Source organism: Halosimplex aquaticum, assembly GCF_028747785.1.
GTDB lineage: Archaea > Halobacteriota > Halobacteria > Halobacteriales > Haloarculaceae > Halosimplex > Halosimplex aquaticum.
In genome coordinates this window covers 3976396-4032492 of record NZ_CP118158.1, presented here as the reverse complement: position 1 = coordinate 4032492, position 56097 = coordinate 3976396, and the positions used below count along the sequence as shown (strand labels likewise).

Genomic DNA, 56097 nt, shown 5'->3' with positions numbered 1-56097 from the left:
GACGGCGAAGGCGGAGCCGATAGCGACGGCGACCCGGGCGATCAGGACGGAACCGGCAACGGGGCCGAAGCCGAGGACGCGGACGCGGGCACCGCGGCGGGTGCGGAGACGCCCGAGGGCGCCGACCCTCACGACGCTGGCCGCAAGTTCACGGGCGGGCACGGCCAGGCGCGGCTCGGAGGCGGCGACCCCGACGCCGGACCGACCGACTTCGGTTCGCTGCCGTCGATGCGCGTGCTCGGACAGCTCCACGAGACGTACGTCCTCGCGGAGACCGACGAGGGGCTCGTCCTGATCGACCAGCACGCCGCCGACGAGCGGATCAACTACGAGCGCCTCCGCGAGGAGTTCACCGGCGAGACGACGACGCAGGCGCTCGCGCGGCCGGTCGAGCTGTCGCTGACGGCCCGCGAGGCGGAGCTGTTCGAGACCTACGGCGAGGCGCTGGCGACGCTGGGCTTCCGGGCCGAGCGCGTCGGCGACCGGACGGTCGAAGTGCGGACCGTGCCGTCGCTGGTCGCCGACGCCGCCGATCCCGACCTCTTACGGGACGCGCTGGCGGCGTTCGTCGAGGGCGAGGGCAGCGCCGCCGAGACCGTCGAGGCGGCGGCGGACGAACTGCTCGCGGATCTCGCCTGCTACCCCTCGATCACCGGCAACACCTCGCTGACGGAAGGGTCGGTCCGCGACCTACTCGCGCGGCTGGACGACTGCGAGAACCCGTGGGCCTGCCCGCACGGCCGCCCCGTCGTCGTCGAGTTCGACGCCGACGAGATCGAGGCCCGCTTCGAGCGGGACTACCCCGGCCACGGCGGCCGGCGGGACTAACGTCCTCGTCGCGGTGTCGCCGGGAGTGACGCCCGCGCCGCGGCATCGGTGATTCCGCTGGTTTACCGCGATCGGCCCGGTGGCGGACGAAAATCCAGTGACAGGTCCGTCCCCCTATGAATTATACCGCGCGCTGTCCATGGACGGGGTATGACGGAGCTGGTCACGTTCGGAGAAACGTCGCTACGGGTGTCACCGGTCGGGGACGAGCGCCTCGAGACGGCCGGTGAGATGCGGATACGGGTGTCGGGAACGGAGAGCAACGTCGCCGTCGCGGCGACGGCGATGGGCGCGGACGCGACGTGGCTCTCGAAGCTCCCGGACTCCCCGCTGGGTCGGCGGGTCGAGCGGGCGCTCCACGAGCACGGCGTCGACACCGAGATCGCGTGGGCCGACGAGGGCCGACAGGGCCTCCAGTTCGCCGAGCAGGCGCCCGAGCCGCGCGAGGGACGCCTGCTGCAGGACCGCTATCACGCCGCCGCGGCCTCGGTCACGCCCGGCGAGTTGCCCATGGACCGCGTCCAGCGGGCCGACGCGACGTTCGTCGCGGGGAGCACGCTCTCGCTGTCGGGCGACATCGTCGAGACGGCCGAGGCGGTCCTGCGCGCCGCGGGGAGCGGCCTCGTCGCGATGGATCTGGACTTCCAGCCGGGCCTCTGGTCGGTCGAGGAGGCCCGCGAGACGCTCGACGGCGTGTTCGACGCCGTGGACATCCTGATCGCCAACGAGGAACAGGCGCGGCGCGTCTTCGACCGGACGGGGTCGCCGCGCGAGATCGCGCACGCTATCGCGTCGACGCGGGAGTTCGAGACGGTCGTCATCACGCGGAGCGAGCGCGGCGCGCTGGCCTGCCGCGGCAGCGTCATCCACGAGCAGGACGGCGTCGAGGTGGACGCCGTCGACCCGGCCGGACAGCACGAGGCGTTCGCCGGCGCCTTCCTCGAACGCGTCCTCTCGGGGGCGAGCGCCGACGATGCGTTGGCCTACGGGGTCGCCGGTGCGACGCTGGCGCGGACCATCCCCGGCGCGATGACGACGGTCACCCGCGAGGAGATCGATTCCCTGGTCGAGGACCTCCAGAGCGGCCGCTGACCGCTCGCCGGTCGCCGGAGGGCGACCCGATCCCGGGACCCGTTCTGGCACCTGTCAGGCGAAGTGGAAAGCAAGGGGCTAACAGTCGACAAAGATATGGGGACGCCCAATAAGGTACCAGTCATGGCACGGGCACACGCGCGAATGGCTCCGGTTCTGTTCTCGCTGTTCGTCGTCAGCGCGTCGTTCGTCGGGGGCGTCGGCGCGTCGACGACGCAGACCGAGACCGTCACGCTGACAGTCACCGTCGTCGACCAGGGCGGCAACCCGCTCAGCGACGCGCGGCTCTCGGCGACCTGGGACGGGGGCGGGCCGGTCAACCGAACGACCGCGGGCAACGGGAAGGCGTTCATCGACGTCGCCGAGGGCGCCGACGTCACCATCCGTATCGACCACCCACACTACGTCCGCAACCACCCGTACGTCGTCGAGAACGCGAGCGAGGGCGACGTGCGGATCCGAGTCGCACAGAAGGGGAAGGCGACCGTCTCGGTCGCGGACGCGAACGGTGCCGTCGACAACGCCATCGTCCGCATGTTCCACGACGGCAAGCCGGTGGTCAACGCCCGGACGTCCGGCGACGGGACGTTCACCACCGACAACATCGAGCAGGGGAACTACACCCTCATCACGTTCAAGGAGGGGTACCTGCGCAACCGGACGACGCTGACCGTCGACGGGCAGGTCTCCCAGTCGATGACCGTCGAACAGGACTCGGTGCTGGTGTCGTTCAGCGTCACTGACGACCACTTCGACCCGCCGCGGCCCGTGACTGGCGCCAACGTCACGGTCCCGGACATCGCCGACGTGACCACGCAGGGAACCGGCGGCGTCACCGTCAGCGTCCCCGTCAACGACGCCTACGACGTGACGATCACCAAGCCCGGCTACGAGAGCGTAACCAGGCGCCTGTCGGTCCGCGAGTCCGAGACCTCGCTCAACGCGTCCATCCAGCGCCAGTCCGCTATCGACGTCCGGGCCGACAGCGACCGAGTGGTCGTCGGCGAGCCGGTCCGGGTGACCGTCGTCGACGAGTACGGCAACCCCGTCTCCGGCGCGTCCGTCAGCGTCGGCGGCTCGTCTGCCGGCGAGACCGACGAGAACGGCGTCCTCCGCGTCCCCGTCGAGAGCGCCGGGAACGTCACCATCTCGGCCGAGTCCGACGGCCGCGAGGACGCCGTGACGGTCGAAGGCGTCCAGGCGGGCGGCGGTGCCACCCCGACCGCGACCGCCACCGCGACGGGCACGCAGACCGACGCCGCCACCGAAACCGACAGCGGCGTCGGTCCCGGCTTCGGCGTGGCCGGCGCGCTGGTCGCGCTGCTCCTCGGCGCCGTCGCGGCCCGCCGCCGAGCGTGATCGGCCGCCCGCCGGAGGCCCCCGAGGCCTATATACCGGATCGGTCGGGAACGTCCCGCAGGGGAGCGCATACCGGCAACCGTCGCCGCCTCGCGGACGTTTAGGTCCGGGGGGACGGACCCGCAGACATGGCAACGGAGACGCCGAGCGTCCGGTCGACGGTGCGGCAGTTCTTCTCGCTGGAGCGGGACGTGCTCGTGCTCTCGCTGGCGATGTTCGCGTTCAGCCTCGGCTTCCAGATGACCGGACGGTACCTCTCGGAGTACCTCGTCGTCCTCGGCGCCACCCCGTTCGTCGTCGGCCTCTACGGGTCGTTCGGCAACGTCATCAGCGCGGTCTACCCCTACGCCGGTGGCGTCTTCTCCGACCGCGTCGGCTCGCGGTACGCCCTCACCCTGTTCGGCCTGCTGTCGACGCTCGGGTTCGTCGTCTGGCTGGTCGCCCCGCTCGTCGGCCCGATCGACCTCGGCGCGGTCGTCCTCGAACCGTGGCTGTGGATCTTCGTCGGACTGGTCCTCGCGCAGGCCTGGAAGTCGTTCGGCCTCGGCGCGACGTTCGCCATCGTCAAGCAGAGCGTTCCCGACGACCGGCTCGCCCGCGGGTTCGCCAGCACCGAGACGTTCCGCCGCACGGCGTTCCTGATCGGTCCCTTGCTGGCGGCGGGCCTCCTCTTCTCCCTCGGCGACCGCGGTGGGGAAGACATCCTCCCCGGCTTCCTGTACGTCCTCGCGGTCGCCGTCGGCTTCGGCGCCGTCGCCACCGTCGTCCAGCACGTCCGCTACGAGACCGACGCCGACTCCTTCGGCACGGAGTTCGAGGGGGTCGCGCAGATCCGCCGGGATCTGGCGGACCTGCCCGAGACGCTCCGGCCACTGCTCGTCGCCGACACGCTCGTCCGCTTCGCGAACGGGATGGTCTACGGCTTCTTCATCCTCGTCATCACCCGGATCTACGAACTTGACGTGACGCTGTTCGGCTACTACCTCAACCCCGCCGTGTTCTTCGGCGTCCTGCTCGGCGTCGAGATGGTGGTCGCGCTCGTCTCCATGGCGCCCGCCGCCATCGCCGCCGAGCGAGTGGGGCTGAAGCCCGTCGTCGCGCTCGGGTTCGCCGTGTACGCGGTGTTCCCCGCGCTCCTTATCTTCGCGCCGGCCGACCCCGCCGTCATCACCGCCCTGTTCGCCTTCTCGGGGCTACGCTTCGCCGGGCTCCCCTCGCACAAGGCGCTCATCGTCGGCCCGGCCGAGCGTGACGCGGGCGGCCGCGTCACCGGCGCGTACTACCTCCTGCGCAACACTATCGTCATCCCCAGCGCCGCGCTCGGCGGGTATCTCTACGATAGCGACTGGGCGCTCGACCTGCCGGTCGACGCCCTCGGGACGCTGACCGCCGGCCCGGAACTGGCGTTCAGCGTCGCCAGCGTCGTCGGCGTCGTCGGCGTCGGCTACTTCCTCGTCTTCGGTGAGGAGTTCGAGGCCTACGCCTGACCGACGCTTCCGGCCGCCTCGCGAACACCGGCAACAGGCCTATCTCTCCGCCAGCGCTACGGTATGGCATGGCAATCGACGACGATACCCCCGGCGCGGACCTGTCGGACTGCGAAGTCGAGGCGCTCCACGAGGTCGAACTCGGACTGGAGTGGCTCAGGCGCGCCCACGGCAAACTCGTGGAGTTCCACCACAACACCGGCCACGCCATGGAGCACCTCGACGAGGCGGAGACGCTGCTCCGCGAGAGCGGGCACGAGGACCTGGCAGACGAGATCCGCAAGCGTCACCTCCCGCGGGGCGTCGTCGACGATCACCGCTGGTCTTACGACGTGCTGGAGTCCTTCGAAGACGACTTCATGGCCGACGTGACGGCCTTCGCGGAGCACACACGCACGGACCTCGCCGACGGACGCCGCCACGTCGCCGAGCGGCGACAGGAGCGCGAGTGGAAGCGACAGGCTCGGGGAGAGAAGTGACTCGGGGCGTCAACACGACCGGTCCAGAGGCTGTCCGAGTGCGCCGGTGTCGGCGTGGATGTCCCGGTACCGACCCGAATACGCTTTCGCTACCGGGGTGAGGGTGCCCGAACCCGAAAACAGCCGTTTCTAGTGGCCCTGGATCGCGTCGATGACCATCGCCGCGGCGACGACGGGCTCTTTCGGAACGGTGCTCGTGTCGTCGATGGTGACCTCGTAGCGGTCTTTCAGCGAGAACTGTCCCTCGATGCTACCGACGTGGTTGCCGTCGAGGTCGGTGATCTCGTACTTGTGGGGGATCAGCCCGCCGAACGGCAGGTAGTGGCGAGCCACCGTCACGAGCGCGCCGCGGGAGTTGATCTCGGCGATCTTCGACTCGTCGCGGGCGTCCCGGATCTTCCAGGTGTCCTGGAACAGCGAGTAGTCGTTGTCGAGGATGACCAGGTCCTCGCCGGTCTGGGCGTCCGAGAGGACGTAGTTCCCGGCCACGTCGATGATGCCCCCGGCTTTGACCGTGAACACCTCGGTCCCGTCCCCGTCGGTGAACGGGAACTCCTCTTTCATCTTCAGCATCTTCTTCTTCCCGCGCAGGACCACGTTACCCGCCGCGTCCATCGCCTTGTACTTGCTCCGGACGAGCGACTGCTCGACGGTGTAGCTGTCGTCTCCCAGTTCGATCCCTGCGATGTCGTAGCTCCCAGCCATACGCCCCAAGTGTTCCGCCCCTGGTATTTAAATTTCGGCATCATGGTGGCGAACATTGCCGCGGAAACGGGCGAACCGACAGGGTTTCACACCCCCGGTCCTTGACGTGGGATAGATGAGTAAAGACGTCATCGAGGTCCGAGGGGCAGAGGAACACAACCTCAAGGACGTCGACGTAACGATCCCGCGCGAGGAGTTGACGGTCGTGACCGGCCTGTCGGGGTCGGGGAAGTCCTCGCTCGCGTTCGACACCGTCTACGCCGAGGGCCAGCGGCGCTACATCGAGTCGCTGTCGGCCTACGCGCGCAACTTCCTCGGGCAGATGGACAAGCCGAAGGTCGAGAACGTCGAGGGGCTCTCGCCGGCGATCTCCATCGACCAGAAGAACGCCGCGAACAACCCCCGCTCGACGGTCGGGACCGTCACCGAACTCCACGACTATCTGCGACTTCTCTACGCCCGCGTCGGCACCCCCCACTGCCCCGAGTGCGGCCGCGAAGTCGGCGAGCAGTCCGCCCAGCACATGGTCGACCGCATCCTCGAACTCCCCGAGGGCACCCGCGCGAAGATCCTCGCGCCGGTCGTCCGCGACCAGAAAGGCGCCTTCGAGGACCTCTTCGACGAACTCGTCGCCGAGGGGTACGCCCGCGTCGAGGTCGACGGCGAGCAGCACGACCTCTCGCTGGACCGCCCCGAACTCGACGAGAACTACGACCACACCATCGACGTGGTCGTCGACCGCATCACCGTCAGCCCCGACGCCCGTTCTCGAATTACGGACTCCGTCGAGACCGCCCTGGAGGAGGGCGAGGGCGTCCTCAAGGTCGTCGTCCCCGACCCTCCCGAGGACGTGGAACTCGGCGGCGCGACCACCCGTTCGGTGGGCGACCTCGGTGACGAGGACGACGGCGGCGACGACCGACTCGTCGTCGAGTTCTCCGAGGACCTGGCCTGCACCCACTGCGACATCGACATCAGCGAGATCGAGACGCGCTCGTTCTCGTTCAACAGCCCCTACGGCGCCTGCCCGGTCTGCGAGGGGCTCGGCGAGACCAAGGAGGTCAGCGAGGACCTGGTGATCCAGGACCCCACGAAGCCGCTGAAGCACGTCTTCGAGCCCTGGAGCTACGACCGCACCTACTACTCGCGCCAGCTCGACAACGTCGCCGAGCACTTCGGCGTCTCGCTGGACACGCCCTTCGAGGAGGTCGACGAATCGATCCAGCGGCAGTTCCTCTACGGGACAGACAGCCGCGTCCACTTCGAGTGGCGGACGAAAAACGGCACCCGCGAGAAGACCGAGCGCTTCGAGGGGGTCATCCCCAACCTCGAACGACGCCACGTCGAGACCGACTCCGACCGCGCACGCGAGCACATCGAGGAGTACATGGCGACGACGACCTGCCCCGAGTGCGAGGGGACCCGACTGAAGGCAGAGTCCCGCGCGGTGCTGGTCGACGGCGCCTCGATCACCGAGGTCAACCGGCTCTCGATCGGCGACGCTCTAGAACACTTCGAGGGCGTCGAGCAGAACCTGGACGAACGGGACACCATGATCGCCGAGGAGATCCTCAAGGAGATCCGCGCGCGCCTCGGGTTCATGGTCGAGGTCGGGCTGGAGTACCTGACTCTCGACCGCGAGGCCGCCACGCTCTCCGGCGGGGAGAGCCAGCGCATCCGGCTGGCCACCCAGATCGGGAGCGGCCTCGTCGGCGTGCTGTACGTCCTCGACGAGCCCTCGATCGGGCTCCACCAGCGCGACAACGACCGCCTGCTGAACACGCTCGCCGAACTCCGCGACCTCGGTAACACCCTGCTCGTCGTCGAGCACGACACCGAGACGATGCGCCGCGCGGACAACATCATCGACATGGGCCCCGGCCCGGGCAAGCGCGGCGGCGAGATCGTTACTAATGGCGACTTCGACGAGGTCGTCGACTGCGAGGACAGTATCACCGGCGACTACCTCTCCGGCGAGCGCGCCATCCCGGTGCCCGAGGAGCGCCGCGACCCCGACGGCACCATCACCATCGAGGGCGCCCGCCAGCACAACCTGAACGAACTCGACGTCGACCTGCCCGTCGGCTGTTTCACGGCCATCACCGGCGTCTCCGGGTCGGGCAAGTCGACGCTGATGCACGACGTGCTCTACAAGGCGCTCGCCCGCGAGATGCACGGCAACTCCGACGTGAACCCCGGCGAGCACGACGGCCTCTCCGGGCTCGACAACATCGAGACCGTCCGGCTGATCGACCAGTCGCCCATCGGTCGGACGCCCCGGTCCAATCCCGCCACGTACACCAACGTCTTCGACCACATCCGCGAGCTGTTCGCCGAGACGAACCTCGCCAAACAGCGCGGCTACGAGAAGGGACGGTTCTCGTTCAACGTCAAGGGCGGCCGCTGCGAGGAGTGCGGCGGGCAGGGGACGGTCACCATCGAGATGAACTTCCTCTCGGACGTGCAGGTCCCCTGCGAGGAGTGCGGCGGCGCGCGCTACAACCGCGAGACGCTCGACGTCACCTACAAGGACGCCACCATCGCGGACGTGCTCGACATGAGCATCGACGAGGCCTACGACTTCTTCGAGGGCCACAGTCAGATCCGCCGCCGGCTGAAGCTCCTGAAGGACGTCGGCCTCGACTACATGCAGCTCGGCCAGCCGTCGACGACCCTCTCGGGCGGGGAGGCCCAGCGCGTCAAGCTCGCCGAGGAGCTCGGCAAGAAGGACTCCGGCGAGACGCTCTACTTGCTCGACGAGCCGACCACCGGCCTGCACCCCCACGACGAGCGCAAGCTCATCGACGTGCTCCACCGGCTCACCGACGACGGCAACACCGTCGTCGTCATCGAGCACGAACTCGACCTCGTGAAGAACGCCGACCACATCGTCGATCTCGGTCCCGAGGGCGGGGAAGCCGGCGGGCAGCTCGTCGCCGAAGGGACCCCCGAGGAGGTCGCCCGCACCGAGGGCTCCTACACCGGGAAGTACCTCCGCGACCTGCTCCCGGACGTGGACATGGACGGGCCGCGCGGCGACCGCGTCGTCACCGCCGACGCCGACGGCGAGGCAGAGACGGCGCCGCGCGCTGACGACGACTGAGACTCGCAAACCGTTTCGGCGGCGCCCGATTTCTCACCCGGCTTCGGCCTCGTCGATCAACCGCTCGGCCCGTCGAACGAGACTTGCACTCAGCCGTGCGCCCACTTCGTCCATCGCGTATAGCGTTTCCTTCGCCTCGCGAGCGTCGATAGCATCGCGGTCGACGGCGCGAACCAGCACACCGATCGATCCGGAAACGGGTATCGAGAGCGCTTTGCAGGTCTGCCGGAGCGGTTTGTCGTCGGTCACTGCGACGACCGATCCATCGGCGGTCAGGGCGTGAGCGAGCAGTCCGACGTCACCGGTGTCGTCCGAACTGCTCCCGAGATGCGTCCGCGCCGACTCCAGTTCGGTCTCGGCTCGCTCGACGTCGACGAAACCCTCCTTGCGGGCGGTCGATAGCGCCGCCTGCGAGCGGTCGTCCACGAGTTCGGCGACCACCCGTTCCGGGATGACGAGACGGCCAGCCAGTCCGGACAGCAATTCTACCGCGTCCACCGCGGCGAGCGTGATGAACACGCTCACGTCCACAAGAATCAGCCGTTCGTCGTCGCTATCGCTCATCGCAACGCGTCGACGTCGTCGGCCAGATCTGCCTCGTCGTAGTTCGACAGCACGCCGCGCTCGTTGGCCTCGGCCATCATCTCGGAGATCGGTACTCCCGCCAGATCCGCCGCGCCGCGCATCCCGACCTCGCCGTCCCGATAGCGCTGGAGCGCGAGTCGTATCAACTCCTCCTGTGCGCCGCGACGGACGGCCTTCCGGACGGCCTCGCTGCGGCTCTCCCCGCTGGCGTCGGCCAGCCGCTCCACGAGGTCGAGTTCCTCGTCACTCATGCGCGTCGTGACGTTCTCCATGTGCATTGCATCGCGTTGTATCGTAATAATCACGTCGCACACGCGACACTGGTCTCGCGATCACTGATAAGATATCGGGCGAAATCCTCTCCCACGGCTACAGACTATTCCAGTCGATAAGATGCCGAATTTCAAACGCGATGCGTGCAACACACCGGGCGACTCGACCTGTCGGCTTTTCCAACCCGCGCACCGAACCGTGGTCTCCCGCGATACGAAAGAGACGACACTGCTCGTCGTCCTTGGACTCGTCGGGCGTCAGGCCGACGGGTCGAGGAAGGCGAACTGCTGGTTGTCCGCGCCGGTCACGTTCCAGTGGCGGATGTCCGCGCCCGGTTCGGGGTCGCGCTCCCAGACGTCGGCCGCGAGGTCGGCGTGGGTCGGTTCGAGCGTGTAGCCCCTGCCGCTCTTGGGCACCACCGCGAACTTCTGGTAGTCGGCGCCCTCCCACTGGCCGAGTTCGAGGTTCGTGCCGGTGTCGGTACCGCCGTCGGCCGCCTCTAAGACGAGGTCGTCGGCGTCGGCCGCGGAGATGCGGTAGATACCGTCTTCGAGTTCGGCCACCTCCCACGTCTGGCCGCTGGCCTCGCCGACGGTGTCGTTGTAGACGTTCGCCCCGTCGGCGAGTTCGCCGTCGACGCTCATTACGATGTCGTCGCCGTTGATCAGGGAGGTCAGACGGTAGGTGCCGTCCGTGAGTTCGACCGTGATCGCCTCTGAGTACGACGTCGTGCACCCGCTTTCGGCGGTGGCGGTCAGCGTGACGGTGTACTCGCCGGGACCGTCGTAGCTATGCGTAGCTGACTGCCCCGTCGCGGTCGCGCCGTCGCCGAACTCCCACGTCAGGGAGTCGATCGAGTACTCGCCGGAGACGTCCTCCGCCTCGAAGTCGATCGACTCGTCCGGGTCGACCTCGGTCGCGCTCGGCACGACCCGGGCTATCGGCTCCGGTTCCTCGACCGCGATCGTCTCGAAGTCGGTCGTCGTCTCCCCGTGCTTGCCCGTCGCGGTCAGCTTGACGGAGTACGTGCCCAGTTCGTCGTAGGTGTGACTGACCGACCGGCCCGTCGCGGTCGTGCCGTCGCCCAACTCCCACGAGAGAGCGGTGATCTTCTGGCCGTTGTCGGTCCGGTCGACCGCTTCGAACTGGACCTGGACGCAGGGAGTCGCATCGGTCACGCTGGCGGATATCTCGGCGAGTCGATCGGCACCCGCGGGTTCGAACGAGGTCTTGATGTCGGGTCTCGGTGGGTCGTCCATCCCGTGGCCGAGGAAGAAACTGGGCCACGGCGGCTGGTTGTAGCCGGCGTTCTGTCGCGCGATCCCGGTCCGGTACTGCGGGTCGTGCAACAGCGTGTACAGCCGGCGGTCGGTCTCGTGCGGCGTCGCGTAGAGGCGCAGGTGGCTGCTGTCCTCGGCCCGCCAGATGACCTCCTCGCGCCAGTCGCCGAGGACGTCCCCCGACAGGCACGGGTTGCCCTTCGTCCAGTTGTTCGAGCGAGTGCCCTCGAAGGATTTCAGGAGGTCGAGTTCCTGGGCCTCGGGGTTCCACTTCTGGATGTTGCCGATGCCGACCCCGTCGCCCTTCCAGTCGTGGTCGAGCAGTTCGCGGTGGAGGTCGCCCGTCCACCAGATCCCGGAGTTTACCGAACTGATGGCGGTCTCACTGATGGGCTCACCGTCGGCGGTGAACGTCCCGGCGACGTCGCTACCGGTGTCCAGGGGCTGGCCCCCCCACGCTTCCGCTCCCTCGTAGTTCGGATCGACGTCGGCGACCATCGCTCTGCCGACGTCCGCACCGTTCCTGACGGCCCAGATGTACTCGCCCGTCTCGGCGTCGCGCATCGACAGGCTCGGTGCCCCCTCGGCCGGATACTCGGCGGGAACGAAGATCTCCAGGCCCTCCCGGTCGGGGATGAAGTCACCGCAGTGCTGGGCGTCGGGATTCGACATCGTCGTCGTGTGCAGGCCGGTGCCGTCGTGGTCGATGACGGCGCCGCCGAAGACGATCTCGTCCTTGCCGTCGCCGTCGACGTCCGCGGTGGCCAGGCTGTGCGCGCCCACGCCCTCGTACTCCGGGTGTCCGTCGTCGCTGTCGAAGATCCAGCGCAACTCGAGTTCGTCCTGCCGGAAGTCCCACGCGGCGAGCATCGTCTTCTCGTAGTAGCCCCGCGTGAACACGATGCTCGGTCGCTCGCCGTCGAGGTAGGCGGTCCCCGCGAGGAACCGGTCGACGCGGTTCCCGTAGCAGTCGCCCCACTGGCAGGGGTCTCCGCGCGCGGGCTGGAAGTCCTGCGTCGCGAGCTCCTCGCCCGTCTCGCCGTCGAAGACGGTGAGATACTCCGGCCCTTCGAGGATATATCCGGATTCGTTCGTCCAGTCGGCGTCCGGATCGCCGATGACGTTGCCGGCCGCGTCTTCGGTGCCGTCGGCCGTCCGCACCACGAGCTCCGACTTGCCGTCGCCGTCGAAGTCGTACACCTGGAACGGCGTGTAGTGGGCGCCGGCCCGGACGTTCTGGCCGAGGTTGATCCGCCAGAGGTGTTCCCCGTCCATCGTGTACCCGTCGATCAGGACGTCGCTCGTGTGACCGGACTGGGAGGGGTCCTTCGCGTTCGACGGGGACCACTTCTGGACGATGTCGAGCGTGCCGTCGCCCGTGAGGTCGCCCAGACTCGCGTCGTTCGCGTGGTACGTGACCGTCTCGCCGTCCTCGCCCTCGACCGGGTCGGGCTTGTTCAGCGGAATCTCCTTGTACTGGTCGTCCCACACCTCGACCGACTCGGACATCCCGGGCTTTCGACCCTCGGCTTTGTTCTCGCCTTTGTCGCCGGCCCGCCCGTTGCCGACCGCTCGAACGGCGTAGGTCGAGTCGGTCGTCCCGTCGGGGTCGAGGTAGTTCGTGCTGCCGGTGATCGGTTTGTTGTTCAGCCGTTCGCCGTCGCGGAACACGTGGAAGCCGAGATCGGCGGGTTCTGTCCCGAACAGCCGCCAACGAAGCAACACCCCGTCTTCCGTCGGGACGGCGACGAGCCCCCGATCGAGCGACTCCATCTGACGCGTGCCCTGCCTGTCGGACCCGTTCCGGTGCCCCCTCCCAGCGGTTGCCGCGCTGATACCGCCGGTCCCGAGCAGCGTCGTCCCGGCAGCGATTCCCCCGAGGAACTCGCGACGGTTCTGTCGATACCGCCCGTCGCTTTCATCGTCATCGATGTTTGTCTTTTTCGCCATGATGTTCCCATTCGAATTCATTTTGTATGAACGTTTGGGTATTGACAACTACACTCACGATAATCAGGTGATCTATCGGTCAGTCGTAACCTATCGGACACGACGACTGAAACGGTGACCAGGCAGTCCGTCACGAGCTACGACCCGTCGACGCGAAAGTCGGGGTCGCCATCGGATCGCGGTCGAGGACGGGATCCGAAAGGATTTATCGACCACCGGCATGCGATAGCCAATGGTCTCACGGCATACGGGAGAAACCGCACTACTGGTCGCGATCGGTATCATCGGTTTCGTCGCCGCACAGTCGCTCGAAACACCCGAGGTATTCGCCGGCCTCTTCCTTGTCGCGTTCGCCGTCGTCGCACCGACGATCCGCGGCGAACAGCGCCGCCGACGCGACGCCTGATCGGCACGGCTTCAGCGGGTTACGCGGTGGGGGGCATTCCCGGCAACTCGTCCCGGTCGTGGGGCGCCTCGAAGTCGACGTCGGGACCGACGGGCACGAACCCGGTCGGGTTGATCTCCTCGTGGCTGCGGTAGTAATGCTCCTTGATGTGGTCCAGATTCACCGTTCCTGCGATGCCACCCGTCTGGTAGATGTCCCGCGCGTACTCCCAGAGGTTGTCGTAGTCGACGAGTCGGCGGACGGTACACTTGAAGTGGGTGTGATACACGGCGTCGAACCGGACGAGCGTCGGGAACAGCCGCAGGTCCGCCAGCGACAGGCGGTCGCCGAGCAGATAGCGCCGGTCCGAGAGGTGACGCTCCCAGCGGTCGAGCGCGTCGAACACCGTCTCGACGGCGTCCTCGTATTCGGACTGCGACTCCGCGAATCCGGCGTGGTAGACCCCGCGGTTGAGCGGACGATAGAGTTCGCCGATGTAGTGGTCTATCTCGTCGCGGTGGCCCTCGGGATAGAGGTCGACGCCACGATAGTCGGCGAAGGCGTCGGCGAGCGTCCGCATGATCTCGTCCGATTCCTCGTTGACGATAGTCCCCGCCCGCTCGTTCCAGAGGACGGGGACGGAGACGCGGCCAGTGTAGTCGGGGTCGGCCGCGGTGTAGACCTCTCGTAGGTAGTCGCTGCCGTGCAGGTGATCGGGCGTACAGCCTTCCTTCTCTGGGGTGAACTCCCAGCCGTCGTCGCGGCGGTGCGGGTCGACGACGCTGATCCCGATCGCGTCGTCGAGCCCGAGCAGTTTGCGGGTCAACAGCGTCCCGTGGGCCCACGGACAGGCCCAGGAGACGTAGAGGTGGTACCGTTCGGGGTCCGCCGGATGGCGGTCGGCCCCTATCGCCGACCTGAACTCGGTCTCCTCGTAGTCGAAGTCCACGCGGTCGTCGTTCGTCACGTCGCTCAACCATTCGCCGCCGATGAGTCGTCCCATTGTCGTAGTGAGGTGTCGGATCGTCCAGCGAGCGATTCAGAGCAGGGCGAGGCCGAGCGCGTAGGGCCACGAGACCGTCGAGAGCGCCAGGAAGACCAGCGCCCCACCGGCCAGTCCGACGTTCTTCAGGAAGTGGATCTGCTCGTTCTGTCGGTCCTCGCCGTCCTGGCCCCAGAAGTCGTGCATCACCGGCGTGACGCCGACGAGGAACCCGACCACGAGGAGCGCGCCCACTGCCGGGAACGCGCCCACCAGGATCGACGCGGCGCCGCCGAGCAGCGCCACGCTCGACAGGGGCACCAGTATCCGCGGCGCCGGTGCGCCCTTGTGTTCGGCGTAGCCGACGCTGGTCCCCAGGTCCAGCAGGTTACCCAGTGCCATGAACCCCAGCACGGCCGCGAACAGCGCGCGACCGGCCAAAAGCGCCGCGCCGGCGACAGCCGTCTCGAACACCATCAGTTCGACACCCCGCAAACAGCGTCCGCTGTGTTCCCGTCTTGTTCCCCGTCGATGCGTCCGAATGCGTGCGGTGCGTTCATCGCATCCAGTACTTCCGGAGTCACTCTCATAAGTGTCAGGTTAATTATGGTATATCGGGTGACGGGTGATCGACCGGGTATACCGCGGTGTACCGGGACGTGTCTCAGCGGGAGGTTTTTCACGCAGATGGTCGAAGCCACGGGCGATGCAGACGAACGACCCGGACGACCCGTTCGCGGACGTGGACCCGCAGGCGTGCCCGACGGCAGAGTCCCTGGACGTGATCGGGACGCGGTGGCGCCTCAACGTCCTCCACGACCTGCACGACGAGGAGGAGCTGCGGTTCAACGAACTCAAGGAGGCGACGGGCGCGAGTTCGCGGACGCTCTCGCAGTCGCTCGACGCGCTGACCGAGGCGGGCCTCGTCGACAAGCGCATGGAGGAGGCCGCGCCCGTCGCGACCTTCTACTCGCTGACCGAGAAGGGCGAGGACCTGGGCCCGGTCTTCGACGAACTCGACGCGTGGGCCCGCGAGCACGTCGATCCGACCGACTACGCCGAGGAGTGATCGGCCCCTCGATTTTTCACCGCGCCGACCCCACCCTGCGACATGGTCTCCCGCGATACGAGAGAGACGGCGCTGCTCGTCGCCCTGGCGGTCGTCGGATTCGTCGTCGCCTCCGCACTCGACGCGCCCGACGCCGTCGCCTGGGGAATCCTCGTCGCCGTCGGCGGCGTCGCACCGCTCGTCCGCGACGAGTGGCGGCGTCGACAGGACGTATAGCCCGCCGTCCGACACCCGATCCGCTCCTGAAATCGATTTCAGCGATCAGTTAAACGGTTCCCGCCCCTCCGGTCGAGTATGAGCGACGCCACCGCGTACGCCGTGCTGGACGACCGCGTGCTGGTCGTCCGCGGTAGCGCCGACGGCGACTGGACAGCGAGCGAACGCCTCGTCGGCCGCGACTTCGAATCGGTCGCGGCGAGCGCCGACCGTCCGGAACGAGCGTTCGCCGGAACGGTCGAGTCGGGCATCCAGCGGACGACCGACGGCGGCGACACCTGGGACCGCGTCGCCCCCGACGTCGACGACCGCGTCACCGCACTCGCGGTCAGTCCGCACGACCCCGACGTGGTGTGGGCCGGCACCGAACCCTCGGCGGTCTACCGCTCCACTGATGGGGGCGATTCGTGGGAGTCGCTGCCGCCGCTGACGGATCTGCCCTCGGAATCGGCGTGGTCGTTCCCGCCGCGTCCGCACACCCACCACGTCCGCTGGCTGGAAGTCGACCCGCACGACCCCGAGCGGCTCTACGTCGCCATCGAAGCGGGCGCGCTCGTCCGGACCGGGGACGGAGGCGAGACGTGGCAGGACCGCCCCGAGGGCGCCCGTCGCGACAATCACACGCTGGCGACTCACCCCGACGTCGAAGGGCGGGTCTACACCGCCGCCGGCGACGGCTACGCGCAGTCCGAGGACGGCGGCGACACCTGGGCGTACCCGCAGGACGGACTGGGTCACCGCTACGTCTGGGGGATGGCCGTCCCGCGCTCGGACCCAGACACCGTCGTCGTCTCCGCCGCCAGCGGCGCCCGGAGTGCCCACACCGTCTCGACCGCCGAGGCCTACGTCTACCGGACGACGAACGCGGGGGACGAGGAGACCGAGTGGCACCTGTCGATGGACGGCCTGCCCGAGGCCGAGGGGACCGTCCGGTCGGTACTGGCCGCCGCCGACGGCCCGACCCTGTTCGCACTCAACAACCGCGGCCTCTACCGCTCGGCCGACGCAGGGGACTCGTGGAACAGGGTCGCCCTCGACTGGGGGGAAGAGTACGAGTCCCAGACGCCGCGCGGGCTGGTAGTCGTCTGAGCGGTCCGGTGCCCGGTCGTCCGTTCACAGCGCCGCCGCGACGCCGTAGACGGCCATCGTCGCGACGACCGCCGCGGCAGCCGACACCGCGAGCACCTGGAACGCCCGGACGCGATCCTGTTTGACCGCATCCGGATCGTCGACGCTCCCCGCGTCGCCGTCGGACCCCGAGAGGTCGTACCGCGCCAGCGCGCCGAAGGCCGCGCAAAAGCCCATCCGGTCCTGGACGACGCCGACGAACCCGCCGAACAGCAGCGGGGCGGACCCGAGGAGCAGTCCGTCGGGTCGACCGGTCGCGATCACGAAGCCGACGTAGGCCGCCCCCGCCAGGAAGGAGAGCGCTCCCATCGTCCGCCGCTTGCGCCGCTCGTCGGCTCCGATGTTACACACGCCCGGTCGGTACTCGCTCATGGCCGTGTCTCTGCGGCAGCCCGATATAAGGTCACTAGCAAACAGCGTCGGCACTGGAGACTCGGGCGCAGACTGCCGAAAAAGGGGGACGGAGCGTTCAGCTCTCGTCGCGGACGATCTCGTACTGGAAGTCGACTGTGTTGTGCGGCATGATGCGGACGGTCCACTCGCCCGCCCCGGGGTCGTCGAGCCGGTACTCGAACTCGCTGCCGCCCGAGCGGGCGGTGTAGGCGCCCTGCCGCTCGGCGGCGCGGTCGTCCTCGGCGCCGAGGCTGACCGCGCCGCTGTCGGTCACTGAGACGCGCTCGGCGTCGACCTCCGTGCCGTTCGGCGAGACGAACGTCACGTCGAACGAGACCGGTTCGTCGGAGGCGCGCTCGCCGTAGTCGCCCGCGGTCAGCGAGAGGGTGACGTTGTCCGCGCGTTCGCTGACGGCGAAGCTCTGCTCGAAGGGCTGGTCGGGCTGTTCCCAGACCTGCATGCTCAGGTCGACCCGCTGCCAGTAGTCGCTCCGCTCGGGCCGGTTCGGGTCCGTCAGCCCGAGGCTGAGTTCGGTGTAGTAGCGGCCGACCGCGGCGTCGCTCGGCGGCGTCACGGTGACCGAAACGTTCGCCGTCTCGCCGGGGCCGACCTCGTTGGGCGCGTCGATCTCGAACCACGAGCGCTTGACGGTGTTCTCGCTCGGTTGCCTGTGGTCGGGCGTCTCGACCGTGGGGTTCAGCGGGACCGCCTGGTCGCCGTCGTTGCGGACGGTCACCTCGTAGGTGTAACTGTCACCAGTCTGGACCTGCGCCGAGGCGTAGCGGCCGTCGACGATCTGCACCGACGGCTCCTCGCGGACGGAGACGCTGATCTGCGCCGCGTGGACCGGTCGGTCGGGCTGGCCGGGATAGCTCACGGTCTGGTTGGTGAACGCCACTTCGGCGCGGTACTCGCCGAACTCGGCGTCGGACGGCACCGCGACGGTGACGGTGAACTCCCGCTCCTCGCCGGCCGAAAGCGTCGTGTCGCCGTTTTCGATGCTGATCCAGGACTTCTGGATGGGCCGACCCTGGACCTGCGGGAGGACCACGTGCGGGTCGAGTTCCACGGTGTGGTCCTCGCTGTTGCCGACGGTGACGTTCAGCGTCACCGACTCGCCCGGCTTGACGCGCTCGCTGAGGTAGCCGTCGGTGATGTACAGCCGCGTGTAGTTGCTGTCCTGTGTCGCCGCCGGCGCCTCCTCGGCCGCCGCGCTGGCGTCCGTGGCGGTCTCTTCGCCCTGGTCGGGCGCACTGTTCGAACCCGGTGCGTACGCGCTGGCGACGGGAACGAGGAGAACCGCCACCACCGCGATCGTCAGTATGTCTCTGTAATCCATCTGTGACCAGTCCCGGACGTGTCGGGATCTACACGCCAATACCGAGGACCACCTATAGGCGGTTTCGTAACCTCAAACAGCTAGTTTAGTTAACGGATCGTTACCACGACCTGGCCGGGCGGGGAGGGGCGAGGCCGGAGGGTATTTACAGCGACGCGACGCACCGGCGGACATGTACGACTTCGTCGTCGTGGGCTGTGGGCCCGCGGGGTCGCGGTTCGCCCGCCGCGCCGCCGAGCGCGGCTACGACGTGCTCGCCTTCGAGCAGGGCGAGATCGGGAAGCCCCTCGCGTGTTCCGGCCACGTCTCCACCGATATCTGGGAGTACACGCCCGAGGGCGCCCGGGACCGCCTCCTCCAGAACGTCGTCTACGGCGCGCGCTTCCACCTCGGCGGCCCCCGCGGCACCCCGCCGGGCGACCCCCGACGGAGCGGCCGCGCCAGGACAGTCGCCGACGGCGACACCCCGTCTCCGTCGACCGCCTCCCGCACGGCCACCTACCCCTTCTACAAGGACGAACAGGTCTCGAACGTCATCGACCGCGTCGGTCTGGACAAGGAACTGGCCGACGCGGCCCGCGAGGCCGGCGCGGACGTCCGCGAGGACCACACCGTCGTCGGCGTCGAGGAACGCCGCGACCGCGTGCGGGTCGACGTCCGCGGCCCCGACGGCGTCGAGACCCACGAGGCACGGATGGTCGCGGGCTGCGACGGCCCGAAGTCGCGCGTCCGCCGCGAACTCGACATGTCCGACCCCGACGAGTTGCTCCACGGCGTGCTCGGCTTCTCCGACGAGGACGACGACACGGACTTCGTCGACGTCCACCTCACCGTCCCGGCCTTTTTCGCGTGGCGCATCCCCCGCGGCGACGCCGGCGTCGAGTACGGCCTGGCGACGCCGCCCAGCGCCGACGTCCGCGAGCGCTTCGACCGGTTCACCGCCGACTACGGCGTCGAGACCGACCACCGGTGTTCGGGCCTGATCCCCGTCGGGCCGCCCGAGTCGGTGACGAGTTCGCGGGCGTTCCTGATCGGCGACGCGGCCGCCCAGACCAAGCCGTTCACCGGCGGGGGTATCCTCTACGGGATGACCGCCGCCGACCACGCCGCCCGCGAGATCGATCCGCGCCGGCCGGGGAGCCTAGCCGACTACGAGCGCGCCTGGCGCGACGACCTCGAACGGGAGATCGAACTCGGCCACTGGCTCCGGCGGGCCTATTCGCTCCCGGAACCCGTCCAGCGGGCCGGCCTCCGGGCGTTCTCCGGGGAGATCGGCGTCCACATGGACCGGCCGACCTCGCTGTTCTCCGTCGACCAGTTGAAGTCGCTGCTTCGCGGGTAGTCGGTCTGTCGCCGGCCGCCGGCGCTCGGCGTCGACACCGCTCTCGCACGGCCGGAACCGTCGAAATCCTCATTTGACATCACTCCGAAGCGCCGCCATGGAACTCGACCTGCCGAAGACGGCCGCCGCGTTCGTCGCTCTCGTCGTGGTCGGCGTGGGCGCGCTGCTCGCGATGGACGTCATGCCGCCGCGGATCACGCTGATGATGGTCGCGCCGTCGATGGTCGCGTACGGCCTGATCTGTCTCGGACTGGGCGTCCTGTACGGCGAACACCGGGCGGGTAGCGCGCGCTGAGGACACCGACGCGACAGTCCTACCGGCCGACGAAGCGGCGGAGCGCGAGCGTGACGGTGGCGAACACGACGCCGAAGACCAGCCCGCTCAGCGCCGCCTCGCGCAGTCCCTCGCTCGTGAAAACCGCGATGACGAGTCGCGCGGCGACGGGCGCGGCGACGAGGGCGAGGAAATAGGCGACCGGGTGGGCTTCGAGCCACTCGCTGGCGCCCGCGAGCGGGGCAGTGAGGCGAGACACGGAGGACATGTCCGGACGGTCGCCCGCTCGGCACTTCAGCGCTTCGCCGGTCCCGGAAGATGTAACCCGCCACCGGCCCCACACCGGGGTAATGACGGTCATCGAGTCGGTCCACGAGGACCACGGTGCGACGTTCGAGGAGCGCGGCGACCGCCGGGTCGCGGCCCACTACGGGCGGCCCGAACGCACCCACGTCGCCGTCCGCAACGTCGTCGGCGTCACCGAGCGCGGCTACGGCGTCCTCGTCGTCGAGGGCGATGACCGCGTCGACTTCGTGGACAACGCCGTCTCCAACCGCGTCCCGGAAGCGGACGGAGAGGGTTGTTACGCGCTGTTGCTCGACCCCTCGGGGCGCGTCGAGACGGACATGTACGTATACAACGCGGCCGACGGCGACCGACTGCTGCTCTTCCTCCCGCCGACCGAGCACGAGCGCGTCGCCGCCGACTGGCGCGAGAAGACGTTCATCCAGGACGTCGAGATCACCGACGCGACCGACGACTTCGGCGTCTTCGGCGTCTACGGCCCGAACGCCACCGAGAAGATCGCGAGCGTCCTCAACAAGGCCGCCTCGCCGGACCGGCCCCTCTCGTTCGTCCGCGGGACGATGGGCGAGGCCGGCGTGACGGTGATCCGCGACGACGGCCTCACCGGCGAGGAGGGGTACGAGGTCGTCTGCGCCGCGAGCGAGGCCGCAGACGTCTTCGACACGCTCGCGAACCTCGGGCAGGCGGCCGCTCCCTTCGGGTACCGCACCTGGGAGACGCTGACCCTGGAGGCCGGGACGCCGCTGTTCGAGACCGAACTCTCCGGTCGGCTCCCCAACGACTGCGGCGTCCGCAACGCGCTGGACTTCGAGAAGGGCTGTTACGTCGGCCAGGAAGTCGTCTCCCGGATCGAGAACCGCGGCCGACCGAGCGAGCGCATCGTCGGGCTCACCGTCGATGCCGTCCCCGACGCGGGCGCCGCAGTCTTCGCCGACGACGCCGCCGTCGGCGAGGTGACCCGCGCCGCCGAGAGCCCGACCCGCGAGGAACCGATCGCCCTCGCGGCGCTCGACCACGACGCCGCTACCGGCGACGCCGACCTGACCGTCCGCGTCGACGGCGGCGAGCGACCCGCGACGCGCGTCGCGCTCCCGTTCGTCGAGGGGAGCGACGACTCCGCGCGCCGCCCGCGCTACCCCGAGGAGTGAACAGTCGGGGAGAGCGGCTGTAGGCCCGTTCGAACGAGGTTCCGAGCGTCGGCACCGACTGACCGCCGTTCTCGCGGCTGATACTCGCACGAAACGCTCAATATTTGTGCTGTGCAAGGTGGTCGTAACCCCGCCCATGTCGGAATCAGTCATCGCGGACTTCGTCGCCTCTTTCAACTCCGAAGCGTCGGCTCGCGCCGAGCCGGTGAAAGGGCGGATCCTGCTGAGCGAGAAGCGGCTCGTGCTCGCCGGCGACGAGGGCAAAGTGACGATCCCCCTCACCTCGATCTTCGACATCGCGGTCGGTCACGTCCCCGACGGGCTCGGGGAGTTCTTCAGTTCGACGGTCACCATCGCCTTCGAGCGGTCCGGCAAGCGGATGGTCGCCGCCGTCGAGGCGGACGACGACAAGATCGAGAAGTTCACCACGGTCCTGTTCAAGGCCGTCCTCAACGGCACCGACGTGACGGTCAAGCACCCGGCGCGGGTCGGCGGCCGCGTCACCGACGAGTCGTTCGTCCCCGCGAAACTGTTCCTCAAGCCGGAGGCGGTCCGCTTCCGTCGCGCCGACGACACCGTCGACATCGACCTCTCGACGGTCAACGACTTCGACCGTCTCACCCGGGAGATCAACGGCACCGAACAGCCGGTCCTCGCCGTCCGCCACCTCGACGGCGGTCAGGCGACGCTCTCGCTCGCGGCCATGGACTCCCCGCGGAAGATGTCCATCCTCGGGCGGTTCCTCCGCCTGGAGTACAGCGACCTCATGGCCGACCTCGAAGACGTCTCCCTCTCGGAGGAACAGGTCGAACTCCTCGTCGCCGTCTACTCGACCGGACCCGGCGTCTCGCTCGCCAGCGTCCTCGACATGGAGAGCAGCCAGCTGACGATGGTTCTCAACGACCTGAAAGCCGACGACCTCGTCGTCGACGCCGACGAGGGCCCGAAGCTCACCCCCAAGGGCCGGGTCGTCGTCAGCAAACACCTCGAAGACGTCAACTCGTAGCGGACGGCCGTGCCCGCAAGCCCGTGACCGGCGATCTCCCGTCGACACTCTAGTCGACGGAGAACGCCCGCGAGCGCCTCGGCGGGATTCGACGGTGGCCGATTCTATCCGAAGCGGCGTCGAAGGCACCCGAGTCGGAGAGACGTCGATCCGCGTAGACCGCGCGGACGAGGGCTCTACAGGCCCGGCGCGGCCTATCGGCTACTGCAGGCACCGCCGTTTTCTCCCCGCGAAGCCGACGATGAAGCGAGTCCCCATGAGCGAAACACAGACCGACACCGAATCGACACGCAGCGCCGAACCGGGCCGTGACACCCTCGACACGGACACGATGCAGTGGGTGAGCGCCATCGTCGCGCTGGCGGGGCTGGGTCTCGTGGCCTACCCGTTCATGTTCGAGTCCACCGAAGCGGCAGTCTGGAACGACACCCTCGTCGGTACCGCCATCTTTCTGCTGGGGGGCTACAACTTCTACCGGTTGTCGAAGGACCGGCTGGCCAACGTCGCCGTCGCGGCGCTGGCGACCCTGCTCGGGTTGTGGGCGCTCGTCTCGCCGGCGGTCATCGAGATGGGCAGCAGCGAACTCGCGATGACCACCGCCGCCGGCGGTCTGATCACCGCCGCCCTGTCGGCGTACAACGCCTACGCGAACAGCAAGGCCGACGTCCCCGAACGCACCGCCGCTCGCGCTTGAACGAAATCGAAGGGGGACCTATAGACGGCCCCGGTTCCCCCTGTCTCGGTCCGAAGACAGCGTCGCTCGACAACCCGCGGGGCCGCTAAACGGCGAATGGTCGTCCGCGGGCCGAAGAATGAGCCCTGTCGAGTCGCTAGAAGCCTCGTTCGACGTACTGGCGCCGGAACTGGGCGTATTGATACTGCGTCAGCAAAACGGCGAACGGGACCATCACGGCCGCGAACGATATCGAAACGAGGAGCGGCATGTCGTTGAAGAATCCGTTCGCCAGTTGCGCGACGGCGAGTAGCAGCGGAACGACGGAAACCATCGCCGATTGAACGGGACGTGAACGGAACATGTCAGCGACCGCGACACCGTCTTTCGTGGCCATCGTGGACTTGGCCAACAAACTGTGAGCGGCGACAATAACTTTCTGGATCGCGAAATCGGCCGTCGGCGACGTCACACTTCGCGGATCGGACAGACTGACGTCCCACTGTCCCAGTCACCGCACTCGCGTTCGTTCGACTGCTTTCACCGCCGAGCGGTCAGGCGTCCCACGGTTCGCCGCTCGCCAGGTCCACCTCGTGGTCGAGCTTCGAGGACGGGCAGAGGTCCTCGACGACGCAGGACTCGCAGTCGGGGTTGCGAGCCGTGCAGATCTCGCGACCGTGGCTGATCAGCAGGTGGGTGTACCACTGCCACTCCTCCTCGGGGACGATCGGGAGCAGGTCCTGCTCGATGGCTTCAGGCCGTTCCTCCTCGGTGATGCCGAGCCGCCGCGAGAGCCGCTGGACGTGCGTGTCGACGACGATCCCCTCGACGAGGTCGTAGCCGTGCTGGAGGATGACGTTGGCCGTCTTCCGGCCGACGCCCTTCAGGTCGGTCAGTTCCTCCATCGTGTCCGGCACCTCGCCGTCGTGTTCCTCGATGATCGTCTGCGCCGAGGACTTGAGGTAGTCGGCCTTGCTGTTGTGGTAGGTGATCGAGCCGATGTCCTCCGAGAGTTCGTCGACGTCGGCCTCGGCGTAGTCCTCCGGAGACTGGTACTTCTCGAAGAGGTGTTCGGTCGTCTCGTTCACGCGCTCGTCGGTACACTGCGCCGAGAGCATGACGGCGACGAGCAACTCCAACCGGTTCGAGAAGTTCAGCGAGATGGTGGCGTCGGGGTACTCCTCCCAGAGCCGCTCGATGACCTCCTCGGTCTGCTCCTCGCGCGAGGGAAGGGGGGGTGCCCATTGTGGACGGATCGTCGGCCGAAACGCGCTTCAGTGGTTCGGTCTCGGACACGGCCGAACGGGCCGAACGAACCGTCGAGCGACTGTGATGCTCTCAGCCGATCACTCGACGTAGGTGTACTTCCGCTCGCCCATCCGGCCCCAGCCGTCGAAGACGAACTAGCAGCCACCTTTTTTCGCCTCGGGTGGCCTCGGTCGCTCCGCTCCCTTCGGCCACCACTCGGCCAAAAAATCTGGACCAAAAAAAAGCGGCCGCTCACTCCGTTCGCGGCCGTTACTCCACGTAGATGTACTTCCGCTCGCCCATCCGGCCCCAGCCGTCGAAGACGAACTCCTGCTCCGGCGCGGTGAACTGGTCGGTATCGCTGGCGCCGGCGTCCTCGTCGTGGTTGTGGACGTCGTGGACGTCCTCGTACTCGTCGAACGTGAGTTCGTACCGAGCGTCGAGCTGCTCGTCGACATCGAGCGCAGCGATCTCGTCCTCCCAGCCGGACTGGACGGTCTCGGCGTGGATCTCCGCTTGCGCGCCCGACCCGTAGGAGCCGACGAGCAGTTTCTCGCCGGCGAGGTCGACGCCGTCCTCGGCCGCGGCCTTCAGGGCGGAGATGCGCGCGACGTGGACCGACCCGGTGTACCAGTTGCCGACCTCGCGAGAGATAGTGAGCGTCGGCTCGACGGTCTCGGCGTACCACTCGCGGTACAGGTCGGTGTCGGTCAGGTCGTCGGTGTAGTCGGCGGCTGCCTCGCGGAACGCCTCCTCGCTGTCGAAGGCTTCGTAGCGCGGCTGTCGGCCGATCTCGTCGGCGAGGCGCTCCTCGATCTCCGTGTCGCGGCTGGCGTGCCGGTAGCCGAGCGCGGCCGCCTTGCGGACCATCCCCGGGAACGGCGTGTGGAAGGGGATGAACGCGAAGTCGTCGGGGTGGATCGGTTCGGTGACCGACTCGAAGTCCTCGATGGCCTCGCGCATCCGCGAGAGGTACACCTGCACCGAGCGCTTGCCGTCGACGCTCGGGAACTGCTGCTGGGGCTTCAGAAAGTCCGTCTCGTCGGCGCTGCCGTACCCCTGCTCGGTCGAGAGTTCGACCACGTCGGGGTCTTCGGTGACCAGCAGCGCGACGGCGCCGGCGCCCTGCGTGGCCTCGCCGGGGTCGTCGCGGGCGTACAGGGCGGTGTCGGTCGCGATGACAAGCGCCGCGCGACCGCGGTTGCGGCCCGCGCGGATCCAGTTGTACGCGTCGTCGAGGCTCTGGGTGCCCGAGATGCAGGCGAACTTGCGCTCGCCCTTGTTGGCGTGGTGGAAGTCGCCGTCGTAGACCTGTTCGAGACAGCCGGCGATGTACGTCGAGACGGGCTTGGAGTTGTCGAACGCCGACTCCGTGGCCACGTCGATCCGGCCGATGTCCTCGGGTTCGAGACCCTTGCGTTCCATCAGCGCGTGGGCCGCGTTGGCCCCCATCGTCACGATGTCCTCGTAGACGTCCGGGAACGAACTCGCCGTCAACCCGAGCCCCTTCGTGTACTTCCCCGGGTCGTCGCCCTGCGCCGGCGCGAACGTCTCCGGCAGGTCGAGTCTGAGCTTCCCCGTCCGTATCTCGACGGCGTCGATACCGACCGATGTCATACCCCTCGATCCGTGAGACTCCTACAAGTGCCTGTCGACTATCGCATCGACGAGCGTCGAAGCGCGTGTCCGACGACGCCGAATCCCAGGAGCAGGAGCGTCGCGGTCAGGACGGTCCCGTCGCCGTCCGCGACGTCCGTCGTGTCCACCACCTCGACGATCACCCCGTCGGCGTCGTAGACGGCGAACCCGACCCGGTACTGCGCGTTCGCCCCGAACCCTGGTTCGACGTCGACGTTCTTTCCGCTCCGGGCCGTCTCGTCTCGGAGTCCGGTCGCGCCGTCCCGGTTCAGGTTGAGGACGAACAGCCGTACCCGGTCGAAACTGCCCGACGCCGAGACGGTGTAGTCGAAGCGATACCGAACCTGGTTGGCGTTCACGTTCGAGCGGTCCGAAACAGCGTAGCTGGTCAGGCTCGCGCTTCCAGCGTCACCGAGATCGTCGTTCTCCCCGACGGGGTTGCGAGCGTCGGCGGTATCCGTGATCGTCTCACTCGCGGCGACGTACTCGTTGCCCTGGTCGTCGGTGTATATCACGTCCGCCGTCACCTCGAACTGCTGGCCGTCGGCGTACCCGGGCCGGTAGCTGACGCTGCCGCGAGCCGCGGTGCTCTGTCGGGTCCCCGACGGTCCGCCGTCGGCCGCGAACGTCACCTCGACGCGTTCGAACGAGTCGCCGGCGCCGCGCACGTCGTACGAGGCGACGAAGTTCGGCGCGTTCTGGTTCCGGTCGCTGAAGTCGTCGACGCGGAACGCGACGCTCGGCCCGCCCCCGCCTGATCCGGCGGTGACGTTCGCGACCGTGACGTTGATCACGTCGCTGGCGCCACCGCTGACCGCGTAGACGCGGACGGTCCCGTTCTCGTTCGCCCGCAGCACCGCCTCGACGCCGCCGTTCGCGTCTGAGACTGCCGACTCCGCGGAGAGCGTGCCGACGGAACTGTCGTTGAGCGCGAAGTCCACCGCGGCCCCCTCGACGGTCGACTTGTCGACGCCCCCGATGGCGTCCGCGACGGCCGCGGAGAGGTCGAGTGCGCCGTCGCCGTCCGCTCCCACGTCCCATGTGCAGTCCGCGGCGTCGCAGTCGTCCAGATGCGTCCCGCCCTCGGAGACCGTCGGCGAGTCCCAGGCGACCGAGTACGGCGCGGGTCCCCCGCCACCGCCGCCCGACGGACCGTCGACCTTCGTGTTCTGGACGGTGACGGTCAGTTCGGCGTTCTCCGGCCGACGACCGTCGAAGGCCGTCGCCAACCCGGGGTCGACGGCGTAGCTCACGTTCACGGAGGCCTCCGTCGCCGCGGTCACCGACGGCGCGTCGTAGCGGAACGTCGCCCGCCCGTTCTCCCCGGTCGTCGCCGTCCGCGACGCCAGGGCGCCGACATCCGCGCTCCCGGTGACCTCCACGCCGGCGACCGGATTGTTGTACGCGTCGCGGACCTCGACGACGAGCCGCTGGGACCCGTCCTCGGGGACCGTCGCGTTGGCGCCGCTCGGGGCGGTCACATACGCCGCATCCGTCCCCGTCACCCGCGTCCCGACGCCGGCTTTCGCCATCCGGAGGTCGTACGTCCCCGGGACGAGGTCGACGACGAGCATCCGGTACCCGGGCGCCGCGGGGAGCGGGTTCGTCCACACGTCGGTCACGTTCCCGCCCGCGGCGACGAACTCGTCGGCGAGCAGCCCCTCCCAGCGGGACTCGCTCAGGCGCGTCGGCACGCGGACCGTCACGTTCGATCCCGGGCTCGCGTTCCGGACCGCGACCGTCCTCGACGACGCGCTCGCCGGCCGCACGTCGACCGACCTCGTCCCCGACGAGGACTCGCTGAGCGACCCGTTCAGCGCCACGAGCGAGATGGAACGCCCGTCGATCAGCGCCTGGCCGCTCCGCGCGACGGTCGTCCCCTCGGCGGCGAACTCGTCGTACAGCACGGAGTTCTCGTATATCGTCGACGGCGGCTGGCCGTACTCGTTGTAGTTCGGCCGGTAGACGATCCCGCCGGTGTCGTAGTCGCGTCGCCGTCCGTCCCAGAAGTCGTCCGTCTCGTCGTCGAGCGCCGTCGCGTTCGTCACCCCGAGCGACACGTCGCCGTCGGCCGTCCCGACCGTCCGCAACTGCCCCGAGGCGGGCGGCGGGTTCACCGCCAGCACGCGCGTCGGATAGGTCGTCCCCAGCGTCACCGACACCGACCGCTGCGCCGAGTCGCCGACCGTCGACACCACCGCGTTCCGCAGGTCGAGCAGTTCGCCCCGGATCTGCTGGCTGTGGTCGAACTCGACCCGCTCGTTCTGCTGTGGGACCACCGTCGCCTGATAGAGCGAGAGCAGGAGGACGACGGCCGCGAAGACCAGGACCGCCCCGATCTGGATAGACTGGCCCCTGTCGTCCCACAGTTCCATGTGCCCGGGGTTCCGACCGGGCGTGCAAAAACCTGTGTCCCCGATTTTCCACCCTGATAACGACTCGCCGCCGGCCGACCCGACGGCGACCACCACGACGGCAGACACCACCATGTCTGCCGCGGCGTGCGGACCGGGGTGGCCGCGACTGCCGCGTTACTCGTCGTCTTCTTCGACGACTTCGGGGTCTTTCATCGCCGTCTGGAGGCTGTCGAGCCCGTTGACCCACTGGACCACCAGGCCCGGCTCCAGTTCCTCGGCCATCGCGGGGTCGAACTCCGCCCCGTCGATGACGAGCGTGCCCGCCTGCACGCAGTACGACAGCGCCGCGTCCAGGTCCTCCTCGGACTCGGCGTCGGCCGCCGCGCTGACGTAGTCGCCGATGCCCGCGTCCTCGGCGGTTCCGCCGACGATGTACTCCTCGGCCGCGTAGAAGACGCAGACGAGGGAGGTCTGGACGCTGTCGACGAGCATGAGCGCCTGTTCGTCGTCGAACTCGGGCTCGGCGAGGACGACCTCGCGCATGTCCTCGATCTCGGCGAGCGCGTCGTCTTCGCCGAGGACATCGTCCTCGAAGTCGGAGACGACCTTGACCACCGCGATAGCGGTGTCGTCCTGCATGTTCCAGAGCAGTTGGGCGGTGTCGTCGTCCTCCGGGTCGAGCTCCTCCTCGTCGATCCTGTCCAGCCAGTTCTGCCAGCGTTCGGGCGTGTAGTACTCCCCCCGGCTGATTGCTCATACAACTCCGTTCGTCGCTCCGGTGATATGGCTTTCGACCCACCTTTTTCCCGCTCGGGTGTCCTCGGCCGCCTGCGGCGGCCTGCGGGCACCGCTCGCGGCAAAAACGTGGGCGAAAAAAAGCCGAGCGCTCGCTTGGCTCGCGCTCGGTGAACCGGCGCCTGCGGCGCCGGACGCTAGTGGCAAACCTGCCTTTCCCCGAGTCGCGCGGTCGCCGCTGTGCGGCGACACGCGCTCCCGGCCACCGCGACTCCGCGACATCCCACGGTCAACAGGCGCGATTTCCCACGCTCAGTACGCTTCTTCCGCCTCGATGTCGGCGTAGAACCGCAACAGCCCGCACTCGGGACACATCACCGTCTCGACCTCCTGGCGCTCGTTCATCCCGAGTTTCCCGAGCAACCCCTCCCGTGTCTCGTCGGTCCTGACGTGGGGCTTCCACGCGTCGCTCATCCCGAACTCGACCGGCTCAGTCGATACGCCGCAGTCTGGACAGCGGTGTTCCATAGGGGGACTACCCCGTCGCGGAACGTAAACCCGGCTTCGACAGGGAACGTCACGGATCCCCTACGCTTATCGTATCAACGGTCGAATACGAAGCATGCGACAGCGAATTTGCGGGACCGCGGGCGCTCGTCCCGGAACCCGGGGACGCATCGGCAGTCGATACGGGCGGAGACCGAGATGACCGTCGCCGCGGCGGCCAGTGCCACGCTCGTCGGGGTGGTGCTCCTGGCGGTCGGCCTGTTCGGCGTGCTCCGGCCGTACACGGTCGCGCTGTGGCGCGAGCGCATCGACGCCGTTGGAAGCACCCGGTCGTGGGACGAGGTCGAACCGACCGAGTGGCGGGTGACCATCGCCCGCTACACCTTCGCGATACTCCTCGGTGGCGGCGTCCTCTTCCTGTGGATGGCTGCCCAGCAGTGGCTGAAACTGAGGTGAGACGGACCGCCTACTCCAGCGTCCCCTCGGTGTCGATGTCGTACACCGCGGCGGGGGTCTCCACGTGCGCGCGCCGAACTGCCTCCTCGTGCCCCTCTTCGAGCAGCCAGCGGACCCGTCGCGGGACCGTCTTGACCCCCAGGACCGCGCCGGGGCGGTCCGGGTCGTCGATGTAGTCGGTCTCCATCATGAACGGCTCGTCCTCCTCGATGGCGACCTCCAGATCCTCTTTGTTCGAGATGACGCTCTTGGTGATCCCCTGCAGTCTACCGCCGGAGTAGTGCTTCACGACGCGGCCGGCCGGGAGTCCGCGGTCTTCAGCCCACTCGGCGACCTCCGTGAAGTCCTCGCCGCCCTCGGCGTGCAACTGGATGGCGCAGTCGGCCTCCGCGGCGAGGTCGAACCCGCGTTTCATCACGTCGTTCGAGGCCTCCCAGACCGCGTCGGAGACGTCGTAGTGGGGCCGACCGGACTTGAGCCCCAGCGCCGGGCCGTCGGCGACGTACTCCGCGGCGACGTCGAGGCCGGTCTGCATCAGGTCCCGCGCCTCCGCGGGGTCGCGCCCGTCGTCGACGAGCTGGGAGATCAGGGCGGGGTGGACGCCCAGCACCGGCCAGGCGCGGCCCGGCAGCACCTCGCTGGCGCGCTCGACCACGTCGACGGTGAGGTCGAACACCTCGCGGAAGTCCGCGGCGCCGCTCGGGAGGTCTTCGAGCAGGTGCCACGAGGGTTTGTTGACGACGAGCAGGTGGGTGCCGCCGTTGTCGGCGAACTCCGCGGCGGCCTCGACCCCTCGTCCGTGGACCGGGTCGAGGTGCATGTGGTCGTCGAGGACCGGCGTGTCGAGGTCGGCGTTCATGTCTCGCCGTGGGACCCGCCGTCGCAAAAACCGATCGCTCCCGAGCGTTCGCGGGAGCCGTCCGGGCCAGTCACCGCCTCGTCAGCTACTGCCGTAGACGCCGCAGAGGTCGCCGGTCACGTACACCTCGTTGTCCTCGGTCGTCTCGATGCCGATACCGATCCGGGTCGCGTTGGCGTACGAGAGCCGGTCACGGTACGGTCCCGTCTCGACCCACGACTCGAAGACGGCCGCGGCGACAGCGCGCTCGTCGCCGTTGTACCGGGTGCCGTTGGCGGTCTCGTAGGCCCGCCCGGCGTAGGTCTTCCCGAGGACTTCCAGCCGGTTGCGCGTCGGCGTGACGACGTACTGCGCGCCGGACTTCTTGAACTTACAGGTCTCGAAGAGGGAGGCGTCGCGGTAGCGCTGCGCGCTTGAGCGGTTGTCGATCCGGTGGATCGTCTCGCCCAGGTCGGCCATGTCGACGCTGTGGGCCGTCGCCATCTCGTCGAGTCGCTCGACGAGGCGCCCGTCGGGGTTCCCGAACGGCCGCAGCCCTCGCTCCTCGCGCCAGTCGTTCAACAGCCGCCGGAGGTGGCGCTCTATCTCACCGGTGTCGAACCGCCGGATCAGCATCGGCGTCCGCGCCGGCGTCGCGGTCGGCGCGTGCGTCACAGCGGGCGTGGCCGTCGGGACCGCCGTGGGCGCGGCCGTCGCGGCAGGCGTCGGTGAGCCGATCGGGGTCGCAGTCGCGGTCCCGGTGGCAGTCCCCGCTGCGGTGGGAACTGCGCTCGGAACGGTCGTCTCGACGACCGTCGGCGTCGCCGTCGGACCCCCGGCCTCGTCGCCAGGGCCACCGGACTGCCCCAGTCCGCCGCCGGCGACGAACCCGAGGACCGCCCCGGTGAGAAAGAGGCCGAGCACGGACGCGGCGAGGACGCGTCCGTCGATGCGAAGCATGTCCGAGGATTCCCACAGCCCGGGTTAAAGACTCGGCCCCAGTTATCAGGGCTTGAACGGGTCGGGAGCGGTTCCGAGCGAGTTACAGCGCGCCGGCGGCGACGAACCCGACGACCAGCCCCAGCGCGAGCGCCGCGACCAGCACGCCGACGAGCGCGCGACCGTCGATCCGATACATACCCGACGATCTGTCCCCGGTGGGTTAACTGTTGGACCCCATCCGCGGGAGAGTCGCCCGGTCAGTCGAGCGTGATGTCCTCGTGGGCCGTGTTCCGGAGCGCGTCGGAGCGGCCGTGCTCGCCGGGCGCGATCGCGATGGTCGCCAGCCCGCGTTCGGCCGCGGCCTCCAGCACCGGCTTGAAGTCCGTGTCCCGCGAGGTGACCGCCAGCACGTCGATGGCCTCCTCGACCGCGGCGGCGGTCGCGTCGACGCCCAACTTGACGTCGACGTCGCCGCTCGTCGTCACCACCTCGAACCCGCGGGCTTCGGCGGCCTGGATGAGGCCCGCCGGCGCGTTCTCGTTGAGGTACAGCCGCCCGAACGAGAGCTGGCCGTAGCGTTCGGCCGCCGCCCGCACGTCGTCGAGGTCCACGTCGAACTCGTCGCGGAGCACGTTCGGCCCGTCGACGTACAGCCCCACCCGCGGCTGGTCGTGGCCGCGAGAGTCCGCCCGGGTCGAACCCGACTTCCCCGGTCCGGGGCCGTCGGCGGCGCCGTCGCCTCCGTCGCCGCCGAACAGCCGCCCCAGTAGACGCATGCCCCGCCGTTGTCGACCGCCGAGTATAGGCGTGACGTTTCGCCGCGTCTGGCCAGCGACGGCGCGCAGTACGGCCAAAGACGTCGGAGTCCGAGGCCCCAGCGAGGACGACGACGACCGTGGAGCGCTGTAACCGTCGAATCGCCGAGCCGGGCGCGGGGGATGAGATCGAACTAGAACCGCTGAGCGGCCGTTTGACGGCATTCTCCAGCAGTTATTTTACCCGTCTGAGCGCCCAACTTGACACATGGTCCAGGCGGGTATCGACGTGGCGCTGCTCGCGGACGTGCTCTCGGTGTTCATCATCGCCGCCGGCGTCGGTATCTTCGTCGCCAAGATCGGTAAGTTCCCGTACACGATCGCGCTCCTGCTCGCGGGCTTCGCGGCGTCGGTCGTCGGCATCAACGTCCAGTTGGACCTCTCGCACGACCTCATCCTGCTCGTGCTCCTCCCGCCGCTGCTGTTCGAGGGCGCGGCGACGACCAACCTCGAACGGCTGCGGCGCAACCTCGCGCCGATCCTCGTGCTCGCCGTCGTCGGTCTGACCGTATCCGTGCTCGCTCTGGGGCTGGTCGGGCAGTACGCCTTCGGCTTCGACCTGCTCGTCGCCCTGCTGTTCGCGGCGATGATCCTCCCGACCGACCCCGTCTCCGTCCTCGCGCTGTTCGAGGAACTGGGCGCGCCCGAGCGCCTCTCGGTCCTCGTCGAGGGCGAGAGCCTGATCAACGACGGCGTCGGCGTCGTCCTGTTCACGGCGCTGCTCGCCCGCATCGGCGCCGAGAACGGCGGCGGCCACGGCGGGGGCGGCCCGGAGCTGTTCTCGGTCGCCGGCGCGGTCGACCTCGGGCTCAACATCGCCGTCACCGCGGGCGGCGGCGCGCTCGTCGGCATCGCCGGCGGCTATCTCGTCTACCGGGTGATGGTCAACCTCGACGAGCACATGACCGAGATCGTCCTGACGATCATCCTCGCCTACGGCGTCTTCCTGCTCTCCGAACACTACGTCGACCGGCTGCTCGGCACGCACTTCAGCGGCGTCATCGCGACGGTCGCGGCGGGTCTGCTCATCGGTAACCGCGGCGCCGAGTTCGCGATGAGCCCCCGCACGAAGCTGTCGGTCTTCAACACCTGGGAGACCGGCGCGTTCATCGTCAACACGTTCATCTTCGTCATGATCGGCGTCACGACCCCGATCGGCCAGCTCCTGTCGAACTGGCGGCTCATCCTGGTCGCCATCCCCCTCGTGGTCGCCGCACGGGCGCTCGTGGTCTATCCGATCACCGGACTGGTCAACCGGTTCAACGAGCCGACGGTCCCCTTCGAGTACCAGCACGTCATGGTCTGGGGCGGCCTCCACGGTTCGATCCCCATCGCGCTCGTGCTCGGCCTCGGGAGCGGGTCGGGGCTGGCTCCCGAGCTCCGGACGACGCTCCGGGCGATGGTGTTCGGCGTCGCCGCCTTCTCGCTCGTCGTCCAGGGCCTGACGATGTCCAACCTGCTCAACGGGCTCGGCATCGTCACTCGCTCGGACGACGAGGAGCTGTACGAACTGCTCGTCGGCCGCGCGCGGGCGGTCGACGCGGCCCTCGAATCCGCCGAGGAACTCCACGCCAGCGGCGAGTTGCCCGAGGAGGTGTACGACGACTTCACCGCCGAGTACGAGCGCGAGAAGGTCCAGCTCGGCGATGCGATCGCGGAGCTGCTCCGTGAGAACCCGCAGTTGCGCCACGAGCAACTGCTGGCGGGCGAGCGCCAGGTGCTCCAGCGCGAGAAGTCGGCGCTCCGCGACGCGATGCACGACGGCGTCGTCAGCGACGACGTCGGCGAGCGCCTCGTCGAGGAGATCGACCTGAAACTCGACTACGTCCGCGACGGCACCACCACGGTCGAGGAGCGCGAGGAGGGCTTCGACGAGTTCTGGCGCCGGCGCGCCCGCGAGTTCGGTCTCGACGCGGTCGACGGTCGCGAACCCGAGTTCGCCGAGAGCGACGGCGCCGCGGCCGACCGCGCGGACCGCGGATCGGGACCGGAGTCGTAACCGAGTTAACCCGGAGCGTCGGATATGAAGGCAGATGCGTAGAACCGTCCTCCAGACCCTGCTCGTCGCGCTCCTGCTCGTCGCTCCGGTCAGCGCCGCCGCCAGCGCGGCGACGACCGGCCACGACGGGGCCGGAGCCACGCCGGCCGCCGGCCTGGCCGCGGCGGCCGAGACCGCGCTGCAAGACAGCCCCAACCCCTGCGTCGGAACGATTGAGCGGACCCCCGACCGGACGACCCTCTTCTCGATCCAGGGCGCCCACGGCGGCGAGAAGACGTCCGCGATGGTCGTCGGCGCTCGCCCCGACGGGTCCGTCGTCGGCGTCCACAACGACACCGCCGCCGGCCGCTGGTGGAGCTACGACGTCGACGTGCTGCCGAACGGCAACATCCTCCAGCCGACCACGCAGTCGCGCCACACCGTCATCGAGGAGATCGACCCCGCGACGGGCGAGCACGTCTCCGAGCGCCACTTCCGCGACACGCTCGACACGCACGACGTCGACCTCATCAACGGCGACGAACTCCTCGTCAACGACATGAGCCAGGACGGCGAGGACCGCGTGTTCGTCTACAACCTCACCCGCGAGGAGGTCGTCTGGGAGTACTACTTCGCCAACTACAGCGAGCACTACCCCGAGTCCGGCGGCGGCGAGTTCGGCGGCGACTGGACCCACAACAACGACGTCGAACAGATCGGCGACGGCACGTTCATGGTCTCGGTCCGCAACTTCGACAAGGTCGTCGCCATCGACCGCGAGACGAAGGACGTCGAGTGGACCCTCGGCGCGGACGACAACACGACGATCCTCCACGAGCAGCACAACCCGGACTTCATCGAGAGCGAGGACGGCAACGCCACGGTCCTCGTCGCCGACAGCCTCAACGACCGCGTCGTCGAGTACGAGCGCGAGGGCGACTCGTGGAATCGGACGTGGGTCGCCCGCGGCGGCGGCCTCGACGAACCGCGCGACGCCGACCGCCTGCCCAACGGGAACACGCTCATCGCCGACCGCCGCGCCCACCGCATCGTCGAGGTGACCCCCGAGGGCGACGTGGTCTGGGAGATGTACTCGCCGTACCAGCCCTACGACGCCGAACGGGTCGGCACCGGCGACGAGTCGAGCCGGCCGACGATGGCCGACGCGGCCGCGACCGGCTCCGTCCAGGTGACCGGCAGCGCGGACTTCGACGCCGCGGACGTCGAGGCCTGTTACGACTTCCTCACCTCGGTCGAGCGCACGCAGTTGATCCCCGACGACGAACTCGACGCCGTCACCGAGTCCTCGGCGACCGACGGCGGGAACGAGACCGACGGTGGCAACGGCACCGACGGCGAGTCCGACTCGGACACCGAATCCGGCGGGAACGGCGACAGCGTGCTCGGAACGCCGACGACGGGGTCCGGTCCGTCGCCGGTCGGTCCCGTCCTCGCGCTCGCCGGCGTCGCCGCGCTGTTCGCCGGCGCGGTCGTGCGTCTGCGACGACGGTGAAAAAAGACGGCTGCGAGTGATTTCTTTCAGTCCTGTGCCATCGGCGCGTCGCGCGACGCCGACTCGCGCCGGACGGCGTCGACGCTGCCGTGGTTCGACCACACCAGCAGCAGGCTCGGCAGGACGAACACCGCGACGACGAACGACAGCGACAGCGCGAGGACGACGAGCGTCCCGAAGCTCTGGATCTGCGGGTGCGGGTGGAGCAACAGGGCGCTGAACGCGCCGACCGACGTGAGCGTGCTCCCCAGGAGCGCGCCGCCGGTGCCCGTGACGGCCGTGCGGAGCGCGCCGGTGACGGTCTGCCCGCGTTCGAGCTCCTGCGCGAACCGGTCGCTGACGTGGATGTTGTAGTCGATTCCGAGCCCGACGACGAGGCTCAGAAGCAGCGCGGTCAGGAACGTCAGCGGCACGTCGAGCAGGTGCATCCCGCCGACGACCAGCGCGAGGACGAGCGTGATCGGGAGCGCCGTCACCGCTCCGAGGCTCGCGCTCCCGGTCGCCAGCCGGTAGATCACCGTCAGCAGGACGCCGACGGCGGCCAGCGCGATCACCAGCGTCGTCAGGATGCTGTCGGCGGTCTGGGACAGCTCCGCCTCGTTGAGCGTCCCCGCGCCGACGGCGATCGCGCTCACGCCGTCGGCGTCGACGCTCCCCGCGACGGCCTGCATCGCGTCGCCCTGTGCGGTGTACGTCGCCGCGTCGCTGATCGGGACGATCACGCGGAGCGACCGGTACTGACCGTCCGTCCGCTCGATCACGCGACTCGCCTGGTCGGGCGCCGCGCCGTAGAGCGCGTCGTAGACGCCCGCGACGTTCCGGTCGGGGACGCCGTCGCCGTCGGTGTCGGCGTCGCGGTACACCTGCGCGAACTCCTCGTCCGCGGCGGCGACCGACTGCATGACCGACAGCGGCGAGACCACGGGGACGGACCCGTCACGCTGGAAGACCGCGTCCTGCTCCGCGGCCGAATCGTGGACCGCCTGGACGGCCGCGAGCGCGTCGGGCGAGGTCACCTCGCCTTCGAGGAGGACCTGCGAGCGACGCCTGTCGCCCTCGGTGGCCGCGCGGTAGTGTTCGTCCACGTACCGGTTCTGTTCCTCGTACTCGTGGGTGTCCCAGCCCAGCGGGCCGGGCAGATCCTGCTTCCACTCGGCGATCGGTTCGTTCGTCTGCTGGACCGACTGCCGGTCCAGGTCCGTCCACGCGACCGCGCCGGCCGATCCGGCGACCAGCGCGAGGACGATCACGACGGGCGCGGCCCGCTTGGCGAGGCGCGCGCCGCTCGACAGGAACGGTTCGAGCAGCCGCGTCTTCCCCAGTGCCCGCTTGCGCCGGTCGAAGCCGACCCGTTCGAGCAGGCCGTCGACGGTCACCTTCAGCGCCGGGACGAGCGTCAGCGAGATCACGAACGTCGAGACGACGCCGAGCGTGATCCCGATCGCGAGCTGTCTGATGACGGTGAACTCGTTCGTGGCGTTCGACATGAACCCGACCGCGGCCGTGACGGTGACGAGGCCGAGCGCGACGGCAACCGACGAGAGCCCGCGGAACATCGGCTCGCGGATGCCTTCGGCTTCTCCTCGTTCTTCCCTATAACGCATGAACACGTGGAGCCCGTAGTCGACGCTCAGCCCGACGACGAGGACGGGACCGATGATCATCGTCATGCCGGCCGGGATCCCCATCCAGCCGAGGATGCCGAACATCCACAGCACCGAGAGGACGACGCCGGCGAACCCGACGATCACGTCCACCAGGTCGCGGTAGGAGAACGCCAGCACGGCGAGGATGGCCAGCAGCGCGACCGGGACGATGAGTTCCGTCGTCTGCTGGCTGTAGTTCGCGTTCGATTCGGCGACGGCGTGCTCGCCGGTCGTGAAGAACTCGGGGTCCTCGCGGTCCTGAGCGGCCTCGTAGAGCGCGGCGGTCGCCGCCGTGCGCGTCTCGGCCGCCGACTCGCCGGCGTCGGCGCTCTCGAATTCAAATAGCATCCGGTGGCTCTCGGCCGTCGCCGTCCCCGCCTCGTAGTCGCCGGGAAGCAGCGCGGCCGCCTGCGAGCCCTCGCCCAGCGTCTCCGCGACGAGTGACTGGACCTCGCGCTCGCTGGCCGACTCAAGCGCCGCGATCTGCTCGTCGAGCGTCGCCTCCCGGTCCCCGGCCGCGCGCTCGGCGACCAGGTTCGCGACGCCGACCGGCTCGCGGCCGCCGAGGCTCGCGGCGACCGACTCGTTTTCGAGCACGGCCTGCTGGAAGCGCAGCGATTCCAGCAGCGCGGCCTTCGAGAGGGCGTTCCCCCCGTCGCTGCGGACGTAGACGGGTGCCGGACTGACCGCGGTGGCGTTGTCGCTCTCGTTGTCGTGACCGCCGTAGTTGGCCCGGATGTAGTCGAGCTTCTGGGCGACCTCGGTGTCGCCGACGGCGCTGCTCGCGTTCGCCTCGCTCTGGGTCTGCAACTGCCCGACGCCGGCGACGACGCCGGCCGTCGCCAGCAGCATCACCAGGAGCACGACGACGTTGTGCTCGGTGACGAACCGGAGCGGGCGTTCGAGCGCGTCTCTCACGGAGACACCTCCGTCTGTGCGTACTGTTCGCCGCCCGGCGACCGACGGCGGCCGGGCGGGAGGGCGATCCGTCGAACTGACGTTTCGGGAACCATCGCGTTCGACGAGTCGCCCGGACGGATCATATAAACGGGATCACGATTTCAGACCGAGAAACTGTGCGAAACTACCGGCGGCGATGCGACGGATTCCAGGCTGAACGTCTTCGAGTCCCCGATTCTCTCAGTCCGACGGCGAGTCGCGCTCGTCGGCGGCGATGCTGCCCATCTCCGGTGTCGCCTCGTCGCCGGCCGCCGACTGGAGTTTGCCCGCGGCGACGGCGAGGACGTAGATGGCGACCGCGACGAGGACGACGACGCCGCCGGCGGTCGCACCGGCGTAGTAGGAGACGCCGATGCCAACCAGCACGGCGAGTTCCGCGAGGACGACCGAGACGAGGAGCGCCTCGTCGAAGCTCCGGGCGACCTGTGAGGCGCCCGCGACGGGGACGACGAGCATCGCGGCGACGAGGATGACGCCCATGATCTGCATCGCGCCGACGACGACCATCGCGGTCAGCATCACGACGATCCGGTTGTACCAGTCGACCGGGATCCCCGACACCTCGGCGGCGGTCTCGTCGAACGTGACGTAGAGGAGCTGGTTGCGCGTCACGCCGACGACGGCGACGACGACGGCGAACAGTACGAGCAACACCGCGGCGCTCTGGGAGGTGACCGTCGAGAGGTTGCCGAAGAGGTACTGGTCGACGCTGACGGTCAGCCCGCCCGCGTTGATGCTGATGAGCGTCGTCCCGAGCGCGAACCCCGTCGAGAGGACGATGGCCATCGACACGTCGTTGTACGCGTCGGTCACCTCCGAGATGAGCTCGATGCACAGCGCCGCGATCATCGCGACGACGACCGCCGTCAGGTAGGGGGTGACCCCCAGGTCGATGACGGCGTTGAGGAACAGCCCGACCGCGACGCCGGCGAAGGCCGTGTGCGCCAGCGCGTCGCCGATGAGCGCGAGCTGTCTGTGGACCAGGAACGTCCCGATGAGCGGGGCCATCACGCCGATGCACAGCCCCACCAGGATCGCACGGTGCATGAATCCGTATTCGAGGACCTGCAGGCCGGTCTGCTTCGCCACCCAGCCCACGGCGCTCGACCAGAGGTCGAGTATCCAGTACAGCGGGGCCAGCACTGCGTCGAGCGGACTCGACTGGAGGACGGCGAGCGCGGGCCAGGGGTCGACCGTCGGTGCCAGCAGTTGCGCGAGGAGTCTCGCGAGGACCTGTGTGACGAACGGGTCGGTCATCTCGACTCACCCAGCCCCCTCGCCGCCGCCCCGAACGCGCGGACCAGCGCGTCGCTGTCGACGAACTCGTCGGTCGGCCCGTCGAAGTACACCGCGCCGTCGAGACAGACGACGCGCTCGGCTTGTTCGGTCACGGCGCTCAGGTCGTGCTCGATGAGCAACACGGTGATCCCGTCGTCGTTGAGTGACTCCAGCAGCGCGTAGAACGCCTCGACGGACTCGGCGTCGACGCCGACGGTCGGCTCGTCGAGGACGAGCAGCTCCGCCTCGCTCGCCAGCGCCCTGGCGATGAACGCGCGCTGGCGCTGGCCCCCCGAGAGCTGCGTGACTCGCCGGCCCGCGAACTCCGACATGCCGACCGTCTCGAGCGCGCGGTCGACGATCTCCCAGTCGTCGGCCGAGAGGCGACCGAACCCGACGTGCGGGAACCGCCCCATCTTCACCACTTCGCGGACGGTGATCGGCATCTCCTTCGAGGCGCTGGCGTGCTGGGCGACGTAGCCGACGCGGTCGCCGTCGTCGAAGCGGTGGGCCGGCTCGCCGAACAGCCGAACGGTCCCGGCGTCGGGTTCCAGCAGCCCCAGCATCAGCTTCATCAGCGTCGACTTGCCCGAGCCGTTCGGGCCGACCACCGCCACGTACTCCCCGGGATCGATAGTCAGCGAGATATCCTCGACCACTCGCGTCGCGGTGTAGCCGAAGTCGACGTCGGTCACCTCGATCACTGAATCCTCGGACCGGTGCGTCCGTTCGGTAACCGTCTCCGCCGTCGGCTGTGCGGTCATTCGAAGTTCCTCCACTCCTCGGCCCAGCCGTCGGGCCCGGCGTCTTCGGGTGACTTGTTCCCGAGCACGACCTCGAAGGTCGGCATGTTGATGTTGTCGGCGATCTCCTCGTAGCCCCAGTCCTGGGCGACCCAGTCCTCGCGGACGCCCGCGTAGGGGGTCACCGGGAAGTACGCCGTCACCTGCGTCTCCTCCAGTAGCTGCTTCGCCGGCCGGCGCGACTCGAAGACGCCGTTGGCGATGTACTCGATGTCGTTCTCCTCGATGACCTTCTTCGCTCGCGCGATGTCCGCGGGCGCCACGTCGCCGCTGGCGGCGAGGTTGGTGACCAGCGGGCGCATCCGGACGCCGTAGCGCACGCCGATGTACTGGAAGGCGTTGTGCGCCGCGAGCTGGACCACGTCGCGCTCGGCCGCGTCGAAGATGGCCCGGTAATCCGCGTCGATCCGGTCGATCGTCTCCGTCTTGTACGTCTCGGCGTTCTCGCGGAGCGCGTCCTCGTGGTCGGGCGCGAGGTCGACGAGTCCCTCGACGATGTTGTCGACGGACGTCTTCGCGCGGTGGGGGTCGAGCCAGAAGTGCGGGTCTTTCCCCTTCTGTCGCCCGACGCCCTCCTCGTCCGGGTCGAGCGAGGCCGCCAGGTCCACGAGTTCGACGCCCTCGCGGGCGTTTATCAGCTGCGTGTCGACGCCGTCGTCTTTCAGGGTCTGGATGGCGCGGTCCGCCCACGGCTGGAACCCCGGGCCGACGTGGAGGAAGGCGTCGGCCTCGATGATGTCCTGCGTGACGCTGGCGTTCGGCTGCCACCCGTGGCCGTGGAGTCCCGTCGGCACGAGGTTCTCGACCCGGATCGGCGTTCCCTCCGCGACGTTCCGTGCGAAGTCGTAGAAGCTGAAGAAGGAAGCCACCACCACGGGGCCGTCGCCCTCGCTTCCCCCGCCGGATCCGTCTGATCCCGCAGTCGTTCCCCCGATACACCCCGCGAAGCCGCAGAGCGCGGCGCTCGACCCCGCTGCGAGCACCTGTCTGCGCGTCGGCTGCGACCGTCCGGTCGCTTCGCTCGTGTGAACCATTACCTCGGTATAGCCGTGGGAAACACATTAATGCTTCTAGTCGAATCTAATTTTTAGACTAATCTAATCCACTATGTTTCGAGGAGTGAGCGCCGCTCGGCCCGCAGACGGCCAGGCCCCTCTCGATCGAGGCTGTAGGCTGGCGATGGCGTCGGCAGACGGACCGGGAGTTGAACCGGTGAGGGCCGAGTGCTCGCGGCGGCATTCGATATAGTCGCATGGGGTTGAGAGCGTCAGACGCCGGGCCGAGGCGGGGCCGCGAGCGCACACGCGAACGACGGTAACAGTTACGTCGCTGGCGGGCGGAAACCGGGACATGACGCTCAGACAGCCGCCGCTCGCGGCGGCGCACGAGGACAGCGGCGCGACGCTCACGGAGTTCGGGGGGTGGGAGATGCCCGTCGAGTTCGACTCGATCCGGCGCGAGCACGAGGCGGTCCGCGAGTCGGTCGGTCGCTTCGACGTCTCGCACATGGGCCAGATCACCGTCACCGGCGACGACGCCTGCCGGCTCACCAACCGCCTGGTGACCAACGACGTGTCCGATCTGGACCCCGGCGAGTCCAACTACGCCGCGATCACCGACGACCGCGGCGTGATGCTCGACGACACCGTCGTCTACCGCCCTCCGGCCGACTGGTCGGTCGACGCCGACTACCTCGTGGTCCCGAACGCCGGCCACGACACCGAGATGGCCGACCGCTGGACTGAGCACCGCGAGGCCCGGGACCTCGACGCCACCGTCGAGAACCGCACGGAGTCGCTCGGCATGATCGCACTTCAGGGCCCCGTCGCCGAGGACCTGTTGGCCGACGAGACCGACGCCGACCTCGGGTCGCTCGCCCGCTTCGAGACGTTCGTCGCGACCGTCGCCGGCGTCGAGACCCTCGTCTCCCGGACCGGCTACACCGGCGAACCCGGCTTCGAACTGGTCGCCCCCTGGGAGGAGACCGAAACCGTCTGGGCCGCGCTGGACTGTCAGGCCTGCGGGCTCGGCGCCCGGGACACCCTCCGCCTGGAGATGGGCTACCTCCTCTCCGGACGGGACTTCGACCCGGAGGACAACCCCCGGAACCCCTACGAGGCCGGCATCGAGTTCGCCGTCGACCTCGACTCGGAGTTCGTCGGCCGCGACGCCCTCGAAGGCGCCGACGTGGAGGGCGTCGACGAGAAGCTCCGCGGGATCGAACTGGTCGACCGCGGCGTTCCCCGCGAAGGCTACGCTGTCACCACGACCGAGGGCGACTCGCTCGGAACGGTCACGAGCGGGACGATGAGCCCGACCCTGGGCACCGGGATCGCCCTCGCATACCTGCCGACAGACCGCGTCGGCCCCGGGGACTCCGTCCGGGTCGAGGTCAGGGGCGAACCGAAGAAAGCACGTATCACCGCGACCCCATTCCTCGACAGATGAGCTTCGACGTTCCCGACGACCTGCGTTACCTCGAATCCCACGAGTGGGTGCGGGTCGACGACGACAGCGCGCGCATCGGCATCTCGGACTTCGCCCAGGACGAACTCGGCGACGTGGTGTTCGTCGACCTCCCGAGCGAGGGCGAGGAGGTCACCGCAGACGAGGACTTCGGCGTCGTCGAGTCGATCAAGGCGGTTTCGGACGTCTACGCCCCCGTCTCGGGGACGGTGACGGCGGTCAACGACGACCTCGCCGACGCGCCCGAACTGATCAACGAAGACCCCTACGGCGACGGCTGGCTGATCGAGGTCGAACTGGCCGAGGACGACGAACTCGACGACCTCCTCTCCGCCGACGAGTACGAAGCCCAGATCGCCTGAAGGCCGCGGTGGCGGTTCTTCACCACCGCCACTACACATCCCGCTTCGATCGTTCTCCCGATATCGACCCGTACACCCATCTAATCGCGATGAGTGCGCGCTCGACGAGCTCGGACGGTCCGTTCGCCCTCCCGCTCGTAAATCCCAGACCGCTATAGAGAATGGGCCTCGTCTCGTCGGGGACGGGCCACAGCCGCGGCGGCCGCGACGGCGCTGCACTCGGCGGCCCGAATATGTTTAGGGTCACCTAAAGATCGGTGCGCTTATAGGGGTTTAGGGTGCCCTAAACCACATGGAACGCAGCAGACGCGAGGTGTTGAGTGCAGGGGCGACGCTCTTCGCGACGGTCGGCGTCGCGGGATGTAACGGACTGGGCGGCGGCACCGACGACGCCGAGGCCGACACCGAGACCGGTGGTACTGCGACCGACAGTGACGAGTCCACGTCCACCGCGAACGGGGAGACCGCCGGGGACAGCGGGGGAACGAGCCAGACCGCGCCAGTGGACGCTGCAGTCGCCGCGGAGTGGAACGCGATGCGCGCCCGTGTGTGGGACGCCGCGGCGCTCGGTCTGGCGGGCGAGTCGGGCGCCGGCGCGTCCGTCGCACAGTCGATCTTCGCGCGATTCGAGGAGGCCACCGGTGAGTACGGCGCCCACGAGGCCCTCGAACGCGCCAGCGAGGAGAACTACGCGGAGTTCGAGGAAGCCCTCGGCGAACTCCGGACCGAGGGCCTCCAGGCGGGCGACGTCGAGCGGGCCCGCGAAGAAGCGTCGATCGCGAGCACCCAGCTCGCGGAGGCACAGCGGGCCCTCGTCGGTTCGTCGACTGCCGACGCGCTGGATCTCCAGACGTTCGGCGTGAGCGCACTGGACGCGGCCGCACTCGCCGCCGCGGGGAACCTCGACGGCGCCCGTCGCGTCTCGGAGGCCACCATCAGCCGCTTCGAGGAGGCGAGCGTCCACGCCGCGCTCGAATCGGCCGACGGCGACGCCTACCAGGCGTTCGAGAACGGTCTCGAAGCCGCCCGATCGGCCGCCGAGAGCGACGACGCCGGGACCGTCCGGAGCGAGGCGAAGTCGGCCTACGCTGCGGCGATCGACGGCAGCTACACCCTGGCCGACGCCGAGCGGGCCGCGGGCGCCGGCCACCTGGCGTCTCTCCAGGCCCGCGGCTGGGACGCCGCCGCCGTCGCCGCGACGGGTGGCCCCTCGACTGACTACGCCCACGCCGCCGCGCTGACGTTGTACCGCGCTCGCGCCGCCGATGCCCGTTGGCTCGCTGCCCGGGGCGAGACCGAACGCGCCGCGACGCTGGCGAGCGATATCTTCGCGCACTTCGAGGGCGCACGGGCTCACGAGGCGCTGGAGGAGGCCGACCACGAGGCATACGAGGGCTTCGAGTCCGGCCTCTCCGACCTCCAGTCGGCGATCGAGGGCGGCGACTCCGGGGCCGTCGACGACGCGTTCGCCACCGTCGACGAGAACCTCGTGACCGGGATCGAGACGCTGGCCGGCTCGAACGCGCCGTTACTGGAAGCCGCGTTCTTCCGCGCCCGCCTGGCGGACGCCCGCGAACTGTATCGGCTGGGCGACGGCGGCGCCGCCGCTGGCGCCGCTCAGGGCCTCTTCGAGCGGTTCGAGTCGAACGAACTCGACTTCCACGAGACGGTGGAATCGACCAGCGAGGACCTCTATCACGCCTTCGAGGAAGAGCACCTCACGAGCCTGATCCAGGCCTACGAGAACGGCGACGACGAAGCCGTCGCGACTCACCACGAGGGCGTCCAGTCGACGCTCCTGGAGTTCGAGACCACCGCCGGCACGACGGCCACCGTCAGCGGCGCCGAAGCGGCGTACATGGGGGCTCGCGGATTCGACGCCGCCGTTCTCGACGCCCTCGGCGACGCGGGTCGCGCCGAGGCCATCGCGCAGGGCGCCTTCGAGCACTTCGAGGCCGGCGCCGGCGGCTACCACGAGGCGCTCGAACACGCCGACGAGTCCGTCTACGAGGCCTTCGAGAAGCGACTCGGTGCCATTGCGACCGCCGCCGGGAACGGTGAGGACGTCTACCCCGCCAGCAAGTCGTTCAACGCCGAGGTGCTGAACTCCGTCTACGCCATCGTCGGGAGCGCGGGCGGATCGACGAGCGATGCCGCCGCCTCGGTCCTGCAGGACGTCTTCGCGCACTTCGAGGACGCGCGAGTCCACGAGCTCCTGGAAGAGTCCAGCCACTCCGCCTACGAGATCTTCGAATCGGAACTCGACGCGTACATCACCGCCCTGCGAGACGGCGGCGACGTTTCGAGCGCGGCCGATCGGTTCGCCGACGCCGCCCAGTACGGCCAGTTCGCGCTCGTCGACAGCGTCGAGGAACTCCCGCTCGACCTGCGCCTCGCCGGCGGGAGCGGCGGTGGGACCGAGGGCGGGTCGGGCGGCGGAGGCGGCGACTCGAACCTCCAGGGCGGCCCCAACGTCGTCGAGGGCGTCCCCGACGACGCCGACCACGTCGTCGACCTGAAGGCCGTCGCGTTCGATCCCGCGGAGCTGACGGTCTCGAAGGGCGACAAAGTCGCCTGGAAACACGCCGCCGGCGAACCCCACTCCGTCACCGCCGCCGGCGACGGCATCCCCGACGGCGCCGACTACTGGGCCTCCGGCGACTTCGACTCCGAGGACGCCGCACGGAGCGGCTGGGAGGAAGGGAAGGGCGCCGTCCAGTCCGGCCAGTCGTTCGTCCACACCTTCGAGACGACCGGCACTCACGAGTACTACTGCATTCCCCACGAAGCCGCCGGGATGACCGGGTCCGTTACCGTGGAGTAATCGAGGACTCGCTCACTGGGAATCGAGTTTTCCCGCGAATCTGCTCTGGACCGGACTTTCGCAACTATTCCCGACAAAACTAGACGTCCGTCGGATACATTACCAAAAGTACTCCTATTGGTATCCGACTAACAGATGGCCGTTATGTCGCGGCTCGGCGACTCGATCCTGCTCTGTGGGCTAGTGAGCCATGCTTCTGAATCAGGTTCGAAACCGGAGTTCGGAACGAGAGAGTGGCGGTGTCTGGTTACCACGTCCCTATCGGCTACGTACCGACAGTAGCGGCCTGGTAACGAGCGCTCGCCGGTAGCCTCGGGGTACGACCCCTACGGCGCAAATACCTTTCATGGTTCATTCCAAGACCGGAGCCACGGTATCCATGACTGGACCTCGATCGACCGAACGAACGGCGGACTTCCAGCGAACCGCGAGGCGACGATGACGACGGGCGGGGACCCGCCTGCGTTCTCCCGGCGCGCCGTCTTGCGGACCTCGGGCGGCGCCCTCGGCCTCCTGAGTGCGGGGACGGTGCAGGCGACCGGCGAGGGAGGCGAGTCGAACGACGCCTGTTCGGAGACGACAGTCAAACCGTCGACGGTTCCCTACGACGACTCGCTGTCGTCGGTGTGTCGAGACGACCACCCGGAGACGACGGCCCTGCAATCGGACGTGCAGGCCGCGCTCCGCGACCGGTACCCGACGGTCGGTTCGCTCGTCGACGACGGGTTCGTCCCGTACTTCGACCTGTTCGGCGCCGGGGACTCGGGGTGGTCCCACTGGCTCAACCCGGACCACCTTCGAGACGAGTCGGTCGTCGACGCGACGCGCCCGGAGTCGGTACTCGTCGACCACAAGTGGTGGCGGCCCATCGGCGTGATGTTCGCCGCGACCCGGGACGCGGAGCGCGTCGATCCGCCCCCGTCGGTGTACGAGGACGAAGACGACGGCGGCGCATGTACGCCGTGGCACGCCCACGTCGGCCTGCCGGGTCGCTACTCCTGGTGGAAGTTCCGGGCGCTGTACGTGCGAGAACTGGGCGAGGACCGGCTCGGCCTCCCCTGCCGGACGCCGTGGGTGATGCACGTGTGGCGCTACGACCACCCGGAGAGTGTCTACGCCCACCACGCGCCGCCGCGCGGGAATCGCGGCGGGCCACCGGCCGAGGACGCCGGCTTCGAGACGGACGCCGTCCCCGGGGAAGACCCGCTCGGCCCGGAGGTGTTGCCCGACGCGTTCCTGCACAGGCTGAAACACCTCGGCTGAGCCGCAGCCGGAACTCTCGACCGATGTCGAGACGATGACGACGGCCCGACTGCGGGTCCGCTGCCGTAACAGCGAAGCGAGGGACGCACACCAGAATCCGAATCCCCGGGATAATACAGCGGCCGCTCACTGTCGATCGCTGTACGCTAAATGGGCCCGCTCGGGACGTTAGTATTTGCTAGTCGATGCATTCGAGTCGAAAGGTATCGCTTGCCTGCGGTCATGTCTATTTTAATTATCTGGTAGGTAGTCGCGCCGCTGTTCCATCTTCTCGCGTTTCGTGCGCCGGTCGTAGTGCTTGTCCAGCACCTTCCGGCTCACGTCCATCCGGTCGCTCACGATCTCGTGCGGAACGTCCTCCAAGAGATGGGCGGTAATCGCCCCGCTCCGAATATCGTGGGGGGACCGGCTCGATGGGCACGTACTCGCTTGGTGGATGTGGGTAGCGTCGCAGTCGTCCGGGTCCCGGTCGTGCGGGCATCCCTCGCCGACCGCACACGGGCGAGTGACGCAGTAAATCGCGTCTCGAAGGGTAGAGGTCGTTGGACGGCCGTGGCTCGTCGTTACCAGCGGTTCCCGCCCGTACTCGTCAGTCACATCCTCTCGGGGTCCCTCGATGTAATCCTGTAGAACCTGAGCGATACGCTCTGAGAGAGCTACCCACCGCTCACCCCGCTCTTTGTTTTTCAGCGGCGTATCCTGTTCCGGCCGGTGGACCAACTCGACGCCCGGCGACCGCGTATCCAGCTGGCAGTCGTCCAGGTCGAGCGCTCGAAGCGCACCGACCCGCATCCCCGTGTGCCACAGCGTGAGAAAGATCACGTGTCGGCGGGAAGCGTACTGGTAGCGATTGAGATAGGCCAAGATATTCTCGGCTCTTGCGGCGTCAAGAGAGGTTTCGCTCACCTGTTCGCCGGTGCTAACGGTCGGGAGCATCACCTTCGAGCGAAGGCCTTCAGGAACGGCATTCACCGACGCACAGAACCGCAGGAACGACCGGAGCGTAGACAGTTGCCCACGGAGAGTGACCATCTTCAGGTCACCTTCCTCACGGCGCCACACCCGGAATGCGTGAAGATCCCGACCGCTCAGGTCGTTCAGGTTCGTTATGTCCTCCTCCTCGCACCACTCCACGAACTTGCCGATTCGGTACTTGTGGCTCTGGAGCGTGTTATCGGACGCTTCTCCGCGCCGCGTTTCGAGATACATGTCGAGCGCGGCATCTGGGGCCATCGCCTCCAGACCGTCGCTCATACGGCCCACCTCCGACTATCAGAATGATTACTTTCGGCTCGATGCGCAGGCTTACAGTCGTTCCGCTGGTTGCGTCTCATGGTGTACCTCACTCTGTTGGGGGCACCGTGGACGCGCACCGCAGATGCCGAACCTGTCCAAAGTGCGGGCATCTGCGGCGGGCGACCACGAGCCAGTGCGCATGTTCTGTCGCCCCTGTAAAAGGGTTCATCCAGACGCGCGTAGTGAAAGTGAAAGTAATTGGTAACCGGACCCGCCCCCCGAATTTTCGCTATACGGCGGGTGAAAGTGAAACCGGGTCGCGGGCGATCCTGCGTGTCACCTGACTTTTGCTGAGAGGGGTGTTCCCTGTGCATGTGTTCGCTCGCAAGAGCGGCACCCAGCCGGCAGGGACTTCCTCGGCTGGCGGCACTTCCTCACTCTGACCGACTTTCCCAGCGGTGGGCGTCTCGCTCTCGCTCCGGCAAACGTACCATCCTCTATTAAGTTTTAATCATGAAATCGTGTTTTCTGTAACGCGTTAACGCGTTTGGAATATCTCAATCGGGCAAATTATGACAGGTTCAGCAGAGGATTCGGACGAAATGCATCGCCGGGTTGACTGGCTAAAGCCGTCTGACCGAGTGATACTGGCGGAGATCGGGAAATATGGCGGTTGGATGAAACCAGCTACTCTCGCCCTGAACATCGGATATACTCGCGGTCACATTGCCCGGCGGTGTCAAACGCTCGCTGAAAAAGGGTTTCTGGAGAAACACGAAGAGACAGCAGCGTACCAGCTAACGAAGTTGGGGAAGGACTTCCTAAATGACGAACTTGAGCCCGAAGACCTTACAACAGATTCTCAGTAGCCAATCGGGTCACTGGTAATCGTCTAGGTTTTTCTCAATAGCAGAAATTGCCTGGGTTTGGGAGTCGTGTAGTTTCTGAAGTTGTTCTTTTATCAACTGTTCCCTGTCATCAAGTTTGTTCTGGCCGAGTCTTCCGAAAGAGATCTGCCTCAGTATGTAATTAGAAAGGGTCTCAAGAGGGTGTCATAGAATCCATCTCATACCGTGATGACGGTGCTTCCCGGATTGTCACCTCGTTCGTAGTTGGTGACGGCGACGACGAGTCGAACGCAGAGCGCAAGGAACACCTGCGCTCGGGCGTGGACGCGGCCTCGGGCGCGTAGCGTCCCGAGGCCGCAGTCCTTGACCGCATCGTTCGTTCGCTCGACCTGACTCCGGCGGTTGTACGTCTCGTCTAGGATCGACTGTTTGAGCTGAATCTCGTCACTGTGTTTCTCGATGCGGTCTTCGACTCTGTACTTGATATTGAGCGGATCGTCGGTGTTTCGCGGGTTGTACGGGGCGATTGGCACGACTCCTGCGGTCAGCAGGAGGTCGTGCCAGTCGAGCGTGTCGTAGGCGCTGTCACCGAGCATCCAGATCGGCTGGGCGACGGCGAGCGCGTCACGGGTGACGCGCATCGCCGTCTCTTCTGCGGCTTGTTTGCTCTCGGTGAACTCGGCTGCAATCGGGATCTTTGCGCCGGTTGAGACGATCGTACAGCCGTAGCCGTAATAGTACTCCTCAGCGGTTGGGTCGTAGTTCTTCGACGCATCTGGGTCGGATGGCATCGCTCGCACGTCCGTCGAATCGATTCGGTAGGTCATGTCGAGCAGGCCGCGGGCGGCGGCCTGCTCGACGAGGTGGTCGAAGACTTCGTCGACGACGTGTTCGAGGTCGGTGAGGAAGCGATCGACCGCGTCTCTTGAGGGCGGTCGATCGAAGCCACAGCTGAGCCAGACGACCGTGTTCTGGAGTTCTCGTGTGACCGGGCGAATGCCGTAGATGTCCTTGTAGTAGCAGTGGAGGAACGCTCGGAAGAGTTCTGGTGGGTGGTGGTCTCGTGTTCGCCCCCGGCGAGCGGGGGCGAACACGTCGAACTCGCTGAAAAAGTCGAACTCAAGATGCTCGAACAACGCGAGCGTCTCGGTAGCCACGACATTGAAGAACTCGTCGATAGAACCCTCTTCTTGCAGGGTGCTGGCGCTCGTAGACACAGTTCCAACACCCTGCGTCCTCGTGTGTGAGGCTTTCTATGACACCCTCCGGAGTACTTATTGGAACTACCTTCTCCCGAGGATGTCTATCCCGTGGGGTAAGACTCCGGTTTAAGTAAGTTCGATAGAAGCTGGAAGCTCAGTACCATTTTCAGAGTCCACTACGTCTGGCGTTTTGGCCGAGGCTGAAAACGTGATTCGCCTTTGGTCCGTGTTCGTGCAATCTTTATAACAGCGAGTACTGAAAATGTAGTGCGGGCATCCCAAAATCGCAAATCAGGCGGTTGAGACCCGCTAACTGCCAAAGCGTGCGAGGGTAGCCAAGCCTGGAAACGGCGGCGGACTCAAGATCCGCTCCCGTAGGGGTCCAAGGGTTCAAATCCCTTCCCTCGCATCGCATGCGCGGCGCATCTGCGCCGCGCTCAAGATGCGCGAAGGGATTCGAATCAGGAACGTCGCAGCGGCCGAACGAAGTGAGGCCGACCGTCTTTCCGTGGTTCAAATCCCTTCCCTCGCACTGCACGGACCCACGCGGTCCCTCGCCAGTGCGGAAGACTGCTCGGAGCGGTCTTCCCTCGCAAACTTCCACGGAAGAAACGGCTTACCTGCGGGACCGTCCAGAAATCCCGCAACGGGGGCAAGTTTATGACATTTCGGCCCCGAGTTTGAGGCATGGCAACGGACGACACGGCACAGGACCCGCTGCACGTGCCACCGCTGGAACACACCGCTTTCTTCGACATCGACACGAGGGACGGCTACGTGCGGATCGACCAGTCGTGGGGCGACCAGACGCTGTACACGCCGGAGGAGGCCCGCGAGATCGCCGAGTCCATCATCGAGATGGCCGACGAGGCCCAAGACGCGGAGTAGTAGACCGGCATCGAAAGCGCGTGTTCAGTGCGGCGTGCGAACTGAATACTCAGTACTACCGTACCTTTTTCGTTGAGGCAAAGACGTGCACCGTTCGTGCCCTCCATTGTACTCCGTGTTACTGGGGTAGTAGTTGTAATCGCAGGCGGGTATGGTGCTTTGTACCCGCAGCGCCAGTGCGAAATCAGACAACGAGGCCAGACCACCGACGATCCGGAGCTGAGTGGAGGTGGGAAACTGATGTGGCGATTCTTCGATATAGCTCTCGTGATTCTCGGCCTTGGAATGCTCTGGATTGCGTTCGCTATGTAAACTCCAGTTCACGGGAGATACGTGCGGAAGCAGAGTCGGCCGAGACTGATTTTTCTTCTTCTGGGAGGTTCAGATCCGTACTTTCGGAGTCCGTTGTTTCGGTGCTTAGAGATTATCTGAAGTAGTTGCTCTACTCTTCTGCACCCAGTGCTTGGGCGATATGGGTGAGCGTGACCAGGCCGAGTCCCCCGACGAGGTTCCCTGCAGTGACGACTATGGCCGTTTCTACCAACGCTCCGTAGCCGATCGGGGCGCCGAAAAGCATCCCGAACACGACGTGGAGTGTAGTCACGATCACGTGGTCGAAGGGTCCGAGTGCCAGCAGGAACCCGACGATGAAAGCCATGACAATACGGCTTAGAACGCTGTTGACACCCTGCAAGAGGAACGAGAGGAGACTCACGAGCGCCCCGCCCAGGATAGCGCTGGCGAATCCAGTCAGTACTCGTCGGTGAACGATCTCCTCGGCGATCGTAACGAGTGCCTCCGGAGATCCAGCCGGGAGCACGCCCTCGACAGCGAAAACAGACGCGAATAGGACGCCGCCGACGAGGTTGAGTGCGAACGTAACCACCCACAGCCGGAGAAGTGACGAGACCATCCACGAATCATTATTATCGACGGCCTTGGCGACCGGGTCGTAGAAGTTCTCGTTGAACAGCTCCGCGCGACCGACGATCAGGAACACGACGCCGATCCCGAGGGCAAACGCCCCTGCAATCTGTGCGAGCTCGCCGAATTGTGGTTTGACCAATGCGTGAACAATCCCGACTGCAGCGATTCCAAAGACAATGGTGAAACCCGCAATGAAACTGGTCGCAACGAGTTCAAGCAGTGACTGGTCAAGTCGCCGTTCCCCTTCTTCGACCGCCCGATTGAATATCTCCTCAGGCGACGGAGCTTCCGACATGCGCAATGCATCGGACGAAAGGCACGTAAGAATACGGAGGCTTCTCTGGGTGAGACCTGTTGGGTCTGTACTGGCTGTTGTCTATACTACCTGTACTGAGCATCAGGCGCCGAAGGCGCCGGTTCACCGCATCGAGGCCGACGGCCGAGATGCGGCCTTTTTCACCCATGTTTTTGGTTAGCGAGGGACCTTCGGTCCCTCGGACCAGGCGAACGGGCGGCGAAGCCGCCCCGTGAGCAGACGGGGGGTCGCCCCAGGCGACCCCCCGACGAAAAAGATGGTTTCGCAGCCGCTTTTTGTGTGCCAGCCCGATCGGGAGACGTGACTGACGTACATCGACGAGTGGCGGTCGCGGAGCGCGCAGCGAGGGCCGGCGGCGCGGTCGCTCGCCAGGCCTTCCGGGGCGACCTCAGCGTCGAGACGAAAGCCGACAAGAACGACCTGGTGACCGAGTCCGACAGGGACGCCCAGCGGCAGGTCGTCTCGACGATCCGCGGGGAGTTCCCGACCGACGCGGTGGTCGGCGAGGAAGACGCAGTGCCGCTTGGGACGCCGGGCGAGGAGGTCGAGATCCTCTCGGAGGTGCCCGAGACCGGGGACGCGTGGGTCGTCGACCCGATCGACGGGACGGCGAACTTCGCGCGCGGGAACCGCACCTGGGCGACGGCGATCTCTGCTGTGACCGACGGTGAGATCGTCGCGGCCGCAACCTATCTTCCGGCGACGGAGGACCTGTACGCGGCGGGGGCGGAGACCGGAACTCGCAACGGGAACGCGCTCGCGGTGAGCGACCGGACCGACCCGGAGACGTTCGCCGCGGCGTCGGTGGGTCGCTTCGAGCGCGGGGAAGGCGCCGATCTGGGCGCTATCGCGGCGGCGACGGTAGATCGGCTGGGCGACTTCCGCCGGTTCGGGAGCATGCAACCGACGCTGGCGTTCGTGGCGAGCGGGGAACTCGACGCGGCGTTCGCGGCGTACACGCCCCACCCGTGGGACTCGCTGGCCGGGATCCACCTCGTCCGGCGGGCCGGCGGGACGGTGACGGGCCTCGACGGCGAGCCGTGGACGCGGGACAGCGAGGGGTTCGTCGCGAGCAACGGCGAGGCCCACGAGGCGGTCTGCGAGGTCGCACGGGCCGCGACCGAACGGTAGCGGTCCGGTGGCGGCCGTCGCGGGGTCGGACCGGAAGGCTAAACAGCCAGACGCGAGGGACTGTGGGCATGGAAAGCGAGCAGGCGCTGTCCGAGCGGGGCTGGCTCGCGGCGTTCGTCGCGGCACTGGCCGTGCTGGTCGGCGGCTCGATCGTCGCCACGGAGCGGGTCTACGACCAGTTCATCTGGCAGTACTTCTGGGGGCCCATCTACTCGGACGCCAACAACGCGCGCTGTGCGGTCCTGACCGGCGACGGGGTCGAAACCCTCGTGACCGCCGCCGACTGCCGGGCCGCCGAGGCCACAGGCGCCGTCGCCTACACCGGGTACAGCACCGTCTCGACCGTCGGCTACATGGTCGTGCTGATATTCATGATCGCCGGCGTCTACTTCCTGCTCGAACGACTGGACGTCGGCGAGGACAGGCGGCTGTTCCTCTCGCTGGTCCCGTTCATGCTGTTCGGCGGCGCGGTCCGGGTCGTCGAGGACGTGACCGACGCGGCCGTCGGCGCGGGGGTCGAACCCGTCATCAGCTACCCGCTGAACGTCCTGTTCATCAGCCCCGTGATCTACGTGACCGTGTTCGCGATCACGCTGGGGGCGCTGCTGGCGAGCCTGTGGCTCGAATCCCGCGAGATCGCCCACAACCGGTACAGGGCGATGGCGGGGATCGGGCTCGGCGTCCTCGCGCTCACGCTCGCGTACCTGTTTTTCGTCGCGGCGACGCGGGAGTACGCCGAGTTCTACCCGCAGATCCTGGTGGTCGACGTGGGGCTCGCGTCCGTGCTCGCGTACGGGATGTACGCCGCCGCCGACCGCTACAAACCGGAGATAAACAGGGGGACCGGCATCGTCGGACTCGGGATCCTCTGGGCGCACGCGATCGACGGCGTCGCGAACGTCGTCGCGGCGGACTGGCTCCCGGAGCTGGGCCACCCGATCGACGCCTACGGCGCGAAACACGTCGCCAACCGGGCGATCATCGGCGTCACCGAGGCGATACAGCCCGCGTCGGTCTCGGCGGTGATTGGCACCTCGTGGCCGTTCCTCGTGGTGAAACTCGTCGTCGCGCTGGGGATCGTCTGGCTGTTCGACGAGCAGATCTTCGAGGAGAGCCCGCGCTACGCCGTCCTGCTGCTCGTCGCGGCGGCCGCCGTCGGCCTCGGTCCCGGGACGCGGGACATGCTCCGGGTCACGCTCGCGATCTGAGTCTGCGAGTGAACCGCCCGAACCGCGTCGGCGGCCGCGGCGCTACTGGGAGCACTCGAAGCCGGAAAATCCGGGCCATCAGACCTGTTCGAGCGCCGACTCGGGATAGTACCGGCTCCCGCAGGTCGGGCACTCGGCCACGGTCAACTCGTCGCCCGTCGACGACGCGACTTCCGTCCGCACCAGTTGCTGGTCACAGTCTGTACACGGGAGGTCGAACTCGGATACCATGATACGCTCCTCTGACGAACCGCTTCGGGCGAGCAGAAGCGACGCCAGGTGCCGTGTGAACTATCTGCACCCTCTGGCA

The 56097-nt window shown here is 67.8% G+C and carries 51 protein-coding genes, 1 tRNA gene and 1 pseudogene (1 of these 53 only partly in view); 27 read left to right on the top strand and 26 right to left on the bottom strand.

Annotated features, from left to right (window positions below; all coding sequences use genetic code 11):
- The 5 genes from mutL to PSC72_RS19840 all read left to right on the top strand — a co-directional run.
- Positions 1 to 828 carry the 3' end of a DNA mismatch repair endonuclease MutL gene (gene mutL, locus PSC72_RS19860; protein ID WP_274323160.1) on the top strand. The gene continues 1545 nt to the left of window position 1, outside the view, so only the last 828 of its 2373 coding nucleotides appear in the window; its start codon lies beyond the left edge, outside the window; its stop codon occupies positions 826 to 828.
- A 150-nt stretch (positions 829 to 978) separates the two neighbouring features.
- Positions 979 to 1920, top strand: coding sequence for a sugar kinase (locus PSC72_RS19855; protein ID WP_274323159.1), 942 nt, complete (start codon positions 979 to 981; stop codon positions 1918 to 1920).
- Between the two features lie 123 nt (positions 1921 to 2043).
- Complete coding sequence (locus PSC72_RS19850; protein ID WP_274323158.1) at positions 2044 to 3279, top strand: PGF-CTERM sorting domain-containing protein; 1236 nt, start codon at positions 2044 to 2046, stop codon at positions 3277 to 3279.
- A gap of 128 nt (positions 3280 to 3407) precedes the next feature.
- Positions 3408 to 4766: an MFS transporter gene (locus tag PSC72_RS19845; protein WP_274323157.1), complete on the top strand. Its 1359-nt coding sequence runs from the start codon at positions 3408 to 3410 to the stop codon at positions 4764 to 4766.
- 68 nt (positions 4767 to 4834) lie between these two features.
- Positions 4835 to 5245: a hypothetical protein gene (locus PSC72_RS19840; protein WP_274323156.1), complete on the top strand. Its 411-nt coding sequence runs from the start codon at positions 4835 to 4837 to the stop codon at positions 5243 to 5245.
- A 129-nt stretch (positions 5246 to 5374) separates the two neighbouring features.
- On the opposite strand, the gene PSC72_RS19835 is transcribed toward PSC72_RS19840, so the two are convergent.
- A complete protein-coding gene (locus PSC72_RS19835; protein ID WP_274323155.1) occupies positions 5375 to 5950 on the bottom strand; it encodes an LURP-one-related/scramblase family protein in 576 nt (191 codons plus the stop codon).
- Positions 5951 to 6065: 115 nt separating this feature from the next.
- Here PSC72_RS19835 and uvrA point away from each other — a divergent pair, with 115 nt between their 5' ends.
- The gene (gene uvrA / locus PSC72_RS19830) at positions 6066 to 9053 is read left to right on the top strand and encodes an excinuclease ABC subunit UvrA (RefSeq protein ID WP_274323154.1); all 2988 of its coding nucleotides are present in this window, start codon (positions 6066 to 6068) and stop codon (positions 9051 to 9053) included.
- 33 nt (positions 9054 to 9086) lie between these two features.
- Here uvrA and PSC72_RS19825 read toward each other — a convergent pair whose 3' ends face one another.
- The 3 genes from PSC72_RS19825 to PSC72_RS19815 all read right to left on the bottom strand — a co-directional run bounded on the left by PSC72_RS19825 (position 9087) and on the right by PSC72_RS19815 (position 12964).
- Complete coding sequence (locus PSC72_RS19825; protein WP_274323153.1) at positions 9087 to 9617, bottom strand: DUF3368 domain-containing protein; 531 nt, start codon at positions 9615 to 9617, stop codon at positions 9087 to 9089.
- Positions 9614 to 9910, bottom strand: coding sequence for a UPF0175 family protein (locus PSC72_RS19820; protein ID WP_274323152.1), 297 nt, complete (start codon positions 9908 to 9910; stop codon positions 9614 to 9616). The genes PSC72_RS19825 and PSC72_RS19820 overlap by 4 nt, the downstream gene beginning before the upstream one ends.
- Before the next feature lie 258 nt (positions 9911 to 10168).
- Entirely contained in the window at positions 10169 to 12964 is a 2796-nt protein-coding gene (locus PSC72_RS19815) for a rhamnogalacturonan lyase family protein (protein ID WP_382261874.1), read from the bottom strand.
- Positions 12965 to 13373: 409 nt separating this feature from the next.
- On the opposite strand from PSC72_RS19815, the gene PSC72_RS19810 reads away from it, so the two are divergent.
- The gene (locus PSC72_RS19810) at positions 13374 to 13547 is read left to right on the top strand and encodes a hypothetical protein (protein WP_274323150.1); all 174 of its coding nucleotides are present in this window, start codon (positions 13374 to 13376) and stop codon (positions 13545 to 13547) included.
- A 19-nt stretch (positions 13548 to 13566) separates the two neighbouring features.
- On the opposite strand, the gene PSC72_RS19805 is transcribed toward PSC72_RS19810, so the two are convergent.
- Positions 13567 to 14529: a glutathione S-transferase family protein gene (locus PSC72_RS19805; protein WP_274323149.1), complete on the bottom strand. Its 963-nt coding sequence runs from the start codon at positions 14527 to 14529 to the stop codon at positions 13567 to 13569.
- A 36-nt stretch (positions 14530 to 14565) separates the two neighbouring features.
- Positions 14566 to 14985: a DoxX family protein gene (locus PSC72_RS19800; protein ID WP_274323148.1), complete on the bottom strand. Its 420-nt coding sequence runs from the start codon at positions 14983 to 14985 to the stop codon at positions 14566 to 14568.
- Between the two features lie 229 nt (positions 14986 to 15214).
- Between PSC72_RS19800 and PSC72_RS19795 the strand changes: the two genes are divergently transcribed.
- The 3 genes from PSC72_RS19795 to PSC72_RS19785 all read left to right on the top strand — a co-directional run bounded on the left by PSC72_RS19795 (position 15215) and on the right by PSC72_RS19785 (position 16882).
- Positions 15215 to 15577 (top strand): winged helix-turn-helix transcriptional regulator, encoded by a 363-nt coding sequence (locus PSC72_RS19795; RefSeq protein ID WP_274323147.1) that lies wholly within the window; start codon positions 15215 to 15217, stop codon positions 15575 to 15577.
- Between the two features lie 42 nt (positions 15578 to 15619).
- Positions 15620 to 15793, top strand: coding sequence for a hypothetical protein (locus PSC72_RS19790; protein ID WP_274323146.1), 174 nt, complete (start codon positions 15620 to 15622; stop codon positions 15791 to 15793).
- A gap of 78 nt (positions 15794 to 15871) precedes the next feature.
- Positions 15872 to 16882: a WD40/YVTN/BNR-like repeat-containing protein gene (locus PSC72_RS19785; RefSeq protein ID WP_274323145.1), complete on the top strand. Its 1011-nt coding sequence runs from the start codon at positions 15872 to 15874 to the stop codon at positions 16880 to 16882.
- 24 nt (positions 16883 to 16906) lie between these two features.
- Here PSC72_RS19785 and PSC72_RS19780 read toward each other — a convergent pair whose 3' ends face one another.
- Both PSC72_RS19780 and PSC72_RS19775 read right to left on the bottom strand, forming a co-directional pair.
- Positions 16907 to 17293, bottom strand: coding sequence for a hypothetical protein (locus PSC72_RS19780; protein WP_274323144.1), 387 nt, complete (start codon positions 17291 to 17293; stop codon positions 16907 to 16909).
- Positions 17294 to 17390: 97 nt separating this feature from the next.
- Complete coding sequence (locus tag PSC72_RS19775; RefSeq protein ID WP_274323143.1) at positions 17391 to 18653, bottom strand: COG1470 family protein; 1263 nt, start codon at positions 18651 to 18653, stop codon at positions 17391 to 17393.
- A 172-nt stretch (positions 18654 to 18825) separates the two neighbouring features.
- Between PSC72_RS19775 and PSC72_RS19770 the strand changes: the two genes are divergently transcribed.
- Both PSC72_RS19770 and PSC72_RS19765 read left to right on the top strand, forming a co-directional pair.
- Positions 18826 to 19995, top strand: a complete 1170-nt coding sequence (locus PSC72_RS19770; RefSeq protein WP_274323142.1) for a geranylgeranyl reductase family protein — start codon at positions 18826 to 18828, stop codon at positions 19993 to 19995.
- A 97-nt stretch (positions 19996 to 20092) separates the two neighbouring features.
- On the top strand, positions 20093 to 20290 hold the full coding sequence (locus PSC72_RS19765; protein ID WP_274323141.1) for a DUF7333 family protein: 198 nt from the start codon (positions 20093 to 20095) through the stop codon (positions 20288 to 20290).
- A gap of 19 nt (positions 20291 to 20309) precedes the next feature.
- Here PSC72_RS19765 and PSC72_RS19760 read toward each other — a convergent pair whose 3' ends face one another.
- The gene (locus tag PSC72_RS19760) at positions 20310 to 20537 is read right to left on the bottom strand and encodes a hypothetical protein (protein WP_274323140.1); all 228 of its coding nucleotides are present in this window, start codon (positions 20535 to 20537) and stop codon (positions 20310 to 20312) included.
- An 82-nt stretch (positions 20538 to 20619) separates the two neighbouring features.
- Here PSC72_RS19760 and ygfZ point away from each other — a divergent pair, with 82 nt between their 5' ends.
- The 3 genes from ygfZ (at position 20620) to PSC72_RS19745 (ending at position 23423) form a co-directional block, all read left to right on the top strand.
- Positions 20620 to 21723: a CAF17-like 4Fe-4S cluster assembly/insertion protein YgfZ gene (gene ygfZ, locus PSC72_RS19755; RefSeq protein ID WP_274323139.1), complete on the top strand. Its 1104-nt coding sequence runs from the start codon at positions 20620 to 20622 to the stop codon at positions 21721 to 21723.
- A gap of 136 nt (positions 21724 to 21859) precedes the next feature.
- Entirely contained in the window at positions 21860 to 22729 is an 870-nt protein-coding gene (locus PSC72_RS19750) for a CheF family chemotaxis protein (RefSeq protein WP_274323138.1), read from the top strand.
- Positions 22730 to 22985: 256 nt separating this feature from the next.
- Positions 22986 to 23423, top strand: a complete 438-nt coding sequence (locus PSC72_RS19745) for an SPW repeat domain-containing protein (RefSeq protein ID WP_274323137.1) — start codon at positions 22986 to 22988, stop codon at positions 23421 to 23423.
- 136 nt (positions 23424 to 23559) lie between these two features.
- Here the strand turns inward: PSC72_RS19745 and PSC72_RS19740 are convergent, their stop codons facing one another.
- From PSC72_RS19740 to PSC72_RS19715, 6 genes and pseudogenes are all read right to left on the bottom strand, one after another.
- On the bottom strand, positions 23560 to 23874 hold the full coding sequence (locus tag PSC72_RS19740) for a hypothetical protein (RefSeq protein ID WP_274323136.1): 315 nt from the start codon (positions 23872 to 23874) through the stop codon (positions 23560 to 23562).
- An 82-nt stretch (positions 23875 to 23956) separates the two neighbouring features.
- Positions 23957 to 24658 (bottom strand): endonuclease III, encoded by a 702-nt coding sequence (gene nth, locus PSC72_RS19735; protein ID WP_274326202.1) that lies wholly within the window; start codon positions 24656 to 24658, stop codon positions 23957 to 23959.
- A gap of 262 nt (positions 24659 to 24920) precedes the next feature.
- Positions 24921 to 26267 carry a hydroxymethylglutaryl-CoA synthase gene (gene hmgB / locus PSC72_RS19730; protein WP_274323135.1) on the bottom strand — a complete coding sequence of 449 codons (1347 nt, stop codon included), beginning with the start codon at positions 26265 to 26267 and terminating at the stop codon, positions 24921 to 24923.
- A gap of 38 nt (positions 26268 to 26305) precedes the next feature.
- Complete coding sequence (locus tag PSC72_RS19725; protein ID WP_274323134.1) at positions 26306 to 28663, bottom strand: Ig-like domain-containing protein; 2358 nt, start codon at positions 28661 to 28663, stop codon at positions 26306 to 26308.
- A gap of 156 nt (positions 28664 to 28819) precedes the next feature.
- Positions 28820 to 29402: pseudogene (locus PSC72_RS19720) on the bottom strand (DUF2150 family protein).
- Between the two features lie 290 nt (positions 29403 to 29692).
- Positions 29693 to 29854, bottom strand: coding sequence for a hypothetical protein (locus tag PSC72_RS19715; RefSeq protein ID WP_274323133.1), 162 nt, complete (start codon positions 29852 to 29854; stop codon positions 29693 to 29695).
- A 231-nt stretch (positions 29855 to 30085) separates the two neighbouring features.
- On the opposite strand from PSC72_RS19715, the gene PSC72_RS19710 reads away from it, so the two are divergent.
- Positions 30086 to 30343 (top strand): hypothetical protein, encoded by a 258-nt coding sequence (locus PSC72_RS19710; protein WP_274323132.1) that lies wholly within the window; start codon positions 30086 to 30088, stop codon positions 30341 to 30343.
- A 10-nt stretch (positions 30344 to 30353) separates the two neighbouring features.
- Here the strand turns inward: PSC72_RS19710 and PSC72_RS19705 are convergent, their stop codons facing one another.
- The 3 genes from PSC72_RS19705 to PSC72_RS19695 form a co-directional block, all read right to left on the bottom strand.
- Positions 30354 to 31202 carry a TatD family hydrolase gene (locus PSC72_RS19705; RefSeq protein ID WP_274323131.1) on the bottom strand — a complete coding sequence of 283 codons (849 nt, stop codon included), beginning with the start codon at positions 31200 to 31202 and terminating at the stop codon, positions 30354 to 30356.
- 81 nt (positions 31203 to 31283) lie between these two features.
- Positions 31284 to 32141, bottom strand: a complete 858-nt coding sequence (locus PSC72_RS19700) for a CAP domain-containing protein (RefSeq protein ID WP_274323130.1) — start codon at positions 32139 to 32141, stop codon at positions 31284 to 31286.
- A gap of 239 nt (positions 32142 to 32380) precedes the next feature.
- Complete coding sequence (locus PSC72_RS19695; protein ID WP_274323129.1) at positions 32381 to 32899, bottom strand: NYN domain-containing protein; 519 nt, start codon at positions 32897 to 32899, stop codon at positions 32381 to 32383.
- A gap of 247 nt (positions 32900 to 33146) precedes the next feature.
- Here PSC72_RS19695 and PSC72_RS19690 point away from each other — a divergent pair, with 247 nt between their 5' ends.
- Positions 33147 to 34937 carry a cation:proton antiporter gene (locus PSC72_RS19690; RefSeq protein WP_274323128.1) on the top strand — a complete coding sequence of 597 codons (1791 nt, stop codon included), beginning with the start codon at positions 33147 to 33149 and terminating at the stop codon, positions 34935 to 34937.
- Between the two features lie 34 nt (positions 34938 to 34971).
- On the top strand, positions 34972 to 36429 hold the full coding sequence (locus tag PSC72_RS19685; RefSeq protein WP_274323127.1) for an aryl-sulfate sulfotransferase: 1458 nt from the start codon (positions 34972 to 34974) through the stop codon (positions 36427 to 36429).
- Between the two features lie 26 nt (positions 36430 to 36455).
- On the opposite strand, the gene PSC72_RS19680 is transcribed toward PSC72_RS19685, so the two are convergent.
- The 4 genes from PSC72_RS19680 to PSC72_RS19665 form a co-directional block, all read right to left on the bottom strand.
- The gene (locus tag PSC72_RS19680; protein WP_274323126.1) at positions 36456 to 38993 is read right to left on the bottom strand and encodes an efflux RND transporter permease subunit; all 2538 of its coding nucleotides are present in this window, start codon (positions 38991 to 38993) and stop codon (positions 36456 to 36458) included.
- A gap of 222 nt (positions 38994 to 39215) precedes the next feature.
- Positions 39216 to 40292: a metal ABC transporter permease gene (locus tag PSC72_RS19675; protein WP_274323125.1), complete on the bottom strand. Its 1077-nt coding sequence runs from the start codon at positions 40290 to 40292 to the stop codon at positions 39216 to 39218.
- On the bottom strand, positions 40289 to 41077 hold the full coding sequence (locus PSC72_RS19670) for a metal ABC transporter ATP-binding protein (protein ID WP_274323124.1): 789 nt from the start codon (positions 41075 to 41077) through the stop codon (positions 40289 to 40291). Before PSC72_RS19670 ends, PSC72_RS19675 begins: the two co-directional genes overlap by 4 nt.
- A complete protein-coding gene (locus PSC72_RS19665) occupies positions 41074 to 42150 on the bottom strand; it encodes a metal ABC transporter substrate-binding protein (RefSeq protein WP_274323123.1) in 1077 nt (358 codons plus the stop codon). The genes PSC72_RS19670 and PSC72_RS19665 overlap by 4 nt, the downstream gene beginning before the upstream one ends.
- Before the next feature lie 316 nt (positions 42151 to 42466).
- Between PSC72_RS19665 and gcvT the strand changes: the two genes are divergently transcribed.
- The 4 genes from gcvT (at position 42467) to PSC72_RS19645 (ending at position 48031) form a co-directional block, all read left to right on the top strand.
- Positions 42467 to 43564, top strand: a complete 1098-nt coding sequence (gene gcvT, locus PSC72_RS19660; RefSeq protein WP_274323122.1) for a glycine cleavage system aminomethyltransferase GcvT — start codon at positions 42467 to 42469, stop codon at positions 43562 to 43564.
- Positions 43561 to 43944, top strand: a complete 384-nt coding sequence (gene gcvH / locus PSC72_RS19655; protein WP_274323121.1) for a glycine cleavage system protein GcvH — start codon at positions 43561 to 43563, stop codon at positions 43942 to 43944. The genes gcvT and gcvH overlap by 4 nt, the downstream gene beginning before the upstream one ends.
- Positions 43945 to 44236: 292 nt before the next feature.
- Positions 44237 to 46768, top strand: coding sequence for a DUF5059 domain-containing protein (locus tag PSC72_RS19650; protein WP_274323120.1), 2532 nt, complete (start codon positions 44237 to 44239; stop codon positions 46766 to 46768).
- Between the two features lie 438 nt (positions 46769 to 47206).
- Positions 47207 to 48031, top strand: a complete 825-nt coding sequence (locus PSC72_RS19645) for a hypothetical protein (RefSeq protein ID WP_274323119.1) — start codon at positions 47207 to 47209, stop codon at positions 48029 to 48031.
- A 231-nt stretch (positions 48032 to 48262) separates the two neighbouring features.
- Here the strand turns inward: PSC72_RS19645 and PSC72_RS19640 are convergent, their stop codons facing one another.
- Positions 48263 to 49285, bottom strand: a complete 1023-nt coding sequence (locus tag PSC72_RS19640; RefSeq protein WP_274323118.1) for a tyrosine-type recombinase/integrase — start codon at positions 49283 to 49285, stop codon at positions 48263 to 48265.
- A gap of 554 nt (positions 49286 to 49839) precedes the next feature.
- Here PSC72_RS19640 and PSC72_RS19635 point away from each other — a divergent pair.
- Positions 49840 to 50136 carry a phage repressor protein gene (locus tag PSC72_RS19635; protein WP_274323117.1) on the top strand — a complete coding sequence of 99 codons (297 nt, stop codon included), beginning with the start codon at positions 49840 to 49842 and terminating at the stop codon, positions 50134 to 50136.
- Between the two features lie 197 nt (positions 50137 to 50333).
- Here the strand turns inward: PSC72_RS19635 and PSC72_RS19630 are convergent, their stop codons facing one another.
- Positions 50334 to 51332: a transposase gene (locus tag PSC72_RS19630; protein WP_274321708.1), complete on the bottom strand. Its 999-nt coding sequence runs from the start codon at positions 51330 to 51332 to the stop codon at positions 50334 to 50336.
- 310 nt (positions 51333 to 51642) lie between these two features.
- On the opposite strand from PSC72_RS19630, the gene PSC72_RS19625 reads away from it, so the two are divergent.
- Together PSC72_RS19625 and PSC72_RS19620 are read left to right on the top strand one after the other, a co-directional pair.
- Positions 51643 to 51726: transfer RNA gene (locus PSC72_RS19625), tRNA-Leu, on the top strand.
- A 278-nt stretch (positions 51727 to 52004) separates the two neighbouring features.
- The gene (locus PSC72_RS19620) at positions 52005 to 52205 is read left to right on the top strand and encodes a hypothetical protein (RefSeq protein WP_274323116.1); all 201 of its coding nucleotides are present in this window, start codon (positions 52005 to 52007) and stop codon (positions 52203 to 52205) included.
- A 442-nt stretch (positions 52206 to 52647) separates the two neighbouring features.
- Here PSC72_RS19620 and PSC72_RS19615 read toward each other — a convergent pair whose 3' ends face one another.
- A complete protein-coding gene (locus tag PSC72_RS19615) occupies positions 52648 to 53427 on the bottom strand; it encodes a formate/nitrite transporter family protein (RefSeq protein WP_274323115.1) in 780 nt (259 codons plus the stop codon).
- 321 nt (positions 53428 to 53748) lie between these two features.
- Between PSC72_RS19615 and PSC72_RS19610 the strand changes: the two genes are divergently transcribed.
- Together PSC72_RS19610 and PSC72_RS19605 are read left to right on the top strand one after the other, a co-directional pair.
- Entirely contained in the window at positions 53749 to 54579 is an 831-nt protein-coding gene (locus tag PSC72_RS19610) for an inositol monophosphatase family protein (RefSeq protein ID WP_274323114.1), read from the top strand.
- Positions 54580 to 54647: 68 nt separating this feature from the next.
- Complete coding sequence (locus tag PSC72_RS19605; RefSeq protein ID WP_274323113.1) at positions 54648 to 55787, top strand: DUF63 family protein; 1140 nt, start codon at positions 54648 to 54650, stop codon at positions 55785 to 55787.
- Between the two features lie 78 nt (positions 55788 to 55865).
- Here PSC72_RS19605 and PSC72_RS19600 read toward each other — a convergent pair whose 3' ends face one another.
- Positions 55866 to 56018 carry a hypothetical protein gene (locus tag PSC72_RS19600; RefSeq protein ID WP_274323112.1) on the bottom strand — a complete coding sequence of 51 codons (153 nt, stop codon included), beginning with the start codon at positions 56016 to 56018 and terminating at the stop codon, positions 55866 to 55868.
- Between the last annotated feature and the right edge of the window lie 79 nt (positions 56019 to 56097).

Excerpts from the sequence above, each read along its gene's own strand:
- PSC72_RS19855 (WP_274323159.1), top strand. The coding sequence starts at position 979 with ATGACGGAGCTGGTCACGTTCGGAGAAACGTCGCTACGGGTGTCACCG.
- PSC72_RS19850 (WP_274323158.1), top strand. The coding sequence starts at position 2,044 with ATGGCACGGGCACACGCGCGAATGGCTCCGGTTCTGTTCTCGCTGTTC.
- PSC72_RS19845 (WP_274323157.1), top strand. The coding sequence starts at position 3,408 with ATGGCAACGGAGACGCCGAGCGTCCGGTCGACGGTGCGGCAGTTCTTC.
- PSC72_RS19840 (WP_274323156.1), top strand. The coding sequence starts at position 4,835 with ATGGCAATCGACGACGATACCCCCGGCGCGGACCTGTCGGACTGCGAA.
- PSC72_RS19835 (WP_274323155.1), bottom strand. The coding sequence starts at position 5,950 with ATGGCTGGGAGCTACGACATCGCAGGGATCGAACTGGGAGACGACAGC.
- uvrA (WP_274323154.1), top strand. The coding sequence starts at position 6,066 with ATGAGTAAAGACGTCATCGAGGTCCGAGGGGCAGAGGAACACAACCTC.
- PSC72_RS19825 (WP_274323153.1), bottom strand. The coding sequence starts at position 9,617 with ATGAGCGATAGCGACGACGAACGGCTGATTCTTGTGGACGTGAGCGTG.
- PSC72_RS19820 (WP_274323152.1), bottom strand. The coding sequence starts at position 9,910 with ATGGAGAACGTCACGACGCGCATGAGTGACGAGGAACTCGACCTCGTG.
- PSC72_RS19815 (WP_382261874.1), bottom strand. The coding sequence starts at position 12,964 with ATGGAGTCGCTCGATCGGGGGCTCGTCGCCGTCCCGACGGAAGACGGG.
- PSC72_RS19810 (WP_274323150.1), top strand. The coding sequence starts at position 13,374 with ATGGTCTCACGGCATACGGGAGAAACCGCACTACTGGTCGCGATCGGT.
- PSC72_RS19805 (WP_274323149.1), bottom strand. The coding sequence starts at position 14,529 with ATGGGACGACTCATCGGCGGCGAATGGTTGAGCGACGTGACGAACGAC.
- PSC72_RS19800 (WP_274323148.1), bottom strand. The coding sequence starts at position 14,985 with ATGGTGTTCGAGACGGCTGTCGCCGGCGCGGCGCTTTTGGCCGGTCGC.
- PSC72_RS19795 (WP_274323147.1), top strand. The coding sequence starts at position 15,215 with ATGCAGACGAACGACCCGGACGACCCGTTCGCGGACGTGGACCCGCAG.
- PSC72_RS19790 (WP_274323146.1), top strand. The coding sequence starts at position 15,620 with ATGGTCTCCCGCGATACGAGAGAGACGGCGCTGCTCGTCGCCCTGGCG.
- PSC72_RS19785 (WP_274323145.1), top strand. The coding sequence starts at position 15,872 with ATGAGCGACGCCACCGCGTACGCCGTGCTGGACGACCGCGTGCTGGTC.
- PSC72_RS19780 (WP_274323144.1), bottom strand. The coding sequence starts at position 17,293 with ATGAGCGAGTACCGACCGGGCGTGTGTAACATCGGAGCCGACGAGCGG.
- PSC72_RS19775 (WP_274323143.1), bottom strand. The coding sequence starts at position 18,653 with ATGGATTACAGAGACATACTGACGATCGCGGTGGTGGCGGTTCTCCTC.
- PSC72_RS19770 (WP_274323142.1), top strand. The coding sequence starts at position 18,826 with ATGTACGACTTCGTCGTCGTGGGCTGTGGGCCCGCGGGGTCGCGGTTC.
- PSC72_RS19765 (WP_274323141.1), top strand. The coding sequence starts at position 20,093 with ATGGAACTCGACCTGCCGAAGACGGCCGCCGCGTTCGTCGCTCTCGTC.
- PSC72_RS19760 (WP_274323140.1), bottom strand. The coding sequence starts at position 20,537 with ATGTCCTCCGTGTCTCGCCTCACTGCCCCGCTCGCGGGCGCCAGCGAG.
- ygfZ (WP_274323139.1), top strand. The coding sequence starts at position 20,620 with ATGACGGTCATCGAGTCGGTCCACGAGGACCACGGTGCGACGTTCGAG.
- PSC72_RS19750 (WP_274323138.1), top strand. The coding sequence starts at position 21,860 with ATGTCGGAATCAGTCATCGCGGACTTCGTCGCCTCTTTCAACTCCGAA.
- PSC72_RS19745 (WP_274323137.1), top strand. The coding sequence starts at position 22,986 with ATGAGCGAAACACAGACCGACACCGAATCGACACGCAGCGCCGAACCG.
- hmgB (WP_274323135.1), bottom strand. The coding sequence starts at position 26,267 with ATGACATCGGTCGGTATCGACGCCGTCGAGATACGGACGGGGAAGCTC.
- PSC72_RS19725 (WP_274323134.1), bottom strand. The coding sequence starts at position 28,663 with ATGGAACTGTGGGACGACAGGGGCCAGTCTATCCAGATCGGGGCGGTC.
- PSC72_RS19715 (WP_274323133.1), bottom strand. The coding sequence starts at position 29,854 with ATGAGCGACGCGTGGAAGCCCCACGTCAGGACCGACGAGACACGGGAG.
- PSC72_RS19710 (WP_274323132.1), top strand. The coding sequence starts at position 30,086 with ATGACCGTCGCCGCGGCGGCCAGTGCCACGCTCGTCGGGGTGGTGCTC.
- PSC72_RS19705 (WP_274323131.1), bottom strand. The coding sequence starts at position 31,202 with ATGAACGCCGACCTCGACACGCCGGTCCTCGACGACCACATGCACCTC.
- PSC72_RS19700 (WP_274323130.1), bottom strand. The coding sequence starts at position 32,141 with ATGCTTCGCATCGACGGACGCGTCCTCGCCGCGTCCGTGCTCGGCCTC.
- PSC72_RS19695 (WP_274323129.1), bottom strand. The coding sequence starts at position 32,899 with ATGCGTCTACTGGGGCGGCTGTTCGGCGGCGACGGAGGCGACGGCGCC.
- PSC72_RS19690 (WP_274323128.1), top strand. The coding sequence starts at position 33,147 with ATGGTCCAGGCGGGTATCGACGTGGCGCTGCTCGCGGACGTGCTCTCG.
- PSC72_RS19685 (WP_274323127.1), top strand. The coding sequence starts at position 34,972 with ATGCGTAGAACCGTCCTCCAGACCCTGCTCGTCGCGCTCCTGCTCGTC.
- PSC72_RS19675 (WP_274323125.1), bottom strand. The coding sequence starts at position 40,292 with ATGACCGACCCGTTCGTCACACAGGTCCTCGCGAGACTCCTCGCGCAA.
- PSC72_RS19670 (WP_274323124.1), bottom strand. The coding sequence starts at position 41,077 with ATGACCGCACAGCCGACGGCGGAGACGGTTACCGAACGGACGCACCGG.
- PSC72_RS19665 (WP_274323123.1), bottom strand. The coding sequence starts at position 42,150 with ATGGTTCACACGAGCGAAGCGACCGGACGGTCGCAGCCGACGCGCAGA.
- gcvT (WP_274323122.1), top strand. The coding sequence starts at position 42,467 with ATGACGCTCAGACAGCCGCCGCTCGCGGCGGCGCACGAGGACAGCGGC.
- gcvH (WP_274323121.1), top strand. The coding sequence starts at position 43,561 with ATGAGCTTCGACGTTCCCGACGACCTGCGTTACCTCGAATCCCACGAG.
- PSC72_RS19650 (WP_274323120.1), top strand. The coding sequence starts at position 44,237 with ATGGAACGCAGCAGACGCGAGGTGTTGAGTGCAGGGGCGACGCTCTTC.
- PSC72_RS19645 (WP_274323119.1), top strand. The coding sequence starts at position 47,207 with ATGACGACGGGCGGGGACCCGCCTGCGTTCTCCCGGCGCGCCGTCTTG.
- PSC72_RS19640 (WP_274323118.1), bottom strand. The coding sequence starts at position 49,285 with ATGAGCGACGGTCTGGAGGCGATGGCCCCAGATGCCGCGCTCGACATG.
- PSC72_RS19635 (WP_274323117.1), top strand. The coding sequence starts at position 49,840 with ATGACAGGTTCAGCAGAGGATTCGGACGAAATGCATCGCCGGGTTGAC.
- PSC72_RS19620 (WP_274323116.1), top strand. The coding sequence starts at position 52,005 with ATGGCAACGGACGACACGGCACAGGACCCGCTGCACGTGCCACCGCTG.
- PSC72_RS19615 (WP_274323115.1), bottom strand. The coding sequence starts at position 53,427 with ATGTCGGAAGCTCCGTCGCCTGAGGAGATATTCAATCGGGCGGTCGAA.
- PSC72_RS19605 (WP_274323113.1), top strand. The coding sequence starts at position 54,648 with ATGGAAAGCGAGCAGGCGCTGTCCGAGCGGGGCTGGCTCGCGGCGTTC.
- PSC72_RS19600 (WP_274323112.1), bottom strand. The coding sequence starts at position 56,018 with ATGGTATCCGAGTTCGACCTCCCGTGTACAGACTGTGACCAGCAACTG.